Here is a 43,050-nt window from a genome sequence, read left to right as displayed (position 1 = left end):
CATCGTCAGGCTCTTACAGCCCAACCGCCCCCAGTACCATTTTGGTATTGGGGGCGTTTGCTTTGGGGCGGCCGAAATGCGCTGCCAACAGGCTATCCAGTTTCAGAAAAGGGCCGCCTTGTGCGGCCCCAATGCCCATCAGCCCTTCAGCGCTGCCGCCACCGTGGTTGCCAGCGGCGTCGTGGCGCGGCCGATCAGCTGGCTGAGCTGGTGGCAATCGTCGAACAGCGCACCCTTGGCCGCTGCGGCGTCCGAATCGGCCAGCAGCGCGGCAAAGCCGGCCGGCAGGCCCACCTGCACCAGGGCGGCCTGGTAGTCGGCCTCGGGCAGGTCCTTGTAGACCACGTTCTTGCCCGACTGGCGCGCAATTTCCGCCGCCAGGTCGGCGAGGGTGTAGGCGTTGTCGCCTGCGAGTTCGTACACCCGGCCGGCCTGGCCGTCGGTGGCCAGCACCACGGCCGCGGCCTCGGCATAGTCCACACGGGCTGCCGAGGCGATGCGGCCGCTGCCCGCGCTGCCCAGCACGGCGCCATGGGCGAGCGCGGCCGGCACGCTGGCCGTGTAGTTCTCTGTGTACCAGCCATTGCGCAGCAGCACCACGGGCAGGCCCGAGGCGCGCAGCAGGGCTTCGGTCTCCACGTGCTCTGCCGCCAGGCCCAAGAGGGAGCTGTCGGCGCGCAGCACGCTGGTGTAGGCCAGCAGTTGCACCTGGGCACGTTGGGCGGCGTCGATCACCGCCTTGTGCTGTGCCGTGCGCTGGCCCACCTCGCTCGATGAAATCAGCAGCAGCTTGTGCACGCCCTGGAAGGCGGCATCGAGCGTGTCGGGCTGCGTGTAGTCTGCCTTGCGCACCTGCACGCCCAGGGCAGCCAGGTCCTGGGCCTTTTCGGGGCTGCGCACGGCCGCGACGATCTGGGCTGCGGGAATGGTCTTGAGCAGGGACTGGATGACGAGGCGGCCGAGCTGGCCGGTGGCTCCGGTGATGGCGATCATGGTGAAAAACCCTTGGTTGAAAAAGACAGAGAAGGCAGAATAGCGGTCAAGCTAACTTTTCGTAAGTACGTACATAAAGGTAAGTACCCCATGCCTGCCCGCATTGCATCCACCCCCGCCGAGACTGCTCCCCGCGAAGGCATTGCCGAAAAGCTGCAGCGCGGCCAGCTGTTCTCGCCCGACTGCCCCTCGCGCGCCGTGCTGCAGCATGTGACCAGCCGCTGGGGCGTGCTGGTGCTGGTGGCCCTGCTGGCCGGTACGCACCGCTTCAGCGACCTGTGCCGCAAGGTGGGTGGTGTCAGCGAGAAGATGCTGGCCCAGACCCTGCAGTGGCTGGAGAGCGATGGCTTCGTGCTGCGCGTCTCGCACCCCGTGGTGCCGCCGCACGTCGAGTACAGCCTGACCCCCATGGGCACCGAGGTGGCACGCCAGGTCGAAGGCCTGGTGGACTGGATCGAGGGCAACCTGCACCGCATCATGGACAAGCACCGTGCGGATGCGGCAGGTGCCAGCGCTGCGGCGCCTCCTGCCGACCTCGGAGCCGGGTGGGTGTTCTCCGCCGCGCTGTAGACTGTCTTCGGTCCGGGGAAGGGGCCCTGGCTGAATGGAGATCCGTGGGATGAACCTGTCCATCGAACCGGTGGCGCCAGCGCATTTCGAGGGCCTGTGGCGCGCGCTCGACACGGTCGCGCGCGAGAAGCGCTTTCTGGCCTTTACCCAGGCTCCGCCCTTTGAGTCCTCGCGCAGCTTTTATGAGCACATCATCGCCAACGACCAGTGCCAGGTGGTGGCCGTGGCCGATGGCCAGGTCGTGGGCTGGTGCGACGTGCTGCCCGGCATGGGGCAAACGCGGGCGCATGTGGGCACCCTGGGCATCGGGCTGATCCCTTGTGCGCGTCACCAGGGCATCGGGTCCCGGTTGATGCGTGCCGCCATCGATGGTGCCTGGGCCCGCGGCCTGACCCGCATCGAGCTGAGCGTGCGCGCCGACAACGCCAATGCCAAGGCGCTGTACGAACGCCTGGGCTTCGAGCTCGAGGGCATCCGCCGCCGGTCGGTGCGGGTGGATGGCGAGTACCACGACAGCTACGCCATGGCGCTGCTGCGCGATGGTGGCTGATCACCTGGGAGAGGTTTCATGCAGAGCGATGAAGATCAGATCCGGCAACTGGTTGCCACCTGGATGTCCGCCACCAGGGCTGGCGATGTCGAGACCGTCATGGGTTTGATGGCCGATGACGTTGTTTTCCTCATGCCGGGCAAGGTGCCCATGTCCAAGGCGGATTTTCGGGCTGCTGCGCAGGCGCAGACCAGTGCTGCCGGGCCGAAGATCGACGGCAGGAGCGAGATCCTGGAGGTGCAGGTGGCCGGTGAATGGGCCTTTGCCCGTGCGCAGCTCACGGTGACGGTCACGCCGCCCGGTGGGGCTGCGGCACCTGTGGTGCGTGCGGGGCCGGTGCTCACGGTGTTTCGCAAGGAGCAAGGGCGCTGGTTGTTGGCGCGCGATGCGAACATGCTGGTGGTGCAGCAAGCAGACAGCGCCGTCTGAGTACCTGGGCGTGCCCGTCTTGCGGTGCGTCGCTCAGGTCGTTCTGTGCAAGCCGCGCCGCAGCCACACGATGAGCACCGGCGGCAGCAACAGGTCCACCGCCGTGATGCCGATGAGCGCAGGGGAGGGCGCGCCATGCAGTCCCCAGGCCACGGCGCGGGCCAGGCCGGCGGCGAACAGCACCGCCAGGGTGGCCACGACGATGGGCTCGTAGCGGCGCAGGTCCTGCAGGCCGATCCACAGGGCAATGCCCAGCAGCGAAAAGGTCACGCCGTAGAAGCGGTTCTGGCTGTCCAGCGAGGGGTCGGCCGCCATCTGCGCCGAGACCGGCACGCCCAGCATCAGGTCGGCATGCATGCCCATGGTGAGATGGAGTGCCGCGACGGCGACAAGGCGATGGACAGAATCCTCAGGACCAGCTGCAGTGCGCGCATGGAGAACATCCTTGGTTGATGATGGGGTGGTGGGTGACAGTGATGGGAAGGTGGCAGTGCTCAGCCCGCGGGCGGCAGTCCGATGCCCATCCGGCAGAACGACTGCACTGCGTGGACGAGGCGCTTGCGGCCCGATGGGCTGGGGGACTCGCCGGCATCGTCGACGGCGCCATGGACGGCGCTGAACACCATGACCGCCACGAGGTGGGCGTTGTCGGCGCTCCAGGCACCAGCCTGCGCGCCCTGGGTGATGAGCTCCGCCAGATCGCGGACCACGGGGTTGGCCTGGTGCAGTCGGTCGTGGGCGGGGTGCATCTGGTGAAAGACCAGATCGTGCAGGGCGCGTTCGTCCAGGTAGGCATTCACCGCGGCGCCGATCCAGCCGTCGAAGCGGGCGATCCAGTCCGAGGGCGGATGCCGGCCCGCGGCCGCCTGCAGGCGCTCCTGAAAGCGGGCGACAAAGCGTTCCCTCAGGGCTGCGAGCACATCGTCCTTGGTCTTGAAGTAGACGTAGCAGGTGCCCTTGGCCACCCCGGCGCCCTTGACGATTTCGTCCACGCTGGTCTCGTTGAAGCCCTTGCCCAGGAACAGGGCCTGCGCCGCGTCCATCAGCTCCTCGCGGCGGACTTCGGCGGGCTTGGTACGGGGCTGGCGGGTGGGGGCGGTGGAGCGCATGCGGCGGTAGAGCGGTGCCTGGAGTGGATGGCTTTGTAATTTGACTGACCGTCAGTCAATTGTAGGGCAAATAACGAATTTCCCGCTGTGGCGTTCCCTTGAGGTGGCTGCAACAGGGTGCTCCGTGCGCGGGGGCGCGGCCAGGGGCCGCGCACTGCGTCACCGGTACTTCTGCTCCAGCGCATCCCATTCGCTCTTGCGCACCAGCCGCTGGCGCTCTGCAAACGGCGCCACCAGGGCAGGGTCCTCGTCGATGCGTTTGGTATCGCGCAGCACGGTCAGCGCCTTCTGCATGCCTGCCACCGCGCCCTGCAGCGCGGCGTTGGCGTACAGCACGATGCCGTAGCCCAGGCCGGCCAGTTCCTCGGCGCTGAAGATGGGGGTCTTGCCGCCGATCACCATGTTCATGAGCTGGGGCCTGTCGGCCAGGCGCCGGGGCAGGGCGCGGATCTCCTCGGCCGTGGTCACGGCCTCAACGAACAGGATGTCGGCGCCGGCCTCGCCAAAGCGCTGCGCGCGTTCCACGGCGGCCTCGAAGCCCTGGGTGGCGCAGGCATCGGTGCGGGCCAGGATGAGGGTGTCGGGATCGCGGCGGGCGTCCACGGCCGCCTTGATCTTGCCCAGCATCTCCTCGGTGCTGATCACCTCCTTGCCGTTGAAGTGCCCGCAGCGCTTGGGGCTGACCTGGTCTTCGAGCTGGATGCAGTCGGCGCCCGCACGCTCCAGCGTGCGCACGGCGTGGTAGGTGTTGAGCGCGTTGCCGAAGCCGGTGTCGGCGTCCACGATCAGCGGCAGGTCCACTGCATCGCGGATGCGCGCCGTGTGGTCGGCGATGTCGGTCAGGCCCATGAAGGCCTGGTCCGGCAGGCCGAACCACATGTTGGTGACACCGGCGCCGGTGACGTAGATCGCCTCGAAGCCCAGATCGGCCACCACGCGGGCAGAAAGGGCGTTGAAGGCGCCGGGAACGAGGATGCCGCGGCGCGATTCGGCCAGGGCCTTGAGGGTCTTGCGGGTGGACATGGAGGGATGAATGAGAGATCTTGAACAGGGTTCTTGAAAGGCGTCAGAAGGCGTCGCCGGGCACATGCACCCAGCCGCTCATGAGCACGCGGGCGCTGCGGCCCATCAGGGCCTTGGTCACCGTCCATTCGCCATTGGATTGCTGCGTGGCCTCGGCGCCCACGCGCAGGGTGCCCGAGGGGTGGCCAAAGCGCACGGCGCTGCGCTGCCCGCCACCGGCGGCCAGGTTCACCAGCGTGCCGGGGATGGCCGCAGCGGTGGCGATGGCCACGGCCGCCGTGCCCATCATGGCGTGGTGCAGCCGGCCCATGGACAGGGCGCGCACCAGCAGGTCCACATCGGCGGCGGCCACCGCCTTGCCGCTCGACGCGGTGTAGCTGGCCGGTGGCGCGACGAAGGCCAGCTTGGGTGTGTGCTGGCGTCGCGCGGCATCGTCCACCGTGGCGATCAGCCCCATGCGCACAGCGCCATGGGCGCGGATGGCCTCGAAGCGGGCCAGCGCAGCGGGGTCGCCGTTGATTGCATCCTGCAGCTCGGTACCGGTGTAGCCGATGTCGGCCGCATTGACGAAGATGGTGGGGATGCCCGCATTGATCATCGTGGCGCGCAGTGTGCCCACGCCGGGCACGGCCAGGTCGTCCACCACATTTCCGGTCGGGAACATGGCGCCGCCCGCACCGTCCTCGTCGGCCGCCGGGTCCCTGAATTCAAGCTGCACCTCGGCCGCAGGGAAGGTGACGCCATCGAGCTCGAAATCGCCGGTCTCCTGCACGGCCCCGCCGGTGATGGGCACCTGCGCGATGATGGTCTTGCCGATGTTGGCCTGCCAGATGCGCACCGTGGCGATACCGTCGTGCGGCACGCGGGCGGCATCCACCAGGCCGTTGGCGATGGCGAACGGCCCCACGGCGGCCGACAGGTTGCCGCAGTTGCCGCTCCAGTCGACGAAGGCCGCGTCGATGGACACCTGGCCGAAGAGGTAGTCCACGTCGTGGCCGGGCCGGGTGCTGGGCGCCAGGATCACCACCTTGCTGGTGCTCGACGTGGCGCCGCCCATGCCGTCGGTCTGCTTGCCATAGGGGTCGGGGCTGCCGGCCACGCGCAGCAGCAGCGCATCGCGCGCGGCGCCGGGCAGCTGGGTTGCGGCGGGCAGGTCCTGCAGGCGAAAGAACACGCCCTTGCTGGTGCCGCCACGCATGTAGGTGGCGGGGATCTGGATCTGGGGTGCGTGGGGCATGTCAGGCGGCCTGTGGCTGGGGGGATGCGGTTTTGGCGGAAGCAAGAAAGTCCTGGGCGAAGCGCTGGAGCACGCCGCCGGCCTCGTAGATCGAGACTTCCTCGGCGGTGTCCAGCCGGCAGGTCATGGGCACATCGACGTGCTCTCCATTCCTGCGCCGCACCACCAGCACGAGGTCGGCGCGCGGGCGGCGTTCGCCCACCACATCGTACGTCTCCGTGCCGTCGAGGCCCAGGGTCAGCCGGCTGGTGCCGGGCTTGAACTCCAGCGGCAGCACGCCCATGCCGATCAGGTTGGTGCGGTGGATGCGCTCGAAGCCCTCGGCCGCGATCGCCTCCACCCCCGCCAGGCGCACGCCCTTGGCCGCCCAGTCGCGCGACGAGCCCTGGCCGTAGTCGGCGCCGGCAATGATGATCAGCGGCTGGCCGCGCTGCATGTAGGTCTCGATGCCCTCCCACATGCGCACCACCTGGCCCTCGGGCTCGATGCGGGTGAACGAGCCTTTCTTCACCCGGCCGTCGACCACGGCCATCTCGTTGACCAGTTGCGGGTTGGCAAAGGTCGCGCGCTGGGCTGTGAGGTGGTCGCCCCGGTGCGTGGCGTAGGAGTTGAAATCCTCCTCAGGCAGGCCCATCTTGTGCAGGTATTCGCCGGCCGCGCTGTCCATGAGGATGGCGTTGGAGGGCGAGAGGTGGTCGGTGGTGATGTTGTCGGGCAGCACGGCCAGCGGGCGCAGGCCGCTGAGGGTGCGTTCGCCGGCCAGCGCGCCTTCCCAGTAGGGCGGGCGGCGGATGTAGGTGCTTTGCGGGCGCCAGTCGTACAGCGGGCTCACGGCCGCCTCGCCGCTGGCCGCCTGCAGCCGGAACATGGGCTCGTACACGCGGCGGAAATGCTCGGGCTTGACGCTTTGCGCCACGATGGCGTCGATCTCCGCATCGCTGGGCCAGAGATCCTGGAGCCTCACCGGGTGGCCCTGGGCGTCCGTGCCGAGCACGTCCTTTTCAATGTCGAAGCGCACCGTGCCGGCGATCGCGTAGGCCACCACCAGCGGGGGCGAGGCGAGGAAGGCCTGCTTGGCATAGGGGTGGATGCGCCCGTCGAAATTGCGGTTGCCCGAGAGCACGGCCGTGGCGTACAGGTCGCGGTCGATGATCTCCTGCTGGATGGCCGGTGCCAGCGCGCCCGACATGCCGTTGCAGGTGGTGCAGGCAAAGGCCACGATGCCGAAGCCCAGCTGCTCCAGCTCGGCCAGCAGCCCGGCGTCCTCCAGGTACAGCTGCACGGCCTTGGAGCCGGGCGCCAGGGACGACTTGACCCAGGGCTTGCGCACCAGGCCGCGCGCATTGGCATTGCGCGCCAGCAGGCCGGCGGCGATCACGTTGCGCGGGTTGCTGGTGTTGGTGCAGCTGGTGATGGCGGCGATGATGACCGCGCCGTCGGGCATCTGCCCTGGTACCTCGGTCCACGGTGCGGCAATGCCGCGTGCCGCCAGGTCGCGGGTGGGCAGGCGCTTGTGTGGGTTGGAGGGCCCGGCCATGTTGCGCACCACGGTCGCCAGGTCAAAGCGCAGCACGCGCTCGTACTGGGCCGTGGCCAGGGCATCGGCCCACAGGCCGGTCTCTCTGGCATAGGTCTCCACCAGGCGCACCTGCTCCGCCTCGCGGCCCGTGAGGCGCAGGTAGGCGATGGTCTGCTCGTCGATGTAGAACATTGCCGCCGTGGCGCCGAACTCGGGCGCCATGTTGGAGATGGTGGCCCGGTCGCCCAGGGTCAGTGCCGAGGCGCCGGCACCGAAGAACTCGAGGTAGGCGCCCACCACTTTCTGCTGGCGCAGGAACTCGGTCAGGGCCAGCACGGTGTCGGTGGCGGTGATGCCGGGTTGCGGCTGGCCCGTGAGCTCCACGCCCACGATGTCGGGCAGGCGCATCCACGAGGCACGGCCCAGCATCACGCTCTCGGCCTCCAGCCCGCCCACGCCGATGGCGATGACACCGAGCGCATCCACGTGCGGGGTGTGGCTGTCGGTGCCCACCAGCGTGTCGGGGTAGGCCACGCCGCCCTGGGCGTGCACCACGGGCGACATGCGCTCCAGGTTGATCTGGTGCATGATGCCGTTGCCCGGCGGGATCACCTCGACGTTCTTGAACGCCTTTTTCGTCCACTCGATGAAGTGGAAGCGGTCTTCATTGCGCCGGTCCTCGATGGCGCGGTTCTTGGCAAAGGCCTCGGGGTCGTCGCCGCCATGCTCCACGGCCAGCGAATGGTCCACGATGAGCTGGGTGGGCACCACCGGGTTCACCTGTGCCGGGTCGCCGCCCATGTCGGCAATCGCATCGCGCAGGCCGGCCAGGTCCACCAGCGCCGTCTGGCCCAGGATGTCGTGGCACACCACGCGCGCCGGGTACCACGGAAAGTCCAGGTCGCGCCGGCGCTCGATCAGCTGGCGCAGCGAGGCTTCCAGCGTGGCAGGGTCAGAGCGGCGCACCAGGTTCTCGGCATGCACGCGCGAGGTGTAGGGCAGCCCGGCCCAGGCGCCGGGCTCCAGCGTGTCGACCGCCTCGCGGGCGTCGTAGTAGTCCAGCGCGGTGCCGGGCAGGTTCTTGCGGTATCTTGTGTTCATGGACGTGGGGCAGGGCGTGTCGCTTCCTGTCGAATCTACTTGCGCTCGCCGATGGGGACGAAGGCCAGGTCTTCGGGGCCCGTATAGTGGGCGCTCGGGCGGATGATCTTGTTGTCGATGCGCTGTTCGATGATGTGCGCCGCCCAGCCGCTGGTGCGCGCAATGACGAACAGCGGCGTGAACATGGCGGTGGGCACACCCATCATGTGGTAGCTCACGGCGCTGAACCAGTCGAGGTTGGGGAACATCCTTTTCACCTCCCACATCACCGTCTCCAGCCGCTCGGCGATGTCGAACATCTTGGTCGCGCCCGCGTCTTCGGAGAGCTGGCGCGCCACGCGCTTGATGACCTCGTTGCGCGGGTCGCTCACGGTGTAGACCGGGTGGCCGAAGCCGATCACCACCTCCTTGGCCTCCACGCGGCGGCGGATGTCGGCCTCGGCCTCGTCGGCGTTGTCGTAGCGCTTCTGGATCTCGAAGGCCACCTCGTTGGCGCCGCCATGCTTGGGCCCGCGCAGCGCGCCGATGGCGCCGGTGATGCATGAGTACATGTCGCTGCCCGTGCCGGCCACCACGCGCGCGGTGAAGGTGGAGGCATTGAACTCATGCTCCGCATACAGGTTCAGCGAGGTGTGCATGGCGCGCTCCCAGGCGGCCGGGGGCTTCTTGCCGTGCAGCAGGTGCAGGAAATGCGCACCGATGGAGTCGTCGTCCGTCTCCACCTCGATGCGCTTGCCCTGGGTGGACCAGTGGTACCAATACAGCAGCATGGAGCCGAGCGATGCCATCAGCCGGTCGGCGATGTCGCGCGCACCGGGCGTGTGGTGATCGTCCTTCTCGGGCAGCACGCAGCCCAGGGCGGATACGCCGGTGCGCATCACGTCCATGGGGTGGCTGCTGGCGGGCAACTGCTCCAGCGCCTCCTTCACATTGGCTGGCAGGCCGCGCAGGGCCTTCAGGCGCCCCTTGTAGGCGCGCAATTCTGCCTTGGTGGGCAGCTTGCCATGCACCAGCAGGTGGGCGATCTCCTCGAACTCGCAGACATCGGCGATATCGAGGATGTCATAGCCGCGGTAGTGCAGGTCGTTGCCTGTGCGGCCCACGGTGCACAGCGCCGTGTTGCCGGCGGTCACGCCCGAGAGGGCGACGGATTTCTTGGGCTTGAAGCCGGTGGCGAGGGTGTCGCTCATGGGGGCTGTCTCCTGTTGCGAAGAGGTGGGGAAAATTGGAAGAAGAAAATCAGATGCGCTGCGGTCGGCCGTCGCAGTCCACGGCCACCATCTCGAAGGCGCCGCGCAGTGCGGGCTGCTGGTGGCCGGTGTGCAGGTTCTCGGCGCTGCCGCTGACCTCCACGGTCATGGAGCTGTTGCCGGTGCGCACCACCTCGGCCGTGAGCCGCAGCGCCTGGCCCTGGGGCACGGGCGCCATGAACTGCACCTCGCTGCAGCGCGCCATCACCACCGCGCAGCGCGCATGGCGGCTGGCCGTGACGAAGGCCGCCTGGCCCATCAGCAGCAAGGCCTGGCCGCCGAACAGCGTGCCGTAGTGGTTGGTGCGCTCGGGGAACACCATCTCCGTGAAATGCATGGGCTGGTGCAGGGAGCTGGTTTGTTGCATGATTCGCAATGTACGCAAGCCATCGCTCTGCGTACAGGCCTGAATTGGCGAATGATTGCGAAGATAGAATGGATAAATTGCGAATTTTGCGAATGAATCGCGCAGAGGTGCCTGTGTCATGAAGAAGACCTTCATGGGCGTGCGCCTGCGCCGCCTGCGCGAGGAGCGCGGCATGACGCAGGTCGCGCTGGCGCGTGCGCTCGACCTGTCGGCCAGCTACCTCAACCAGCTCGAGCAGAACCAGCGGCCGCTCACGGTGCCGGTGCTGCTCAAGATCAACGCCGTGTTCGGCGTGGACGTGCAGCGCTTTTCGGACGACGACGAGGCGCGCCTGATCACCTGCCTGCGCGAGGTCCTGGCGGACACGCCGCCGGAGGCGGGGGTGGACGGTGCGCAGCAGGCCGTGTCCTTGGCCGAGATCCGCGAACTGGCCTCGGGCATGCCCGCCGTGGCGCGCACCCTGCTGGCCCTGCACCAGCGCCACCGCCAGGCGCTGGAGCGGCTCGATGCCCTGAGCGCCCAGCTGGGCGATGGCCGCAGCGGTGCCCTGGCCAGTGCCGGCCACCAGCCCATGGCCTACGAGGAAGTGCGCGATTTCTTCTTTGCCCGCCACAACCACTTTGCAGAGCTCGACGATGCGGCCGAGCGGCTGGCGGCCGACTGGGCGCTGCAGCCCGGGCGGGCCGACGAGGGGCTGGCGCGCCGCCTGCAGACGGCCCACGGGGTGCACGTGGTGGCCGTGCCCGAGCTGCCGGGCGGGGCGCAGCGCCACTACGATCCTGGCAGCGGGGTGCTGCAACTGGCCCAGGGGCTCGAAGCCGGGCAGCGCGCCTTCCAGATGGCAACGCAGCTGGCCTTCCTGGAGACGGGGCCCGAGCTGCGCCGCCTGGCCGACGGCGCGGGCCTGTCGGGTGACCAGGCGCGGGCACTGGCGCGCATCGGCCTGGCCAACTACTTCGCGGGGGCCTTGCTGCTGCCCTACACCGCCTTCCTGCAGGCGGCCGAGGCGGTGCGCTACGACATCGACCGGCTGGGCCACCAGTTCGGCGTGGGCTTCGAGACGGTGTGCCACCGCCTGTCCACGCTGCAGCGGCCCAGCGCGCGCGGCGTGCCCTTCTTCTTCATCCGGGTGGACCGGGCGGGCAACATCTCCAAGCGCCAGTCGGCCACGCATTTCCACTTCAGCAAGATCGGCGGCACCTGCCCGCTGTGGAACGTGTACGAGGCCTTTGCCCAGCCTGGGCGCATCGTGCCGCAGCTGGCGCGCATGCCGGACGGCCGGGCCTACCTCTGGGTGGCGCGTACCGTCTCGCGCGGCAGTGGCGGGGCCGGGGGCTGGGGTGCGCCGGGCAAGGAGTTCTCGGTGGCGCTGGGCTGCGATGTGCGCCACGCCGCACAACTGGTGTACTCGCGTGGCCTGAACCTGGCCGACCCCGAGGCGGCCGTGCCCATCGGCATGGGCTGCAAGGTCTGCGAGCGCGAGGCCTGCCCGCAGCGGGCGTTCCCACCCATCGGCCAGGTGCTGGATGTGAATGAGAATCGCAGTCGTTTTGCCCCCTATCCTGTTGTGGTGGGGGGATCGCCTCGGGTGCTGGCAAACCCGCCCCCCGGTGTTGCATAAACGGTACGGCAAAAACAGCGACGCTGTTACAAGATGTGGGCCCTTGCATGCCGGATGGAGGGGCCGAATCCCGCTATCCTCATGGGCTGTTGCGGCAGTGCCCCGGCACGCCGTGTGCAACCCTGTCTGGCTTTCGCTGACTCCCTGTTCTGTATGGCTTCGCTCACCCTCAACGGCTTTTATCGGCATTGGTTGCCCGGCCTGGGTGTGGCTGCGGCCGGCTTGCTGCTGAGCTTCGGCCTGGCGCGGCAACAGGCCGATGCGGTCGATGCGGTCGCCAAGGCGCGCCTGACGCAGGAGACGCGGCTGTTCACCGACGCGCTGGTGCAGCGCATCGCCACCCACACCGAGATCGTGCACGGCCTGCGCGGGCTGTTTTCGGCCAACCCGGGGCTCACGCGGGCCGAGTTCGAACGGGTGGCCAGCGAACTCGACATCTCCGAACGCTACCCCGGCGTGCGCAACCTGTCGTTCACGCGGCGGGTGACCCTGGACGAGAAGGCCGACTACGAAGCCCGCGTGCGGGCCGATACCTCGATCAACCCCGCCGGCTATCCCGAATTTTCGATCCGGCCGCCCGGCGAGCGCCCCGAGTACTTCGTGGCCGAGTACCTGTGGCCCATGAAGGGCAACGAGGCGGTGCTGGGTCTGGACATCAGCGCCCAGCCCACCAACCTGGCGGCCATGCGCTACAGCCGCGACAGCGGGAACACCGTGGCGTCGGCGCCGTTCGACCTGGTGCAGGAGCAGACGCACCGCACAGCCTTCGTGATCCGCGTTCCGGTGTATGACCGATCGGGGACGGCCGACCTCAAGCCGCAGGTCTTCCTCGGGGCCGTGGCCGCCACCATCCGGGTCTACGACCTGGTGCGCTTCATGCGCGGCGAGGGCCTGCTCAACGGCATCGCCGTGTCCATCACCGACCAGGGCTCCACCCGCGCCGGCGCCACCGACACCATGGTGCGCGTGCTGCTGCCGCCCACCGCCGAGGCCTTGCCGGATACCGTGCCCTACGAGCGGGACATCCTGGTGCACGACCGGCGCTGGCGCCTGAGCTTCATGCCCACGCAGTCTTTGCTGTCGGTGTCCGAGCGCAGCCTGCCCTGGGCGGCGGGTGGCTCGGGGGCCCTGGTGTCCCTGTTGCTGGCGGCATTGGTTACCTTGCTGGCGCGCCAGCGCACGTTGGCCCTGGCGCGCGCTCAGGTGTCCGACGAGGCCCGGCGCGAGAGCGAAGACCGCTTTCGTGCCCTGTTCAACCAGGCCGCCGTGGGCGTGGCGCAGATCGACACCCGAAGCGGGCGCTTCGTGCGCATCAACCAGAAGTACTGCGACATCCTGGGCTACTCGGGCGAGGAGATGCGCGCGCTCGACTTCCAGGGCGTGAGCCAGCCCGAGGACCTGGCGATCGACCTGGCCCAGATGGAGCGCCTGAAATCCGGCGAGATCAGCGAATACCGCATGGAGAAGCGCTACTTCCACAAGAACGGCTCCGAGGTCTGGGTGGACCTGACCGTCTCTCCCATGTGGACACCGGGCACCTCGCCCGATTTCCACATGGCCGTGGTGCAGGACATCAGCGAGCGCAAGCGCATGGAGAACACCTTGCGCGGCAACGAGGCGCACCTGCGCGGCATCCTGCAGCGCCTGCCGATGGGCCTGTGCCTGGTGCAGAAGGACGGCACCATCTCGTTCCGCAATGAACGCTTTCTGCAGATCTGCGGCTACTCCGCGCAGGAAGTGCCCAATGTGGACGTGTGGTGGGAGCGCAGCTACCCCGACCCCGAGGAGCGCGAGGTGATGCGCAATGCCTGGAGTGAGGAGCGCCAGCGCGCGGACGACAGCGACGGCATCATCGCCGCGGCCGAATACCACTTCCTGTGCCGCGATGGCGTGGTGCGGCCGGTGGAGGTGTCGGGCGTGCGCATCGGGGACGACCACCTCGTCACCCTGCAGGACCTGAGCCAGCGCAAGGCGGCCGAGGACGAGATCAAGAACCTGGCCTACTACGACCCGCTGACCCAGTTGCCCAACCGCCGCCTGCTGATCGACCGGCTGCAGCAGGCGCTCGCCACCAGCGCACGCCACCAGAGCCATGGCGCGCTGCTGCTGCTGGACCTGGACAACTTCAAGACGCTGAACGAGACCCAGGGCCACGACAAGGGCGACACCCTGCTGATGCAGGTGGCCAACCGCCTGCGCGCCTGCGTGCACGAGGACGATACCGTGGCGCGCCAGGGCGGCGACGAGTTCGTGGTGCTGCTCGAGGACCTCGGTGCCACGCCCGAGGAGGCCGCTGCGCGCTGCGAGGAAGCCGGCCAGCGCATCCTCGCGGTGCTGCGCGAGCCCTATGCGCTGGGTCCCGAGGCGCACCACAGCTCGCTGAGCATGGGCGTGACCCTGTTCAGCGGCGTGCGCGAGACGGTGGACGAACTGCTGCGCCGTGCCGACCTGGCCATGTACCAGGCCAAGTCGGCAGGCCGCGACACGCTGCGCTTTTACGACCCCCAGATGCAGGCCGCCGTGAGCGCCCGCGCTGCCATGGAGCTCGACATGCGCGTGGGCCTGGCGCAGGGCCAGTTCGAGCTGTACTACCAGGCGCAGATCGACCAGGGCCGCATCACCGGTGCCGAGGCATTGCTGCGCTGGCGCCACCCGCGCGATGGGTTCGTCTCGCCGGCACAGTTCATTCCGCTGGCCGAGGAGAACGGCCTGATCCTGCCGCTGGGCGAATGGGTGCTGCAGGTGGCTTGCCAGCGCCTGGCGCGCTGGGCGCAGCAGCCCGCCCTGGCCGGCCTGGGCCTGGCGGTGAACGTGAGCCCCCGGCAGTTCCACCAGAGCGGCTTCGTGGCCCAGGTGCTGGCCGCGCTGGCCGGCTCGGGCGCCGACGGCAGCCGCCTCAAGCTGGAGATGACCGAAGGCCTGCTGCTCTCGGACGTGGAAGACACCATCGCCAAGATGGGCCAGCTCAAGGCCTATGGCGTGGGTTTCTCGCTGGACGACTTCGGCACCGGCTATTCCTCGCTGTCCTACCTCAAGCGCCTGCCGCTGGACCAGCTCAAGATCGACCAGAGCTTCGTGCGCGACGTGCTCACCGACCCCAACGACGCGGCCATCGCCCGCACCGTGGTGGCCCTGGGCACCAGCCTGGGCCTGCGCGTCATCGCCGAAGGCGTGGAAACCGAGGCACAGCGCGAGTTCCTGGCGCGCAACAACTGCCATGCCTGGCAGGGCTACCTGCTCAGCCCGCCGCTGCAGGTGGCCGAGTTCGAGGAGCTGGTGCGCCGGCACAATGCCGTGGTCCACTGAGACCGGGAAATCGGCCGTGCGCCGGGGTGGCAGGGGGATGCAGCGCAAGGCGCGGGCTGCCGCCATGCCCGATTGCATGCAAAATTGATAGCGGCCAGGCCTTGGCGGGCAAGCGGCACACGCCATATTTGTTAAATATTGCCGATGGATACGCGGGGATTGGCCGCGAGGCGGCTCCATGCCACGGGAGCCAGCAGGCGGCGCGGTATCATCCCGCTTTACATTGGCCGGTATTTTCCGTCTGGCGCCCGCGCGCCCTCTTGCGCCACCCCCATTTTTGCCTGCCCCCTGACACGTGCGTCTCACCTCCATCAAGCTTTCCGGCTTCAAGTCCTTCGCTGAGCCCACCAATTTCATGCTGCCGGGGCAACTCGTGGGCGTGGTGGGCCCCAACGGCTGCGGCAAGTCCAACATCATGGATGCGGTGCGCTGGGTGCTGGGCGAGAGCAAGGCCAGCGAGCTGCGCGGCGAGTCCATGCAGGACGTGATCTTCAGCGGCACCACCACCCGCAAGCAGGCCAGCCGCGCCAGCGTGGAGCTGGTGTTCGACAACTCCGACCACCGCGCTGGCGGCCAGTGGGGCCAGTACGGCGAGGTGGCGGTGCGCCGCGTGCTCACGCGCGACGGCACCAGCAGCTACTACCTGAACAACCAGCCCGTGCGCCGCCGCGACGTGCAGGACGTGTTCCTGGGCACGGGATTGGGGCCGCGCGCCTACGCCATCATCGGCCAGGGCACCATCAGCCGCATCATCGAATCGCGCCCCGAAGAGCTGCGCCTGTTCCTCGAAGAGGCGGCCGGGGTCTCCAAGTACAAGGAGCGCCGCCGCGAGACGGAAAACCGCCTGTCCGACACGCGCGAGAACCTCACGCGGGTGGAAGACATCCTGCGCGAGCTCAACGCCAACCTCGAAAAGCTCGAAAAGCAGGCCGAGGTGGCTGCCAAATACAACGCGCTCAATTCCGACGCCACGCTCAAGCAGCACCAGCTGTGGTTCTTGAAGCGCGCCGATGCCGAGGCCGACCAGGCCAAGGTGCGCCTGGATGGCCTGCAGGCCGTGAACGACCTCGAGTCGCGCATGGCCGACCTGCGTGCCGTGGAGTCCGACCTCGAAACCATTCGCCAGGCGCACTATGCCGCTGGCGACCACGTCAACCAGGCCCAGGGCAAGCTCTACGAGGCCACGGCCGAAGTGGGCCGCCTGGAGGCCGAGATCCGCTACGTGGTGGAAGGCCGCCTGCGCGTGGAGCAGCGCCTGGTGACCCTGGCCGAGCAGATCGCCCAGTGGTCCGCACGCAAGGAAGAGGCCGACATCGAGCTGGAAAACCTCGCCGGTGCCGGCGTGGACGCCGAGGAGCGGGCCGAGCTGCTGGCCGCCCAGGTCGAAGAGCAGGCCATGCAGTTGCCCGACCTCGAAGACGCCCTGCGCCAGGCGCAAAGCCGCACGAGCGAGCAGCGCGCCAGCGTGGTCCAGGTGCAGCAGCAGATCGGCGTGCTGGCCGCCGAGCAGCGCAGCATCGACGAGCAGAGCCGCCAGTTCGATGGCCGCTACGAGCGCCTGCGCGCCGACCGCAACGCCCTTGCCGCACCCGACGAGGCGCGCCTGGCCAACCTGCAGGAGCAGCTGGACGAGGCCCAGGAACTGGCCGAGACCACCGAGGCGCGCCTGGCCGAGCTGCAGGAGGCCGTGCCACAGCTCGACGACGACCGCCGCGCCCGCCAGCAGGCCGTGAACAGCGAAAGCGCGCGCCAGGCCGATCTGTCTGCCCGCATGGAGGCCTTGAAGGCCCTGCAGGAAAAGGTCAAGACCGATGGCAAGCTGCGCCCCTGGCTGGCCAAGCATGGCCTCGACAGCCTGCAAGGCCTGTGGAGCCGCATCCACATCGAGCCGGGCTGGGAAAACGCCCTCGAAGCCGCGCTGCGCGAGCGCCTGGCGGCCCTGGAAGTAGGGCGCCTGGACATGGTGCGCGGCTTCCTGGGCTCAGGCGGCACCGATGCGCCACCCGCGCGCCTGGCCTTCTACAGCATGCCCTCCGCCGGCACGCCCGAAGTCGCTTCGCCGCATGCGCGCCTGTCGGACCTGCTGCGCATCCACGATGCCGGCCTGCGCGCCGTGCTGGTCGACTGGCTGCAGGGCTGCTACACCGCACCCACGCTGGACGAGGCCCTGAACCGCCGCAGCACGCTGCAGCCGGGCGAGGTGGTGTTCGTGCCCTCGGGCCACGCCGTCAGCGCCCACAGCGTGAGCTTCTACGCCCAGGACTCCGAGCAGTCGGGCATGCTGGCGCGCGCACAGGAGATCGAGCACCTCGAAAAGGAGCTGCGCGCCCAGGCCCTGATCGCCGAGGAGTCGCGCACCGCCCTGGTCCGCGCCGAAGCCGCATATGCCGATGCATCGCAGCGCCTGGTGGGCGCCCGCCGCGAGGCCACCGAGGCCCAGGGCCGTGCCCACGAGCTGCAGGTGGAGACCCTGCGCCTGACCCAACTGGCCGAGCAGACGCGGGCGCGCAGTGCGCAGATCGGTGCCGACATCGCCGAGATCGAGGCCCAGCTGTCCGATCTGCAGGAGCGCCGCGTGGCGGCCGAAGCCCGCTTCGAAGAGCTGGACATGCAGCTGGCCGACAGCCAGGAGCGCGAGGCGCAGCTGGGTGACCGGGTGATCGAGGCCGAGCGCAAGCTGGCCGCCTGCCGCGAGCAGCAGCGCACGCTGGAGCGCCAGGCGCAGGAGGCCACCTTCTCGCAGCGCAGCCTGGAAGCGCGCCGCGGCGAGTTGAACCGATCCATCGAGACCGCCAGCCAGCAGACCACCTCGCTCACCGACGAGCAGCAGCGCGCGCGCGATGAGCTGGCCCGCCTCTCCGATGCGGCTGCGCAGGGTGGCCTGCAGGCCGCACTGGAAGTGAAGATGGAGCGCGAGAAGGCGCTCGGTGCGCAGCGCAGCGAGTACGACGACCTGACCGCCAAGCTGCGCGCCAGCGACGAGCGGCGCATGCAGCTCGAACGCGCGCTCGACCCGCTGCGCGCGCGCATCACCGAATTCCAGCTCAAGGAGCAGGCCGCGCGCCTGGGCCTGGAGCAGTACACCACCCTGCTGGCCGACGCCCAGGCCGACCTGGAGGCCGTGGCCCAGTCGATCGCCGACGGCAACGTGCGCGTGGGTGGCCTGCAGGGCGAGATCGACCGCCTGCACCGCGAGATCGCCGCGCTGGGCGCGGTGAACCTGGCGGCGCTGGACGAGCTCAAATTGGCCAGCGAGCGCAAGATCTTCCTTGATGCGCAGACAGCCGACCTGACCGAGGCCATGAACACGCTGGAAGACGCGATCCGCAAGATCGACGGCGAAACGCGCCAACTGCTCTCGGGCACCTTCGACACGGTGAACGGCCATTTCGGGCGCATGTTCCCCGAACTGTTCGGCGGTGGCCAGGCCAAGCTCATCATCACGGGCGACGAAATCCTCGATTCCGGCGTTCAGGTGATGGCCCAGCCCCCGGGCAAGAAGAACCAGACCATCCACCTGCTGTCGGGCGGGGAGAAGGCGCTCACGGCCATCGCGCTGGTGTTCGCCATCTTCCAGCTCAACCCTGCGCCGTTCTGTCTGCTGGACGAGGTGGACGCACCGCTGGACGATGCCAACACCGAACGCTATGCCAAGCTGGTCTCCAGCATGAGCAAGGGCACGCAGTTCCTGTTCATCAGCCACAACAAGATCGCCATGGAAATGGCCGAGCAGCTGATCGGCGTGACCATGCAGGAGCAGGGCGTCTCGCGGATCGTGGCCGTGGACATGGAGTCGGCTCTGTCAATGGCCGATGCATGACATGATGACGATGACCCATTTCCCTTGCCCTCCTGTCTGCGCAGGACGGAATCGAGATCTATGAGCACATTGCAACTGAGTCTGGCCATCATCGGCGGCCTGGTGCTGGCCCTCATCGTGGCCTACAACGCCTGGACGTCGCACCGCAATGCCCCGCGGCGCGCCTCGCCCGAGGAGCCCGAGCACCTGGCCGACCCGGCGTTGCGCCAGGAGCCCGGCTTCGATGCCGGCGCCACCCAGCTCACGGCGGCGGAACTGGACAGCCTGGACCGCGGCCCCGACCCCTCGGTGCACACGGTGGATGTGCTCGACTCGCTGCAGATGCCGGTGCCGCCAACGTCGCTGGAGCGCCGCCCGGGGCTCGATCCGCTGATCGACGTGATCGCCACCCTGCAGCCCGAACTCATCGTCTCGGGCGATGCCGCGCTGGCCGCCATGCCGCCCACCCGCCGCGCCGGCAGCAAGCCCTTTTCCATCGAGGGCTACAACGAAGCCAGCCAGCAGTGGGAGACACCGTCGCCCGGCCAGCGTTACCAGAGCTTCCAGGCCGGCGTGCAACTGGCCAACCGCATGGGCGCGCTCAACGAGATCGAGTTCTCGGAGTTCGTCATGAAGGCCCAGGCCTTTGCCGATGCGGTGAACGCCGCCCCCGATTTCCCCGACATGCTGCAGGAAGTGGCCCGTGCCCGCGAACTCGACCAGTTCGCCAGCGACCACGATGCGCAACTGGCCTTCATGCTGCGTGCGCGCCAGGCCGCCTGGAGTCCTGGCTACATCCACCAGAACGCCGCACGCCTGGGCTTCGTCTCCGGTGCCATGCCGGGCCGCCTGGTGCTGCCCACGGGCAACCCGGGCCTGCCGCCTCTGCTCACCCTGGGCTACGACACGCAGGCGGCACTGGCCGACGACCCGGACCAGTCCGCGATCCGCGACGTCACCCTGAGCCTCGATGTCTCGCAGGTGCACCGTGGCGAGCAGCCCTTCACGCGCCTGCGCGAGGTGGCCGCCGCACTGTGCGAGGCCATGGACGGTGTGCTCTGCGACCAGAACGGCCACCCGCTGCCTGCCATGGCCATGGACCCGATCGCCGCCGACCTGGAGCTGCTGTACGACCAGCTCGACGGGCGCGAGCTGTCGGCCGGCTCGGTGCTGGCGCGGCGTCTGTTCAGCTGAGCCGATGGGACCGGACGGTTTGGGCTGGCGTGCACTTTTCTTTCCCCCGCTGGTCGAGCGCGACCAGGGGCTGTTCCGCCCTGGGCAACTGGCGCTGGGCGTGGCCAAGGCCGGCGTGCTCGTGGCTGCCGGCATCGGGGTGATCGCCTTTGGGCAGTGGTACCTTATGGGCGCGGTATACCTTGCGCTGGCCGCTTTCCTGGCCTGGCGCCAATGGCAGGACCGGCGCGCCTTCGGCCCGTTGGGCCGCCCGCTGGTGCGGGTGCGCGATGGCGTGGCCTTCTTCTCGCTGCCGTCGCGCCTCGTGCCCCGGCAGGTGGAGGTGGTACTGCAGGAGGTCAAGGCGCTGACCCTGCAGGGCGATGCCTTCCGGCGTGTCTTCGTCTTCGAGCGGCGCCATGGCGAGGCCACGCGCTTCACCACCGCCTACGGGGTTCATGACGAACGGGTGGTGGAGTTCCTGCGCCGGCAGATGCCGCCAAAGGTGCGCGTGGTCGTGGCGCAACCGTCTGCCGTGCTCGGCTCCATCCGGGGTGACGGATACTGAGCCCGGCGGGGCCCTCTGGCCATGACCGAAAATTTTGACCTTTTCTCTGCTCCAGCGCAGGATTCCAACGTGTTGCCAGCCACCCAGATACAAGCCTTGCGCGACCAGCTCAACCGCTGGGCGCACCAGTACTACGTGCTCGACGAGCCCACGGTGCCCGATGCCGAGTACGACCGCGTGTTCCGCGAGCTGCAGGCGCTGGAAGAAGCCCACCCCGATCTCATCACCCCCGATTCGCCCACGCAGCGCGTAATCGGGGGCGTCATGGACGGCCTGGCCCCGGTGCGCCATGCCGTGCCCATGCTCAGCATCCATACCGAGACCGATACCGAGGCCACGGGTGCCCAGGCCTTCGACGTGCGCGTGCGCCGCGAACTGGGCCTGGCCGAGTCCGACCCGGTGATCGAATATGTGGCAGAGCCCAAGTTCGACGGCCTGGCCATGAGCCTGCGCTACGAGGGCGGGCGCCTGGTGCAGGCCGCCACGCGCGGCGATGGCGAGGTGGGGGAGGACGTGACACACAACATCCGCCGCATCCGCCAGATCCCTTTGATCCTGCCGGCCGGCGTGCCGCCGCTGCTCGAGGTGCGCGGCGAGGTCTACATGCGCCGTGCCGATTTCGATGCGCTCAACGAGCGCCAGCGCGAGCAGGGTGGCAAGACCTTCGTGAACCCGCGCAACGCGGCGGCGGGTGCGGTGCGCCAGCTCGATTCGGGCATCTCGGCCCAGCGGCCGCTGAGCTTTTTCGCCTACGGCCTGGGTGCCACCACGCCCGCGAACGAGGGCGGGCGCGTATTTGCCACCCACTACGAGATGCTCCAGACGCTCAAGGAGTGGGGCTTTCCCGTGGCGGCGCAGGTACAGATCGCCAAGGGCGCGGCCGAGCTCGTGGCCTTCCACCAGCAGGTGGGCGCCTCGCGCGACCAGTTGCCTTACGACATCGACGGCGTGGTCTACAAGGTCAACCGCCTGGACCTGCAGCGCGACCTGGGCTTCAAGACGCGCGAGCCGCGCTGGGCCGTGGCCCACAAGTACCCCGCGCAGGAGATGGCCACGCGCGTCGAGGGCATCGACATCCAGGTCGGCCGCACCGGCAAGCTGACCCCCGTGGCGCGCCTGGCACCGGTGTTCGTGGGCGGCGTCACGGTGACCAATGCCACGCTGCACAACCTGTTCGAGATCCGCAAGAAGCAGGTGCGCGTGGGCGACACGGTGATCGTGCGCCGTGCTGGCGACGTGATCCCCGAGGTGGTCGGCGTCATGCCCGGCCAGCGCCCGGCCTACGTGCCCAACTTCCGCATGCCCAGGCAGTGCCCCGTGTGTGGCAGCGACGTGGTGCGCGAGCCCGGCGAGGCCAACCACCGCTGCACCGGCGGGTTGTTCTGCGCCGCGCAGCGCAAGGAGGCCATCCTGCACTTCGCCGCGCGCCGCGCCATGGACATCGAGGGCCTGGGCGACAAGCTGGTGGACCAGTTGGTGGAAGCCAACGTGATCCGCACGCTGCCCGACCTGTACCGCCTGGGGCTCACCTCGCTGGTAGCCCTGGAGCGCATGGCCGAGAAATCGGCGCAGAACGTGCTGGCCGCCCTGGAGAAGTCCAAGGAGACGACGCTGGCGCGCTTCCTGTTCGGCCTGGGGATCCGCCACGTGGGCGAGTCCACGGCCAGGGACCTGGCCAAGCACTTCGGCACGCTGGACGCCATGATCGGCGCCACGGCAGAGACCGCGGCCACGGTAGAGCAACTGCTCGAAGTGCCTGACGTGGGCCCCATCGTGGCGCAGAGTTTCCACACCTTCTTTCAGCAGCCGCACAACCGCGAAGTGATCGAGCAGCTGCGCGCCTGCGGCGTGCGCTGGCCCGAAGGCGCGCCGGCAGAGAAGGTCGCCCAGGTACTGGCCGGCAAGACCTTCGTGCTCACCGGCACGCTGCCCACCCTGGGCCGCGATGCCGCCAAGGACATGCTCGAAGCGGCGGGTGCCAAGGTCTCGGGCTCGGTGAGCAAGAAGACCAGTTACGTGGTCGCCGGCGAAGAGGCCGGCAGCAAGCTGGCCAAGGCCGAGGAACTGGGCGTGCCCGTGATCGACGAGGCGGGCATGCTGGCGCTGCTGGGCGGCGGCGATGCGGCCTGAGAACTTGCGCCGGTTTCCTGAGTCCCAGCTTGTTTCCCATCGGGCCGCCACCTTGTTTCCCTTGTCCCTGATTTTCCGTACGGATGCCCCTTGGGGGCTTGCCTGATGCCCCCCTTTCTCTCTTCCCTGGCGACCCGTCTGGCCCCGGGCTTCGGTCGCGCTTTGGCCTATGCGCGCGGTTCCCGGCGCCGCACCTGGCTGCTGGCCATCCTGGCCCTTCCGGTCGCCGTGGTGCTCTACACCCTGGCGCTGGTCCCGTTCACGCCCTCCATCAGCGACATCACCAAGGCCAAGACCGAGCGGCCCGCGCAGCTGATCTCTTCCGATGGCAAGGTGCTGTCCGAATACCGCTGGGCCAACCGCGAGTGGGTGGCGCTCAACCGCATTGCGCCGCACGTGGTCAATGCGCTCATCGCCACCGAGGACCACCGCTTCTACGAGCACTGGGGCATGGACTGGCGGCGCACGGCCTCGTCGGTGGTGCACACGCTGCGCGGCGACCCGCAGGGCGGCTCCACCATCACCCAGCAGCTGGCGCGCAACCTGTTCCCCGAGGAAATCGGGCGTTCGCGCACCCTGACGCGCAAGCTCAAGGAAGCGATCACCGCGATCAAGATCGAGATGGCCTACTCCAAGGACGAGATCCTGGAGACCTACCTCAACACCGTGCCGTTCCTGTACAACGCCTACGGTATCGAGATGGCGGCGCGCACCTACTTCGACAAGTCGGCCGACAAGCTCAACCTGCTCGAGAGCGCCACGCTGATCGGCATGCTCAAGGGCACGGCCTACTACAACCCGGTGATGAACCCCGAGCGCGCCCAGGCGCGGCGCAACACCGTGCTGGCGCAGATGGTCAAGCGCGACAAGCTCGACGAGGCCCAGTTCGACACCTTGCAAAAGCGCCCCCTGCGCGTGGATTTCGAGCGCCAGACCGAGGCCACGGGCCTGGCCCCGCATTTCGCCCAGCAGTTGCGCAAGACCCTGATCGCCTGGGCCGATGCCAACGGCTACAGCCTGCATGCCGACGGCCTGATGGTGCACACCACCATCGACTCGCGCCTGCAGGCCATGGCCAACCAGGCCGTGGCCAAGCAGGGCCGGCAGTTGCAGGGCATTGCCGACACGGCCTGGGCGCAGCGCAGCGCCTGGAACACGCAGTCCGACCTGGTGCAGGACTTCGTGCGCGACACCCCCGAGTACCGCACCGCGGTGGAGCAGGGCGCCACGCCCGACGAGGCACTCAAGACCCTGGTCGCCGACACCGCCTTCATGCGCACCCTGCGCCAGAACAAGACCCGCGTGCAGGCCGGCTTCATGGCCATGGACCCGGTTACCGGCCACGTGCTGGCCTGGGTGGGCAGCCGTGATTTCGGCCAGGACCCGTTCGACCACGTGCAGCAGGCACGGCGCCAGCCGGGCTCCACCTTCAAGCCCTTCGTCTATGGCGCGGCCTTCGAGCAGGGCGCGCTGCCCGGCGATACGCTGATGGACGAGGCCGTGGAGATCCCGCTGGGCGGCGGCCAGGTCTGGCGCCCCACCGACGGCGGCCCGCCGAGCGACGAACCCATGACCCTGGCCGATGGCCTGGCCCTGTCCAAGAACACCATCACCGCCCAGCTCATGCACAAGGTCGGCCCGGCCCACGTGGCCGAGCTGGCGCGTGCCATGGGCGTGCGCGAGAGCAAGCTGGAACTGGTGCCGTCGCTGGCGCTGGGCACCAGCCCCGTCACGCTGCGCGAGATGGTCTCGGCCTACGGCACCATCGCCAATGCCGGGCGCTATGTGTCGCCCGTGCTCATCACGCGCATCGAGGACCGCCATGGCAAGGTGCTGCAGACCTTCACCCCGCCTGCGGCCGAGAAGGTGCTGCCCGTCGGCGTGGCGCAGACCCTGCGCGCCACCATGCGCGGCGTGATCGACAAAGGCACGGGCCGTGCCATCCGCTCGCGCTACGGCATCCAGGGCGACGTGGCGGGCAAGACCGGCACCACGCAGGACAACACCGATGGCTGGTTCATCCTCATGCATCCGCGCGTGGTGGCGGGCGCCTGGGTGGGCTTCAACGACGGCCGCGTGACCTTGCGCAGCGATTACTGGGGGCAGGGCGCCCACAGTGCGCTGCCCATGGTCGGTGACTTCGTGCAGCAGGCCTTCCGCTCGCAGGTGCTCGACGGCAAGGACCGCTTCATCGATGAGGAAGACACCAGCGCCGTGGGCAATGCCATGGCCGGCATGCGCAACTGGGTGATGGACCTGTTCGGGCGCGATGCGCCAGGCCAGCAACCCAACCAGCCGGGTCAGCCCGGCGGCTACCCGCCCCCGCTGCCCCCGGGCACCCTGCCACCGGTGATCCGCGAGCCCGACCTGCAGCCCCTGCCCGATGCATCGCCGCAGCGCGTACCCGCGCCGCCGGCCGAACAGATGGTGCTGCCACCGATGCCGCCGGCCATGTCCCCGCAGGGGAGCATTCCACCCCCCGGCAGCACGCAGGTGCCGGGTGGCGAAACCCCTCCTTGAAGGGGACCCGCCTCAGGCGGGTTTCACGCTCGGCCAGACGATGGCCTGCGCCACGATCACGCGCTCGCCGTTGAAGGTCGCCGCCGGCGAGCCATACAGCTCGTAACCCAGCGCCAGGGCCTCGCTCACGCGGCGGCAGAACGCCGCGTCGTCGGGGCCGGTGAGCAGACGGTACGTTGGCAGGTTGTCGGGCGGGGTGCTGTTCATGGCGGGCCTCTCAGGAGTCACTCGATATCGATGCAGTGCAGCCCGAAAGCGCCGGCCCTGCGGTCGGCGAAATAGCACTCCAGCGTTTCCTTCACCGTGCGGAAAGCGATCTCTTCCCACGGGATTTCGGCTTCGGTGAACAGGCGCGCCTCGATGGTCTCGTGGCCGGGGTCGAACACCTCGCTTAGCAAGGTGGCGCGGTAGAAGAAATGCACCTGGCCGACGCGGCGCACGTTGAGCAGGCTGAACAGCGGGCCCATCTCAATCTGCGCGCCGGCCTCCTCATCGGTCTCGCGCGCGGCGCCCTGCGCGGTGGTCTCGTCCAGTTCCATGAAGCCCGCGGGCAGCGTCCACTTGCCCCAGCGCGGTTCGATGTTGCGCTTGCACAGCAGCACCCGGCCATCGGGCAGCACGGGCACCGTGCCCACCACGTTGAGCGGGTTCTCGTAGTGCACCGTGTGGCAGGCCGGGCACACGGCACGCAGCTTGGTGTCGCCGTCGTCGGGCAGGCGGTACACCACGGCGGTGCCACAGGCGCGGCAGTGTCGGATCGGGCTGCGGAAGGTGGTCGTCATGCGGTGGGATCGGTCGTGGAGCAGGCGGCCCCGGCGGCCATCCTCAGCTATGAAAATGAGAGTGTAGCGTCCCCGGCGGATGCGCGGGAATGGAGCGTCGGGGCACCGGCCACCCCGGGGCAGGCGGTGCCGCCCGGTAAGTCCTCGGTAAGAGGACCCACGGGAGCATGGCGGCCTTCCAACTTCCACCAGGGAACCGTTCATGCATGCATCCCCCACCTTCGCCTCCCGCTTCCAGGCAGGTGCCGTTCCATCGGCAGGCCTTGCTGCCGCCATCGCCGCGGCCGCGCTGGTCTTCCCGATCCAGGCCCTGGCCCAGGGGAAGCCGGGGGAGCCCGAAGGCTCTTCCTGGGGGCTGGGCCTGGGTTTGGCGAGCAAGCAGCAGGCCTACCGGGGCATGGACCGGGACACCAAGGCGCTGCCGCTGCTGCAGTACGAGAACCAGTACCTCAAGATCATGGGGCCGGGGGCGGAGCTCAAGCTGCCCGGGCTGCGCATCAGCGATACGCAGCGCCTTTCCTTCGGTCTCATCGGCAAGTACGATGGCTCGGGCTACGAGGCCAAGGATTCGCCCTTCCTGGCTGGCATGGCCGAGCGCGAGGGCGGCTTCTGGCTCGGCGGCCAGGTGAGGTGGGAGAATGACCTGGCCAACCTGTCCGCACGCTGGACGGCCGATGCCTCGGGCCACAGCAAGGGCCAGCAGTTCAGCCTGGGGGTCGAGCGCTCCTTTCGCCTGGGCCCGCAGCTCATGCTGAGCCCGCGCCTGGTGGCCACCTGGCAGGACCGCAAGACCGTGGACTATTACCATGGCGTGCGTGCCGGCGAGGCCCGGGCGGGGCGCGCGGCCTACCAGGGAGCATCGGGCGTGAACACCGAACTCGCGCTGCGCGGCATGTACCTGTTCGATCGCCAGCACTCGCTGTTCGTCGACGTGGGCGTGACGCGCCTGCACGCGGGCATCAAGAACAGCCCGTTGGTCGACCGTTCCAGCGAGAGCAATGTCATCCTGGGCTATATGTACCGATTTCGATGAGCCGCATCCTTCTGGTGGAAGACCATGAGCGCCTGGCCGGCCTGATCAGCAAGGGCCTGGCGGCCAACGGCGTGGCCGTGGACGTGGTGGACCGCGGCGACGCCGCCTGGGCGGCCCTGGCACAGGTGCCCTACCAGGCCATGGTGCTCGACCGGGGCCTGCCCGACGGCGATGGTCTGGCCCTGCTGCAGCGCATGCGCAAGGCCGGCCTGGGCGTGCCCTGCCTGGTGCTCACCGCGCGCGATGCGCTGCGCGACCGGGTGGAGGGCCTGGAGGCCGGCGCCGACGACTACCTGCCCAAGCCCTTTGCCATGGACGAGATGGTGGCCCGCGTGCGCGCGCTGCTGCGCCGGCCGGCGGAGCACCGCACGCTGGACCCGCAGGCCGGTGACGTGGTGCTGCGCACCGCCGAGGGCACCATGGGCTGCGGCGAGGAGGCCGTGACCCTGGCCCCGGCCGAGATGCAGATGATGCTGCTGTTGGTGCGCCGCCATGGCGATACCGTGCGCCGCGGCGCGCTGGAGGCCGCGGGCTGGGGCGTGGGCGAGGCCGTGACGCCGAATGCACTGGACGTGGCGCTGCACCGCATGCGGCGCAAGCTGCTGGCCATCGGCTCGGTGCAGCGCATCGTCAACGTACGGGGGCTCGGCTATGCGCTTCGCGAAGATGATCCGGCTCAATAGCCTGGGTACCAAGCTCATGCTCGCCTACCTGGCGGGCATGGCGCTGAGCATCGCCCTGCTCGTGGCGGTGGCCGTGGTGGTGCTGCAGGGAACCTTCCTGGCGCGCCTGGACCTGGCCGATGCGGCAGAGGAGATGGCTGGCAGGATCCTGTTCGACGGTGCGGGCCGGCCCGTGGACCTGCAGGTCGATGACGAGGACCACGACGTGGGCAACCTGGCCTGGGTGTTCGACAGCCTGGGGCGCGAGACGGCCTACCGCGTTCTTGACAGCGCGGGCAAGGTGGCCTTGCTGTCGCCCGCCGGTGCACAGTTCTGGCCCCAGGGCGGTGACCTGGACCGGCTGGCGCCCGGCGCCTTCGACTTCGAGCGCGAAGGCGTGGTCATGCATGGCATGACGCAGCGCCTTGAACGCGGCGGGGCGACCTGGTACTTCCAGATGGCGGCCAGCAACCGGTTCATGACGCTGCTGCACCGCGTGGCCATACCGTTGGTGGCCGGTGGCATCCTGGCATTCAGCCTGGTGCTGCTGGCCGTCTTTGGGCTGGGTGCCTTCATCACGCTGCGCTACACCTTGAGGCCCCTGCGCGAGGTGTCGGAGTCGGCGGCGGCGATCTCGCCGCGCTCGCTGCACGCGCGCCTGGACACCGGGGCCGTGCCGGCAGAGGTCGGGCCGCTGGTGGAAAGCTTCAACCGCGTGCTCGAGCGCGTGGAGCAGGGCTACCGCGTGCAGCAGGAGTTCCTGGCCAATGCAGCGCACGAACTCAAGACCCCGCTGGCGCTGATCCGCGCGCAGATCGAGCTGGAGCCGGGTGGCGGGGGCGGCAGCCGCGATGCGCTGCTGCGCGACGTGGCCTACATGTCGCGCCAGGTGCAGCAACTGCTGCTGTTGGCCGAGGCCAGCGAGACACACAACTACCAGTTCGGCATGGTCCGCGTGGAAGAGATCGCGCACGAGGCCGTGGCCTACCTGCAGCGCCGGGCCGAGGCGGCCGGTGTGCATATGGCCGTGTCCAGCACCGGCGCCGACCTGTGCTGGACAGCCGACCACGGCGCCCTGTTCACCTTGCTCAAGAACCTGCTGGAGAACGCCATCGAGCATGCACCCGCAGGCAGCACGGTGGACGTGGGCATCGAGGCCCATGCCCTCACGGTGCGCGACCACGGCCCGGGGGTGCAGGCCGAGCAGTTGCCGCTGCTGTTCGCGCGCTTTTGGCGCGGCGCCCACCGGCGCGACCTGGGCGCGGGGCTGGGCCTGGCCATCTGCCAGGAGATTGCGCTGGCGCATGGCGGCTCCCTCACGGCCGAGCCGGCCGGGCCCGGCCTGCGGCTGCGCCTGGCAGTGGGTCAGACCGGCCCATAGCGGCGCGGCCCGGCGAGGAAACACAGGCCCAGGCCCGCCGCAAGCGCGCTGCTGGCCACCTGGGCGCCGACCACCGGGGTGCCCGCTACGCCGGTCAACAGGCCGAAGAGGAACAGGTGCAACCCCCAGAGCACGCTGGTGTTGGCGATGTAGCGGCTGAGCGCACGGCCCGGCGGCTCGTGGTGGCGCAGCAGGTAACCCCTTTGCAGCCCATGGTTGGCGGCGAGCCCGCCGGCAAAGCCCAGGCCGCTGGCCAGCCAGGGGTGGGCGCCGGCCTGCAGCAGGGCCGCCATGGTCAGGCCGTGCAGCGCGGCGGCGGCAAGTCCCCGGGCCAGCACCTGGGCCGGAATTCTCGAATGCAGGGGGGCCAGGATGGCGGATGGCATGGTGGGGTTCCTTTTGGGGTGTCAGGCGCGGTTGGTGCGGCGGTTCCAGGGGCGGTGCAGTGGCCAGTCGGCGTGTGTGTCCAGGGTGCGTGCCGCCCAGAAATGGGCGCAGCCATAGCCGATCATCGCGGAGAACAGCACGTCCGAGGGGTAGTGCTCCAGCGTGAGCACCCTGCAGGCCGCGGCGGCCAGGGCGAGCGCCAGCACGGGCCAGCGCCAGGCGGGCTGGAGCCTGGTCGCCACGGCCGCGACGGCAAAGGCCGTGAACGCGTGGCTGGAGGGAAAGGAGTTGAAGGGGTGGCCCGCGAAGGGCAGGCCGAAGCCATTGAACCCGTGATCGATCAGCAACTGCGGGCGCGCCCGTGCCGCCAGGTGCTTGAGGAGCCAGGTGAGGACTCCACCGCTCAGCAGGGTGAACAGCAGCAGCACGCCGCTGCGAACCAAGCGCTCGCCCCCGGCCCGGGTGTGCAACGGCCCCTGGGCCAGGGACCGGTGACCGAGGAGGTACAGCCCCAGGGCCACGGCCGTCGCCAACTCGGCGCTGGCCAGCTGGCTCAAGGCATCGAAGGTCTGGTCCAGCGCGGGTGTGCTGTGGGCGTGGGCCAGGCGCACCAGGGGCGCATCGATCCGGATGGCCAGCAGGAAGGCCATCGCCGCACCGGCGGACTGGGGACGGCGGATGTGCGCCATGGCAGGAAGGGGAGGAATGGGCATGCGGCGGCCGCACCCGGCGCAGCGATGCTCCGGGGCTCAGGGTGGGGGTGGGTGGAGGAAGGGGATCGGCAGCCAGCGGATCGGGCGGCCTGCGGCGTGTCCGGATCCACCCGGGCACGCAGGGCCGCCTGCCGCGTCAGCGCACCAGGCGCTCGCCGTCCGCGGGGTCTTCGGCGGGAAGGGCGCCCTGTGTCTCGGTCGGTGCAGCGGAGCGGTTGCGCCGCTTGAGATGGGCATCGCGCACCATCGCGTACTTGTCCAGCGCGGCCTGGTCGAGCATGCGGGTCATCTCCAGCAGATCGGCACGCTTGCTCGCCATCTGCAGGGCGGTCAGGCTGTTGCGCACGGCGACGTCGCTGGCCTGCAGGCTGCCCAGGCTGTCCACGGGCAGGGAAAGCACGTCCCGGACATTGGAGGGGCCGAAGATCGGCAGCACCACGTACGGGCCCGATCCCACGCCCCAGGTGTCCAGCGTGAGGCCGAAGTCCTCGGAGCGCTGCGGCATGCCCCAGCCGGTGGCCACATCCACCACGCCCAGCACCCCGACGGTGGTGTTGATGCCGAACCGCGCGATGGTGGACGCGCCCTCGCGCGCTCGCCCCTGGAACAGCAGGTTGGCCGACGACCATGGGGTCTGCAGGTTGGCGAAGAAGTTGGAAACCCCCGTCTGCACCACGGGCGGCACCACCTTCTGGTAGGCCTTGGCTGTGGGCTGGAAGACGGCCCGGTCCAGGCCGTCATTGAGGGAAAAGACCGTGCGGTTGACGGGCTCGAGCGGGTCTTGGCTGTGCGCCGTGGTGGCGCATCCCGTCGAGAGGGCCGCAGTGATCAGCGCAAGCATGGCGAGCCCGGTGCGGCTCGACAGCAAGGGGCGGGACAACGGGTTTGGCATCGCGTGCTCCAGGAGGCTTGGATCGAAGTTCCGTGGCGGGCCCATTGGCCGCCACGGACGCGATCCTAATTTCGCCTCTCTTACTGGACACTTAGCAGTGCGCAGGGGCATGAAAAAAGGGCAAGGCCCGCCGCAATGGCATGCCTCGCCCCGTCTCTTGGCGCCCCGTTTGCGGGAGCGCAGGGTTCATCCGGATTTGCCTTCAACCGTATAACTTCGTTGGTTTGCCTTGCCGTGCTGCAGCACTGTCTGCGGCTCCCGCCTAGTTATACGATCGAATGCAAATCCGTATCAGACCACCTTGAGCTTGATCCCCGTGAGGCCGTCCACGCCGCCTTCGAGCGTGTCGCCGCGCACCACGGCGCCCACGCCTTCGGGCGTGCCCGTGTAGATCAGGTCGCCGGGCTGCAGCTCCCAGGCGGCCGACAGGTGCTCGATGGTCTCGGCAATGTTCCAGATCAGCTGGGCCACGGTGCTGCGCTGCTTGTCTGTGCCATTGACCTGCAGCCAGATGCCAGCCTGCGCCACGTCGCCGGCCTGGGCCGCGGGTGTGATGGGGCCGATGGGGGCGCTGGCGTCGAAGCCCTTGCCGATGCACCAGGGGCGGCCCTGCTTCTTCATGTCGTTCTGCAGGTCGCGGCGCGTCATGTCCAGGCCCGTGGCGTAGCCGTAGATGTGCGAGAAGGCGTCGGCGGCCTTGATGTCCTTGCCGCCCTTGCCGATGGCCACCACCAGTTCGATCTCGTGGTGCAGGTTGGCCGTGAGGCTGGGGTAGGGCAGCTCGCCGGTCTGGCCGGCATCGACGACGACGATGGCGTCGGCCGGCTTCATGAAGAAGAAGGGCGGCTCGCGGCCGGTGAAGCCCATTTCCTTGGCGTGCTCTTCGTAGTTGCGGCCCACGCAGTAGATGCGGTGCACGGGAAAGCGGTCGCTGCTGCCCACCACGGGGACGCTGGCCACCGGAGCGGGAGAAAACACATAGCTCATGTTCTGCCTTTCGGGGAATGTTGGGGGGTGCCGTGGTGCCATGCCTGTGCATCACCGTACCTGTTGGCAGTGTGCCACGCTCCCGGGCCACCTGCAGGCAAACCAGGCAGGGCCGTGGCGGGGCGCCGGGGCGGGGGCGCTACACTCGCGCCCATGGCAAAGAGCTTCGATTTCCACAATACGCCGGGCCACCTGGTGCGCCGCGCGCACCAGCGGACCGTGGCGCTTTTCATGGAGGAGACGGCCGGGTTCGACGTGACCCCGGTGCAGTTTGCCATCCTGCACGAGCTGCTGGCCCAGCCGGGCGAGGACCAGGTCACCCTGGCCGCGCGCGTGGCCTTCGATGCCGCCACCTCGGGCTCGGTCATCGGCCGGCTCGAAAAGCGCGGCTGGGTGCGCCGCGAGGCCGACACCCGCGACCGGCGCCGCAAGCTGCTGTGGATCACCCCCGAGGGCGAAACCGCCGCGCTGCAGATGCGCGACGCCGCCCAGCGCGTGCAGGAGCGCCTGATGGGCCCCCTGAATGCCGAGGAGCGCACCGTCCTGATGGCCCTGCTGACCAAGGTCGTCTACCAGCACCAGGACCCCGCAGGCACCTCCGGCGCCTGATTGCTCCCCATGGATGCTTCGATGCCGGCCGACTGGCTGGTGCCCGACTGGCCTGCGCCGCCTGGCGTGCATGCGCTGTGCACCACCCGTGCCGGCGGCGTGAGCGCTGCCCCTTACGACCGATTGAACCTGGGCGCCCATGTGGGCGACGACGCGGTGGCCGTGCAGGCCAACCGACAGGTGCTGCAGTCCGTGCTGCAGCAGCGCACCGCTGGCGCGCGCGCCGTCTTCTTGAACCAGGTGCATGGCACCGATGTCGCCGTGATCGACACCGCCACGCCCGACGCCACTGCGGCCGACGCCTGCCTGGCCAGCGTGCCCGGTGCCGTGTGCACCATCATGGTGGCCGATTGCCTGCCCGTGCTGTTTGCCCACCGCTCGGGCAGCGTGGTGGCAGCCGCCCATGCCGGCTGGCGTGGTTTGGCAGGCAAGGCGGGCTTGGGCGTGCTCGAATCCACCGTGAAAAGCCTGGCGGAGCAGTGCGCGCCTGCGGCCGAGGTCATCGCCTGGCTCGGGCCCTGCATCGGGCCCTCGGCCTTCGAGGTGGGGGCGGAGGTGCGCGCCGCATTCTGCGACCAGGATCCGGCTGCCGAGGCCTGCTTCGTGGCCGGGCCCGGGGGCAAGTTCCTGGCTGACCTCGCGGGCCTGGCCCGGCTGCGCCTGGCGGCGCTGGGGATCAATGGTGTCTACGGCAACGACGGTACGGCGTCGTGGTGCACCGTGGGCAATGCCTCACGGTTCTTTTCGCACCGGCGCGACACCGCCGTCCTCGGGGGCAGCGGGCGTTTCGCCGCCTGCATCTGGCGCGGCTGAGTCCTTCTGCGCCGCCCGCTGCGCGGCCTGCTCGGCATCCCAGGCGGCCTGCTCTGCCTGCTCGCGCTGCTTGAGCGCTCGCTTGCGCGAGGGCGTGCCCAGGATGTAGACCAGGATACCCATGGGCAGCAGCCCGTAGAGCACGAAGGTGACGATGGCACCGAGCACCGTGCCCGTGGTGTTGGTGGCTTCGGCCACGGCCATCATGAGGGTGACGTAAAGCCAGGCGATGACGATCAGGTACATTGTGTTTGCGTGATCGGGGTTGTTGACAGCCCTTCACAGGATTGCGGGTTGCCAGCCCCTGCAGGGTGGGCAACAATCAGGTCACCGAGATGCCGGAACACCATGACAGGGATAGGAGACGGGATGAGTTCAGAATCTATCTGGGACCAGAGCGCCCAGCAGTTCCAGCAGATTTTCGGTCAAGGTTGGGCACAGGCCGTCCAATCCTTCCAGAAAATGGACCTGGGTGCCCCCACGGGCACCGCTGCCCCGGCGGTTGTGCAATTGTCGCCTGCCAAGCTGCAGGCCCTGCAGCAGCAATACCTGGAAGAGGCCAAGGCCTTGTGGGCCCAGGGCCTGCAGGGCAAGCCCGAGGTCAAGGACAAGCGCTTTGCCGGTGAAGGCTGGGCCGCCAACCCCGTGGCCGCCTTCTCGGCCGCGGCCTACCTGCTCAATGCCCGCACGCTGATGGGCCTGGCCGATGCGGTAGAAGCCGACGAGAAGACCCGTGCGCGCATCCGCTTCGGCGTGGAGCAGTGGATGGCGGCCATGGCGCCCAGCAATTTCCTGGCCTTCAACGCCGAAGCGCAGAAAAAGGCCATCGAGACCAAGGGCGAAAGCATCGCCAAGGGCATGCAGAACCTGCTGCACGACTTGAAGCAGGGCCATGTCTCGATGACCGACGAAAGCCTGTTCGAGGTCGGCCGCAACGTGGCCACCACCGAGGGTGCGGTGGTGTTCGAGAACGAGCTGTTCCAGCTGCTCGAGTACAAGCCCCTCACGGCCAAGGTCTACGAGCGCCCCTTCCTGCTGGTGCCGCCGTGCATCAACAAGTTCTACATCCTCGACCTGCAGCCCGAGAACTCGCTGATCCGCTATGCGGTGAGCGAAGGCCACCGCACCTTCGTGGTGAGCTGGCGCAACCCCGACGACGCCCTGGCCAAGAAGACCTGGGACAACTATGTCGAAGACGGCGCCATCGCGGCCATCGACGTGGTGCAGAACATCACCGGTGCCGACCAGATCAATGCGCTCGGCTTCTGCGTGGGCGGCACCATCCTCTCCAATGCGCTGGCCGTGCTGGCCGCGCGCGGTGACGAGCCCGTGGCCAGTGCCACCTTCCTGACCACGCTGATCGACTTCACCGACACCGGCATCCTCGACGTCTTCATCGACGAGAACTTTGTGAAGTACCGCGAGATGGAGATGGGCAGCGGCGGCATGATGAAGGGCCAGGACCTGGCCTCGACCTTCAGCTTTCTGCGCCCCAACGACCTGGTGTGGAACTACGTGGTGGGCAACTACCTCAAGGGCGAGACGCCGCCGCCGTTCGACCTGCTGTACTGGAACAGCGACAGCACCAACCTGCCCGGGCCGTTCTACGCCTGGTACCTGCGCAACTTCTACCTCGAGAACAACCTCGTCAAACCCGGCAAGCTCACCGTCTGCGGCGAGAAGATGGACCTCGGCCAGCTCACGCTGCCCACCTACATTTACGGCTCGCGCGAGGACCACATCGTGCCCGCCACGGCGGCCTATGCCTCGACCCAGGTGCTGCCGGGCAAGAAGCGCTTCGTGATGGGGGCCTCGGGCCACATCGCGGGCGTCATCAACCCGCCCGCCAAGGGCAAGCGCAGCCACTGGATCCGTGCCGACGGCAAGTTCCCCGGCACGCTCGACCAATGGCTGCAAGGTGCCACCGAACACCCCGGCAGTTGGTGGACTGACTGGTCCGCCTGGCTCAAGGGCCATGCCGGCAAGCAGGTCGCCGCGCCCAAGGGCTATGGCAAGGGCACGAAGTTCAAGGCCATCGAGCCGGCCCCCGGCCGCTATGTCCAGCAGAAGGCGTGACCGGCTGACCTGAGACAATCCAACCCAAGACATCCACCTCCAGAAAAGAAGGACATTCCATGGAAGACATCGTCATCGTTTCGGCCACCCGTACCGCGGTGGGCAAGTTTGGCGGCGCACTGGCAAAGGTGCCCGCGACCGAGCTGGGCTCGATCGTGATCCGCGAAGCCATCACGCGCGCCGGCCTGTCGGCCGGCCAGGTGGGTGAGGTCATCATGGGCCAGGTGCTGACGGCCGGCGTGGGCCAGAACCCCGCGCGCCAGGCGTCGATGAAGGCCGGTGTGGCGCAGGAGACGCCTGCGCTCACCATCAACGCCGTCTGCGGCTCTGGCCTCAAGGCCGTGATGCTGGCGGCCCAGGCCGTGGCCTGGGGCGACAGCGAGATCGTGGTGGCCGGCGGCCAGGAAAGCATGAGCCTGGCACCCCACGTGCTGCCCGGTTCGCGCGATGGCCAGCGCATGGGCGACTGGAAGCTGGTCGACACCATGATCGTGGACGGCCTGTGGGACGTGTACAACCAGTACCACATGGGCATCACGGCCGAGAACGTGGCCAAGCAGTACAGCATCACCCGCGAGCAGCAGGACGCCCTGGCCCTGAACAGCCAGCTCAAGGCCGCCGCCGCGCAGGACGCCGGCAAGTTCGCCTACGAGATCGTGGACGTGGCCCTGGCGCAGAAGAAGGGCGACCCGATCTTCTTCAACACCGACGAGTACCTCAACCGCAAGACCAATGCCGAAGCCCTGGCCGGCCTGCGCCCCGCCTTCGACAAGGCCGGCAGCGTGACGGCAGGCAATGCCTCGGGCCTGAACGACGGCGCCGCCGCCGTGGTGGTCATGAGCGCCAAGAAGGCCGCGGCCCTGGGCCTCAAGCCTCTGGCGCGCATCGCCTCCTTCGGCACCACCGGCCTGGACCCCGCCACCATGGGCATGGGCCCGGTGTCGGCCACGCGCAAGGCCTTGCAGCGCGCCGGCTGGAGTGCCGCCGATGTGGACCTGTTCGAGCTCAACGAAGCCTTCGCCGCCCAGGCCTGCGCCGTGAACAAGGAGCTGGAGATCGATCCGGCCAAGGTCAACGTCAACGGTGGCGCCATCGCCATCGGCCACCCCATCGGTGCATCGGGTTGCCGCATCCTGGTGACCCTGCTGCACGAAATGCAGCGCCGCGACGCCAAGAAGGGCGTGGCTGCGCTGTGCATCGGCGGCGGCATGGGCGTGTCCCTGGCCTTGGAACGCTGATCCTCCCCGGCGCCGCACCGTCCAGCGGTGCTGCAGCCAGCCCAAGCCCACCACCCGGTGGGCTTTTTTCATGGACCGGGCTCGCTCAGCCGGTAAAGCCCGCCAGGTTCAGCGTGTGCGAGTGCCCGAGCCAGAGGGCGCAATCGCGGTGGTCGCGCAGGCCGTCACCGGTGTTGGGGTGGGCGAACACGTCGAGCGCGCCGTGGTTGAGTGCCAGCCAGCCCAGCACGTGGGTGAAGTCGGCCGGGCCGAACGCGAGCTGGTAGCTCCACACCGGGTGCGGGCCCACGGGCCGCTCGTGGAAACGGCCGATCTCCACCCGGCCCGCCAGTTCGCGCGCGATGGTCTCGCGCAGTGCCCAGGCCGTGTCGCGGCTCTCGGCGTCGAAGTAGACATGGGCGTGCCAGTCGCGGATCAGTGCGGGGTCGAGCAGGGGCATGGGCAGCAGCGCAGGGCAAAGGCGGCATGTTACGGCCTGGCGGGCGACCGCGCAGGGCGGGCCAACGCAAGCCCCCATGGACCGGGCTGGCCGGCGGGAGTGTCTGGTTTGCGCATCACCCGGCCGCGGTATGCGACCCCTGGGGCCTGCCGGGCCTTGGCGCCGCGTGGAGTGCGCGCTACATTGGGCGATTCGCCCGCTCCTGCGCGGACCCTTCTTTCGCCGAGGCACCGATACCATGGCACTGACCCGATTCACCGCATCGTTGCTGCTGCTGGGATCCACCCTGGCATGGGCCGCGCATGCGAGCCCGACCGAATGCAGCGTGGGGGCCCGGTTCACCGCCGCGCAGGCCGAGATCGATGCCGCGCTCAAGACCGTGGGTGATGGGCCGCTGCGCAACCGGGCGCGCCTGGAATCCCAGCTCAAGGCCAGCGGGGCCACGCGCGGCTGGTCGCAGGAGCAGCAGGCCGAGATGCTGCGCAAGGCCTACAGCTCTGCAGGCTATTGGGAGCTCGAGAAGGCCAAGCAACCGCATGTGTCCACGCTCATGCAGGCCGTGACGGCCAGCTCCGGACCCGACCCCCGGGTCTCCAAATGCACCGCCGCCGGGCAGGTGAAGGCCAGCGCCTGGGCCGTGGCCGACATCCACAGCCGCCAGTACGCCTATGTGGCGCGCGAGGTGGGGATCAGCCAGACCGTGCAGGCCAAGGCGCGTTGAACATCGCCACGCGCGGGTCGGCCAAGGATCCGCGGGCCTGGCTCATCGCGCAGCATTCGCGCAGGTGTGCCTTCCTGGCCGAGTGACCCGCGGGGCAGGGCCTTCGCATCAGGGCGCAGCCAGCCGCTGCAGCAGCTCGGTGGTCGGGTAGCCATCGGCCACCATCCCCACGCTCTGCTGGTACTGGCGCAGCCCGGCACGCGTGGCCGGGCCCATCACGCCATCGGGGGTTCCGGCGTTGAAGCCGCGATGGTTGAGCTGCGCCTGCAACTGCTGCATCTGGCTGCGCGACAGGGGAGCGAGGTCGCGCGGCCAGGCACCGGCTACGCCACTGCCGCCATCGATCTGGCGCGCCAGCAGGCCCACGGCCAGCGCATAGCTCACCGAGTTGTTGTAGCGCAGGATGGTGCGGAAGTTCTGCCCCACCAGGAAGTCCGGACCGCGCGCGCCGGCCGGCGTGGCGATGGACGCGGCGTCCAGAGCGGGCAGGGGCTGGCCGTCCACCCCCTGCACGCCCTCGGCGGCCCATTGCGCCGCCGTCTGGCGCACGTTCTGCTCGGCGCGCGCGTAGTCGAAGTCCGGCGGCAGCCGCACCTCCACGCCCCAGGGCTGGCCGGCCTGCCAGCCCATGCGCGCGAGGAAGTTGGCGGTGGAGGCCGCCACATCCGGGATGCTGCCCCAGATATCGCGGTGGCCGTCGCCATCGGCATCGACCGCATAGGCCAGAAAGACCGAGGGCAGGAACTGCGTGTTGCCCATGGCGCCGGCCCAGGAGCCCACCATGCGCTCGTCGCTGATGTCGCCCTGGTCCAGGATGCGCAGGGCCGCCAGCAATTCGCTGCGCGCCCAGGCCGCACGGCGGCCCTCGAAGCCGAGCGTGGCCAGCGCATCCACCGCGCGGAAGTTGCCGAAGTTGCTGCCGTAGTTGCTCTCCATGCCCCAGATGGCGGTGATGATGGAGGAGGGCACGCCGTAGCGCGTGGCGGCCGCGTCGATGGCCGCCTGGTGCTCGGCCCGCTTGGCCTGGCCCTGGGCGATGCGCTGGGCCGATACCGCACTGTCGAGGTAGGCCCAGGGCGTGCGGTTGAATTCGGGCTGGGCGCGGTCGAGCTCGATCACGCGCGGCTGCAGTGTGGCATGGGCCAGCACCTGCTGCACGGTGGCCGGCCGGATGCCGGCGGCCAGGGCCTCGCGCGAGAAGCCGGCGATCCAGGCGGCAAAACCTGCCTGCTCGGTATCCTGGGGCGTGGGGCTGGTGACCGGGGCGGGTGCCACCGGTGCAACGGGCGGCCGTGGCGCGGGCGCCGCTGCAGGCGGGATGGGCGCGGGCGGTGTGGCGCAGCCTGGCAAGGCGAGTGCGCAGGCCATGGCCAAAGCAGTCAGGGCGGGGCGGGGTGCGGCATGCAGGACGCGGCGGGCAAAATGGGGGGCAAGCGAAATGGGCATTCCCCATTGTCCCGTGCCCGGCATACTTGCGGGTTCTGGTGTTTCTGACCGTAGCAATTTCATTTCATGCATACCTTTCTCTGGCACGACTACGAAACCTTCGGGGCCAACACGCGGCGCGACCGGCCCGCGCAGTTCGCCGCCATCCGCACCGATGCCGACCTCAACGAGATCGGCGAGCCGCTGAACATCTTCTGCCAGCCCGCCAGCGACTACCTGCCCGACCCGGTGTCGTGCCTGATCACCGGCATCACGCCCCAGCAGTGCCTGGAGCAGGGCATGCCCGAGCATGCCTTTGCCGCCCGCATCGAGGCCGAGCTGGCGCGCCCCGGCACCATCGGCGTGGGCTACAACACCATCCGCTTCGACGACGAGATCACGCGCTTCATGTTCTGGCGCAACCTGATCGACCCCTATGCGCGCGAGTGGCAGAACCAGTGCGGCCGCTGGGACCTGCTCGACGTGGTGCGCATGACGTACGCCCTGCGCCCGGACGGCATCACCTGGCCCAAGAAGGAAGACGGCGCGCCGAGCTTCAAGCTTGAGCACCTGTCCAAGGCCAACGGCCTGCTGCACGAGGCCGCGCACGATGCCCTGTCGGACGTGCGCGCCACCATCGCCCTGGCACGCCTCATCCGCCAGCACAACACCAAGCTCTTCGACTTCGCGCTCAGCCTGCACAAGAAGGACCGCGTGGCCGCCGAGCTGCGCCTGCCGGCCACGGCCATCACGGCCAAGCCCTTCCTGCACGTGTCGGGCATGTTCCCGGTGGAGCGCGGCTGCCTGGCCGTGATGTGGCCGCTGGCCAGCCACCCGACCAACAAGAACGAGCTGATCGCCTGGGACCTGGCGCACGACCCGACGCCGCTGGCCAGCATGGGCGTGGAGGAGATCCGCCTGCGCATGTTCTCGCGTGCGGCCGACCTGCCCGAGGGCGTCACGCGCCTGCCCATCAAGACCATCCATTTGAACAAGTCGCCCATGGTGGTGGGCAATGTGAACACCCTCACGGCCGAGCGCGCTAGGCACTGGAACATGGACCTGCCCCAGGCCGCGCAGCACGCCGAGATCGCGCGCGTGCTGCCCGACATGAGTGGCATCTGGCCCCAGGTGTTCGCCCGCCCCGAAGAGCCCACGCCCGACGTGGACCAGGACCTGTACGGCGGCTTCGTGGGCAACGGTGACCGCCGCCAGCTCACCGACATGCGCGCCATGAGCGGCGAGAAGCTGGCGCGCACGCGCCTGTCGTTCGACGACCCGCGCCTGAAGGAGCTGGTCTGGCGCTACCGTGCGCGCAACTTCCCCCAGACGCTCACGCCCGAAGAGCAGGAGCGCTGGGAGAAGCACCGCGCTGCCTGCCTGTTCGACGGGGCCGGCGGCGCCCGCACGGTGGAGCAGCTGTTCACCGAGATCGATAACCTTTCGGAGACCGCCGACGACGACCGCACCCAGGACATCCTCGGCGCGCTGTACGATTACGCCGAGCAGATAGCGCCCGAGCGCTGATTGAGCATTTTCCTTTCCCCGTTCCGCAGAGCAAGCCCGCATTCCCATGAGCAGCAGCAACGACAAGCCCACCCGCCAGTTCACCACCGAGATCGTGCATGCCGACCGCCTGGCCGGTACCGAATACGGCGCGGTGCACCAACCCATCCACACCTCGGTGCAGTACGGCTACGACAAGGTGGAAGACCTGATCGGCGTGTTCCAGGGCACGCTCAAGGGCGGCTTCAACTACGCCCGCCAGGGCACGCCCACCACGGCGGCGCTGGAGGCCAAGGTCACGCAGATGGAGCGTGGCCAGGGCAGCATCGTGTTCTCCACCGGCATGGCGGCCGTCTGCGCTGTGTTCCTCACCCTGCTCAAGGCGGGTGACCACCTGCTGGCCAGCCAATTCGTCTTCGGCAACACCAACAGCGTGTTTGGCACCCTGGCCGACCTGGGCATCGAGGTGACCACGGTGGACGTGACCGATGCGGCCCAGGTCGCGGCCGCCGTGCGCCCCAACACACGCATGGTGTTCGTGGAGACCATTGCCAACCCCGGCACGCAGATCCCCGACCTCGAAGCCATCGGCACGCTGTGCAAGGAACGCGGCCTGCTCTACGTGGTGGACAACACCGTGGCCTCGCCCTACCTGTTCCGCCCCGTCACTGTGGGTGCGGGCCTGGTCGTCAACTCGCTGACCAAGAGCATCGGCGGCCTGGGCGATGCCCTGGGCGGTGCGGTCACCGACACCGGCCTGTTCGACTGGAGCAGCTACCCCAACATCTTCGCGCCCTACCGCAAGGGCGACGCCAAGGGCTGGGGCCTGCAGCAGATCCGCAAGAAGGGCCTGCGCGACATGGGCGGCATGCTTTCGTCGCAGGCTGCGCACCAGCTGGCGCTGGGTGCCGAGACCCTGGCCCTGCGCATGGATCGCACCAGCGCCACGGCCCTGGCCCTGGCCCGGTGGCTGGAGCAGCACCCGGCGATTGCCCGCGTGCACTACCCCATGCTCGAATCGCACCCGCAGCACGCGATTGCGCGCAAGCACTTCAAGGCGGGCTCGTGGCTGCTGGCCTTCGAGCTGCGCGATGCCGACCAATGCCTGGCTTTTTGCAACCGCTTGCAACTGCCGATCAAGGCCACGGGCCTGGCCGACACGCGCACGCTCATCATCCCGGTGGCGCACACCATCTTCTGGGAGGCAGGCCCGGCCGTGCGCGCCAACATGGGCATTGGCGACGGCATGATCCGCCTGTCGCTGGGGCTCGAAGAGTTCGAAGACCTGCAGGCGGATTTCGCGCAGGCACTCGCTTGAAAACCCCTTGCGCCGGCTTGCCGTGCAAGCTGGCGCCAAGCTGGGCGTGCTAAGGTTTCTCCAAATGCCGGGCAGCGCTGACTGCCCCGGCCGCAAGGAGACAAACCCATGCACCTGGAGCCAACCGCCCTGGCGGCGCCGCGCGACCTGATCCCCCACGCCCATGCGCGTTCGGCCGCCTTCGGCCTGCGCGCGCAGGACGCCATGGATGCCATGCCCCTGGCCAGCGCCGACCTGCGCTGTGCGTTGCAGCGCAACCGCACCCTGGCCGACCATGCGCTGCCGGTGATGGAGACGCTCTACCACCAGATCGCGGGCACCCACAGCATGGTGCTGCTGACCGATCCCGAAGGCGTCATCCTGCACGCCCTGGGCGACGACGATTTCGTGGCCCGGGCCGACCGCGTGGCCCTGCGCCCCGGCGGGGTGTGGACCGAGGAGCGCAAGGGCACCAATGCCATCGGCACCGCGCTGGCCCTGGGCCAGGCTGTGCAGGTGCATGCCGGCCAGCACTACCTGCGCGCCAACCAGTTCCTCACCTGTTCGTGCGTGCCCATCCTGGACCCGCAGGGCAGGGCGCTGGGCGCGCTGGACGTGAGCGGCGACCACCGAAGCCAGAGCAAGCACACCATGGCCCTGGTGCGCATGTCCGCCCAGATGGTGGAAAACCACCTCTGGAACCAGGTGCACGAAGACGCGGTGCGCCTGCACTTCCATGCCCGGCCGGAGTTCCTGGGCACGCTGGTCGAGGGCCTGGCCGCTTTCAGCCCCGACGGGCGCTTTCTCTCGGCCAACCGCAGCGG

At 68.9% G+C, this 43,050-nt stretch carries 38 protein-coding genes (1 of these 38 running past the window's edge); 21 read left to right on the top strand and 17 right to left on the bottom strand.

The window, feature by feature from the left end; all coding sequences use genetic code 11:
• Positions 1 to 138: 138 nt before the first annotated feature.
• Positions 139 to 993 (bottom strand): SDR family oxidoreductase, encoded by an 855-nt coding sequence (locus AC07PF_RS12205; RefSeq protein WP_494612020.1) that lies wholly within the window; start codon positions 991 to 993, stop codon positions 139 to 141.
• 90 nt (positions 994 to 1,083) lie between these two features.
• Here AC07PF_RS12205 and AC07PF_RS12200 point away from each other — a divergent pair, with 90 nt between their 5' ends.
• Genes AC07PF_RS12200 through AC07PF_RS12190 form a run of 3 tightly spaced genes read left to right on the top strand, consistent with a single transcriptional unit; the run spans position 1,084 to position 2,542 of the window.
• Complete coding sequence (locus AC07PF_RS12200) at positions 1,084 to 1,563, top strand: winged helix-turn-helix transcriptional regulator (protein WP_494612019.1); 480 nt, start codon at positions 1,084 to 1,086, stop codon at positions 1,561 to 1,563.
• Positions 1,564 to 1,612: 49 nt separating this feature from the next.
• On the top strand, positions 1,613 to 2,113 hold the full coding sequence (locus tag AC07PF_RS12195; protein WP_494612018.1) for a GNAT family N-acetyltransferase: 501 nt from the start codon (positions 1,613 to 1,615) through the stop codon (positions 2,111 to 2,113).
• Between the two features lie 18 nt (positions 2,114 to 2,131).
• A complete protein-coding gene (locus AC07PF_RS12190) occupies positions 2,132 to 2,542 on the top strand; it encodes a YybH family protein (protein WP_494612017.1) in 411 nt (136 codons plus the stop codon).
• A 33-nt stretch (positions 2,543 to 2,575) separates the two neighbouring features.
• On the opposite strand, the gene AC07PF_RS12185 is transcribed toward AC07PF_RS12190, so the two are convergent.
• From AC07PF_RS12185 to AC07PF_RS12155, 7 genes are all read right to left on the bottom strand, one after another.
• A complete protein-coding gene (locus tag AC07PF_RS12185; protein ID WP_494612016.1) occupies positions 2,576 to 2,905 on the bottom strand; it encodes a DUF4345 domain-containing protein in 330 nt (109 codons plus the stop codon).
• Between the two features lie 131 nt (positions 2,906 to 3,036).
• Complete coding sequence (locus AC07PF_RS12180) at positions 3,037 to 3,651, bottom strand: TetR/AcrR family transcriptional regulator (RefSeq protein ID WP_494612015.1); 615 nt, start codon at positions 3,649 to 3,651, stop codon at positions 3,037 to 3,039.
• Between the two features lie 159 nt (positions 3,652 to 3,810).
• On the bottom strand, positions 3,811 to 4,674 hold the full coding sequence (locus AC07PF_RS12175; protein ID WP_494612014.1) for an isocitrate lyase/PEP mutase family protein: 864 nt from the start codon (positions 4,672 to 4,674) through the stop codon (positions 3,811 to 3,813).
• Between the two features lie 43 nt (positions 4,675 to 4,717).
• On the bottom strand, positions 4,718 to 5,911 hold the full coding sequence (prpF, locus tag AC07PF_RS12170) for a 2-methylaconitate cis-trans isomerase PrpF (RefSeq protein WP_494612013.1): 1,194 nt from the start codon (positions 5,909 to 5,911) through the stop codon (positions 4,718 to 4,720).
• A gap of 1 nt (position 5,912) precedes the next feature.
• A complete protein-coding gene (gene acnD / locus AC07PF_RS12165; protein WP_494612012.1) occupies positions 5,913 to 8,531 on the bottom strand; it encodes a Fe/S-dependent 2-methylisocitrate dehydratase AcnD in 2,619 nt (872 codons plus the stop codon).
• 35 nt (positions 8,532 to 8,566) lie between these two features.
• The gene (gene prpC / locus AC07PF_RS12160) at positions 8,567 to 9,721 is read right to left on the bottom strand and encodes a bifunctional 2-methylcitrate synthase/citrate synthase (RefSeq protein ID WP_494612011.1); all 1,155 of its coding nucleotides are present in this window, start codon (positions 9,719 to 9,721) and stop codon (positions 8,567 to 8,569) included.
• Positions 9,722 to 9,770: 49 nt separating this feature from the next.
• A complete protein-coding gene (locus tag AC07PF_RS12155; protein WP_494612010.1) occupies positions 9,771 to 10,148 on the bottom strand; it encodes an acyl-CoA thioesterase in 378 nt (125 codons plus the stop codon).
• A gap of 118 nt (positions 10,149 to 10,266) precedes the next feature.
• On the opposite strand from AC07PF_RS12155, the gene AC07PF_RS12150 reads away from it, so the two are divergent.
• From AC07PF_RS12150 to AC07PF_RS12120, 7 genes are all read left to right on the top strand, one after another.
• Positions 10,267 to 11,769 carry a short-chain fatty acyl-CoA regulator family protein gene (locus AC07PF_RS12150; RefSeq protein ID WP_494612008.1) on the top strand — a complete coding sequence of 501 codons (1,503 nt, stop codon included), beginning with the start codon at positions 10,267 to 10,269 and terminating at the stop codon, positions 11,767 to 11,769.
• Positions 11,770 to 11,922: 153 nt separating this feature from the next.
• On the top strand, positions 11,923 to 15,075 hold the full coding sequence (locus AC07PF_RS12145; RefSeq protein ID WP_494612007.1) for a bifunctional diguanylate cyclase/phosphodiesterase: 3,153 nt from the start codon (positions 11,923 to 11,925) through the stop codon (positions 15,073 to 15,075).
• 295 nt (positions 15,076 to 15,370) lie between these two features.
• A complete protein-coding gene (gene smc / locus AC07PF_RS12140; RefSeq protein WP_494612006.1) occupies positions 15,371 to 18,895 on the top strand; it encodes a chromosome segregation protein SMC in 3,525 nt (1,174 codons plus the stop codon).
• Positions 18,896 to 18,955: 60 nt separating this feature from the next.
• A complete protein-coding gene (locus tag AC07PF_RS12135; protein WP_007859165.1) occupies positions 18,956 to 20,068 on the top strand; it encodes a hypothetical protein in 1,113 nt (370 codons plus the stop codon).
• A gap of 4 nt (positions 20,069 to 20,072) precedes the next feature.
• Complete coding sequence (locus tag AC07PF_RS12130; protein ID WP_494612005.1) at positions 20,073 to 20,615, top strand: hypothetical protein; 543 nt, start codon at positions 20,073 to 20,075, stop codon at positions 20,613 to 20,615.
• A gap of 21 nt (positions 20,616 to 20,636) precedes the next feature.
• Positions 20,637 to 22,745 carry an NAD-dependent DNA ligase LigA gene (gene ligA / locus AC07PF_RS12125; RefSeq protein ID WP_494612004.1) on the top strand — a complete coding sequence of 703 codons (2,109 nt, stop codon included), beginning with the start codon at positions 20,637 to 20,639 and terminating at the stop codon, positions 22,743 to 22,745.
• 105 nt (positions 22,746 to 22,850) lie between these two features.
• The gene (locus tag AC07PF_RS12120) at positions 22,851 to 25,265 is read left to right on the top strand and encodes a penicillin-binding protein 1A (protein ID WP_494612003.1); all 2,415 of its coding nucleotides are present in this window, start codon (positions 22,851 to 22,853) and stop codon (positions 25,263 to 25,265) included.
• Positions 25,266 to 25,277: 12 nt separating this feature from the next.
• Here AC07PF_RS12120 and AC07PF_RS12115 read toward each other — a convergent pair whose 3' ends face one another.
• Positions 25,278 to 25,472 (bottom strand): DUF1737 domain-containing protein, encoded by a 195-nt coding sequence (locus AC07PF_RS12115; protein ID WP_494612001.1) that lies wholly within the window; start codon positions 25,470 to 25,472, stop codon positions 25,278 to 25,280.
• Between the two features lie 17 nt (positions 25,473 to 25,489).
• Positions 25,490 to 26,047 (bottom strand): NUDIX hydrolase, encoded by a 558-nt coding sequence (locus AC07PF_RS12110; protein ID WP_494612000.1) that lies wholly within the window; start codon positions 26,045 to 26,047, stop codon positions 25,490 to 25,492.
• A 202-nt stretch (positions 26,048 to 26,249) separates the two neighbouring features.
• On the opposite strand from AC07PF_RS12110, the gene AC07PF_RS12105 reads away from it, so the two are divergent.
• Genes AC07PF_RS12105 through AC07PF_RS12095 form a run of 3 tightly spaced genes read left to right on the top strand, consistent with a single transcriptional unit; the run spans position 26,250 to position 29,123 of the window.
• On the top strand, positions 26,250 to 27,080 hold the full coding sequence (locus AC07PF_RS12105; RefSeq protein ID WP_494611999.1) for a MipA/OmpV family protein: 831 nt from the start codon (positions 26,250 to 26,252) through the stop codon (positions 27,078 to 27,080).
• On the top strand, positions 27,077 to 27,763 hold the full coding sequence (locus AC07PF_RS12100) for a response regulator transcription factor (RefSeq protein WP_494611998.1): 687 nt from the start codon (positions 27,077 to 27,079) through the stop codon (positions 27,761 to 27,763). Before AC07PF_RS12105 ends, AC07PF_RS12100 begins: the two co-directional genes overlap by 4 nt.
• The gene (locus AC07PF_RS12095; protein ID WP_494611997.1) at positions 27,732 to 29,123 is read left to right on the top strand and encodes a sensor histidine kinase; all 1,392 of its coding nucleotides are present in this window, start codon (positions 27,732 to 27,734) and stop codon (positions 29,121 to 29,123) included. The genes AC07PF_RS12100 and AC07PF_RS12095 overlap by 32 nt, the downstream gene beginning before the upstream one ends.
• Here AC07PF_RS12095 and AC07PF_RS12090 read toward each other — a convergent pair.
• From AC07PF_RS12090 to AC07PF_RS12075, 4 genes are all read right to left on the bottom strand, one after another.
• Entirely contained in the window at positions 29,108 to 29,509 is a 402-nt protein-coding gene (locus AC07PF_RS12090; protein WP_494611996.1) for a hypothetical protein, read from the bottom strand. The genes AC07PF_RS12095 and AC07PF_RS12090 overlap by 16 nt on opposite strands.
• A gap of 21 nt (positions 29,510 to 29,530) precedes the next feature.
• Positions 29,531 to 30,199, bottom strand: coding sequence for a phosphatase PAP2 family protein (locus AC07PF_RS12085; protein ID WP_494611995.1), 669 nt, complete (start codon positions 30,197 to 30,199; stop codon positions 29,531 to 29,533).
• A 160-nt stretch (positions 30,200 to 30,359) separates the two neighbouring features.
• Positions 30,360 to 31,115, bottom strand: coding sequence for an MlaA family lipoprotein (locus AC07PF_RS12080; protein WP_494611994.1), 756 nt, complete (start codon positions 31,113 to 31,115; stop codon positions 30,360 to 30,362).
• A gap of 291 nt (positions 31,116 to 31,406) precedes the next feature.
• Positions 31,407 to 32,102 (bottom strand): fumarylacetoacetate hydrolase family protein, encoded by a 696-nt coding sequence (locus AC07PF_RS12075; protein WP_494611993.1) that lies wholly within the window; start codon positions 32,100 to 32,102, stop codon positions 31,407 to 31,409.
• Positions 32,103 to 32,255: 153 nt separating this feature from the next.
• Between AC07PF_RS12075 and AC07PF_RS12070 the strand changes: the two genes are divergently transcribed.
• Entirely contained in the window at positions 32,256 to 32,711 is a 456-nt protein-coding gene (locus AC07PF_RS12070) for a MarR family winged helix-turn-helix transcriptional regulator (protein ID WP_494611992.1), read from the top strand.
• Positions 32,712 to 32,720: 9 nt separating this feature from the next.
• Positions 32,721 to 33,524: a peptidoglycan editing factor PgeF gene (gene pgeF / locus AC07PF_RS12065; RefSeq protein WP_494611991.1), complete on the top strand. Its 804-nt coding sequence runs from the start codon at positions 32,721 to 32,723 to the stop codon at positions 33,522 to 33,524.
• Here the strand turns inward: pgeF and AC07PF_RS12060 are convergent.
• Positions 33,444 to 33,770, bottom strand: coding sequence for a hypothetical protein (locus AC07PF_RS12060; protein ID WP_494611990.1), 327 nt, complete (start codon positions 33,768 to 33,770; stop codon positions 33,444 to 33,446). The two genes, pgeF and AC07PF_RS12060, sit on opposite strands and share 81 nt — an antisense overlap.
• 123 nt (positions 33,771 to 33,893) lie before the next feature.
• Between AC07PF_RS12060 and AC07PF_RS12055 the strand changes: the two genes are divergently transcribed.
• Both AC07PF_RS12055 and AC07PF_RS12050 read left to right on the top strand, forming a co-directional pair.
• Positions 33,894 to 35,600: a class I poly(R)-hydroxyalkanoic acid synthase gene (locus AC07PF_RS12055; protein WP_145696461.1), complete on the top strand. Its 1,707-nt coding sequence runs from the start codon at positions 33,894 to 33,896 to the stop codon at positions 35,598 to 35,600.
• Between the two features lie 59 nt (positions 35,601 to 35,659).
• A complete protein-coding gene (locus AC07PF_RS12050) occupies positions 35,660 to 36,838 on the top strand; it encodes an acetyl-CoA C-acetyltransferase (RefSeq protein WP_007858892.1) in 1,179 nt (392 codons plus the stop codon).
• 85 nt (positions 36,839 to 36,923) lie between these two features.
• Here the strand turns inward: AC07PF_RS12050 and AC07PF_RS12045 are convergent, their stop codons facing one another.
• Positions 36,924 to 37,277, bottom strand: a complete 354-nt coding sequence (locus tag AC07PF_RS12045) for a DOPA 4,5-dioxygenase family protein (protein ID WP_494611989.1) — start codon at positions 37,275 to 37,277, stop codon at positions 36,924 to 36,926.
• A gap of 238 nt (positions 37,278 to 37,515) precedes the next feature.
• On the opposite strand from AC07PF_RS12045, the gene AC07PF_RS12040 reads away from it, so the two are divergent.
• The gene (locus AC07PF_RS12040) at positions 37,516 to 37,998 is read left to right on the top strand and encodes a hypothetical protein (RefSeq protein ID WP_494611988.1); all 483 of its coding nucleotides are present in this window, start codon (positions 37,516 to 37,518) and stop codon (positions 37,996 to 37,998) included.
• 108 nt (positions 37,999 to 38,106) lie between these two features.
• On the opposite strand, the gene AC07PF_RS12035 is transcribed toward AC07PF_RS12040, so the two are convergent.
• Positions 38,107 to 39,444, bottom strand: coding sequence for a lytic murein transglycosylase (locus AC07PF_RS12035; protein WP_494611987.1), 1,338 nt, complete (start codon positions 39,442 to 39,444; stop codon positions 38,107 to 38,109).
• Positions 39,445 to 39,510: 66 nt separating this feature from the next.
• Between AC07PF_RS12035 and sbcB the strand changes: the two genes are divergently transcribed.
• The 3 genes from sbcB to AC07PF_RS12020 form a co-directional block, all read left to right on the top strand.
• On the top strand, positions 39,511 to 40,950 hold the full coding sequence (gene sbcB / locus AC07PF_RS12030; RefSeq protein WP_494611986.1) for an exodeoxyribonuclease I: 1,440 nt from the start codon (positions 39,511 to 39,513) through the stop codon (positions 40,948 to 40,950).
• Positions 40,951 to 40,996: 46 nt separating this feature from the next.
• Complete coding sequence (locus AC07PF_RS12025; RefSeq protein WP_494611985.1) at positions 40,997 to 42,247, top strand: cystathionine gamma-synthase family protein; 1,251 nt, start codon at positions 40,997 to 40,999, stop codon at positions 42,245 to 42,247.
• A 108-nt stretch (positions 42,248 to 42,355) separates the two neighbouring features.
• Positions 42,356 to 43,050 carry the start of a sigma-54-dependent Fis family transcriptional regulator gene (locus AC07PF_RS12020; protein WP_494611984.1) on the top strand. The gene runs 1,195 nt beyond the window's last position, so only the first 695 of its 1,890 coding nucleotides appear in the window; its start codon is at positions 42,356 to 42,358; its stop codon lies off the right edge, out of view.

The organism is Acidovorax sp. GW821-FHT10A04, from assembly GCF_059415825.1.
This window is presented reverse-complemented; position numbering and strand designations above follow the sequence as displayed.

What these genes read in the sequence shown, in the direction of transcription:
- AC07PF_RS12205 (WP_494612020.1), bottom strand. Translation starts at nt 993, where the DNA reads ATGATCGCCATCACCGGAGCCACCGGCCAGCTCGGCCGCCTCGTCATC.
- AC07PF_RS12200 (WP_494612019.1), top strand. Translation starts at nt 1,084, where the DNA reads ATGCCTGCCCGCATTGCATCCACCCCCGCCGAGACTGCTCCCCGCGAA.
- AC07PF_RS12195 (WP_494612018.1), top strand. Translation starts at nt 1,613, where the DNA reads ATGAACCTGTCCATCGAACCGGTGGCGCCAGCGCATTTCGAGGGCCTG.
- AC07PF_RS12190 (WP_494612017.1), top strand. Translation starts at nt 2,132, where the DNA reads ATGCAGAGCGATGAAGATCAGATCCGGCAACTGGTTGCCACCTGGATG.
- AC07PF_RS12185 (WP_494612016.1), bottom strand. Translation starts at nt 2,905, where the DNA reads ATGGGCATGCATGCCGACCTGATGCTGGGCGTGCCGGTCTCGGCGCAG.
- AC07PF_RS12180 (WP_494612015.1), bottom strand. Translation starts at nt 3,651, where the DNA reads ATGCGCTCCACCGCCCCCACCCGCCAGCCCCGTACCAAGCCCGCCGAA.
- AC07PF_RS12175 (WP_494612014.1), bottom strand. Translation starts at nt 4,674, where the DNA reads ATGTCCACCCGCAAGACCCTCAAGGCCCTGGCCGAATCGCGCCGCGGC.
- prpF (WP_494612013.1), bottom strand. Translation starts at nt 5,911, where the DNA reads ATGCCCCACGCACCCCAGATCCAGATCCCCGCCACCTACATGCGTGGC.
- acnD (WP_494612012.1), bottom strand. Translation starts at nt 8,531, where the DNA reads ATGAACACAAGATACCGCAAGAACCTGCCCGGCACCGCGCTGGACTAC.
- prpC (WP_494612011.1), bottom strand. Translation starts at nt 9,721, where the DNA reads ATGAGCGACACCCTCGCCACCGGCTTCAAGCCCAAGAAATCCGTCGCC.
- AC07PF_RS12155 (WP_494612010.1), bottom strand. Translation starts at nt 10,148, where the DNA reads ATGCAACAAACCAGCTCCCTGCACCAGCCCATGCATTTCACGGAGATG.
- AC07PF_RS12150 (WP_494612008.1), top strand. Translation starts at nt 10,267, where the DNA reads ATGAAGAAGACCTTCATGGGCGTGCGCCTGCGCCGCCTGCGCGAGGAG.
- AC07PF_RS12145 (WP_494612007.1), top strand. Translation starts at nt 11,923, where the DNA reads ATGGCTTCGCTCACCCTCAACGGCTTTTATCGGCATTGGTTGCCCGGC.
- AC07PF_RS12135 (WP_007859165.1), top strand. Translation starts at nt 18,956, where the DNA reads ATGAGCACATTGCAACTGAGTCTGGCCATCATCGGCGGCCTGGTGCTG.
- AC07PF_RS12130 (WP_494612005.1), top strand. Translation starts at nt 20,073, where the DNA reads ATGGGACCGGACGGTTTGGGCTGGCGTGCACTTTTCTTTCCCCCGCTG.
- ligA (WP_494612004.1), top strand. Translation starts at nt 20,637, where the DNA reads ATGACCGAAAATTTTGACCTTTTCTCTGCTCCAGCGCAGGATTCCAAC.
- AC07PF_RS12120 (WP_494612003.1), top strand. Translation starts at nt 22,851, where the DNA reads ATGCCCCCCTTTCTCTCTTCCCTGGCGACCCGTCTGGCCCCGGGCTTC.
- AC07PF_RS12115 (WP_494612001.1), bottom strand. Translation starts at nt 25,472, where the DNA reads ATGAACAGCACCCCGCCCGACAACCTGCCAACGTACCGTCTGCTCACC.
- AC07PF_RS12110 (WP_494612000.1), bottom strand. Translation starts at nt 26,047, where the DNA reads ATGACGACCACCTTCCGCAGCCCGATCCGACACTGCCGCGCCTGTGGC.
- AC07PF_RS12105 (WP_494611999.1), top strand. Translation starts at nt 26,250, where the DNA reads ATGCATGCATCCCCCACCTTCGCCTCCCGCTTCCAGGCAGGTGCCGTT.
- AC07PF_RS12100 (WP_494611998.1), top strand. Translation starts at nt 27,077, where the DNA reads ATGAGCCGCATCCTTCTGGTGGAAGACCATGAGCGCCTGGCCGGCCTG.
- AC07PF_RS12095 (WP_494611997.1), top strand. Translation starts at nt 27,732, where the DNA reads ATGCGCTTCGCGAAGATGATCCGGCTCAATAGCCTGGGTACCAAGCTC.
- AC07PF_RS12090 (WP_494611996.1), bottom strand. Translation starts at nt 29,509, where the DNA reads ATGCCATCCGCCATCCTGGCCCCCCTGCATTCGAGAATTCCGGCCCAG.
- AC07PF_RS12085 (WP_494611995.1), bottom strand. Translation starts at nt 30,199, where the DNA reads ATGGCGCACATCCGCCGTCCCCAGTCCGCCGGTGCGGCGATGGCCTTC.
- AC07PF_RS12080 (WP_494611994.1), bottom strand. Translation starts at nt 31,115, where the DNA reads ATGCCAAACCCGTTGTCCCGCCCCTTGCTGTCGAGCCGCACCGGGCTC.
- AC07PF_RS12075 (WP_494611993.1), bottom strand. Translation starts at nt 32,102, where the DNA reads ATGAGCTATGTGTTTTCTCCCGCTCCGGTGGCCAGCGTCCCCGTGGTG.
- AC07PF_RS12070 (WP_494611992.1), top strand. Translation starts at nt 32,256, where the DNA reads ATGGCAAAGAGCTTCGATTTCCACAATACGCCGGGCCACCTGGTGCGC.
- pgeF (WP_494611991.1), top strand. Translation starts at nt 32,721, where the DNA reads ATGGATGCTTCGATGCCGGCCGACTGGCTGGTGCCCGACTGGCCTGCG.
- AC07PF_RS12060 (WP_494611990.1), bottom strand. Translation starts at nt 33,770, where the DNA reads ATGTACCTGATCGTCATCGCCTGGCTTTACGTCACCCTCATGATGGCC.
- AC07PF_RS12055 (WP_145696461.1), top strand. Translation starts at nt 33,894, where the DNA reads ATGAGTTCAGAATCTATCTGGGACCAGAGCGCCCAGCAGTTCCAGCAG.
- AC07PF_RS12050 (WP_007858892.1), top strand. Translation starts at nt 35,660, where the DNA reads ATGGAAGACATCGTCATCGTTTCGGCCACCCGTACCGCGGTGGGCAAG.
- AC07PF_RS12045 (WP_494611989.1), bottom strand. Translation starts at nt 37,277, where the DNA reads ATGCCCCTGCTCGACCCCGCACTGATCCGCGACTGGCACGCCCATGTC.
- AC07PF_RS12040 (WP_494611988.1), top strand. Translation starts at nt 37,516, where the DNA reads ATGGCACTGACCCGATTCACCGCATCGTTGCTGCTGCTGGGATCCACC.
- AC07PF_RS12035 (WP_494611987.1), bottom strand. Translation starts at nt 39,444, where the DNA reads ATGCCCATTTCGCTTGCCCCCCATTTTGCCCGCCGCGTCCTGCATGCC.
- sbcB (WP_494611986.1), top strand. Translation starts at nt 39,511, where the DNA reads ATGCATACCTTTCTCTGGCACGACTACGAAACCTTCGGGGCCAACACG.
- AC07PF_RS12025 (WP_494611985.1), top strand. Translation starts at nt 40,997, where the DNA reads ATGAGCAGCAGCAACGACAAGCCCACCCGCCAGTTCACCACCGAGATC.